This window comes from Lentibacillus persicus (assembly GCF_900112705.1).
GTDB lineage: Bacteria > Bacillota > Bacilli > Bacillales > Amphibacillaceae > Lentibacillus > Lentibacillus persicus.
The window spans coordinates 199355-257025 of the sequence record NZ_FOMR01000005.1 but is presented as its reverse complement, the minus strand read 5'-3'; the positions used below and the strand labels follow the sequence as shown (position 1 = coordinate 257025).

The window sequence follows — 57671 nt, the reverse complement described above, 5'->3', positions numbered from 1 at the left end:
CGATTTTTCATGTGAAAATGCTTATTTTCCGGCGCTTCATCATCACTGGGGATGTAACCCTTGTCTTGTTGATCAGTGTTTCTTCCTTTCACCCAAGTAATTAGTAACAACAGAGTTCCCATTAATAATGTAAAAAGGAGAATCATAATTGGCCATCCCATAGGGCCGATATTTGTTGAAGAAGCTGCCTCAGACGTCAGGAAGGCTGCAACTAAAAAAAATACTGAGACAATAATTGTTATGATAGATAACAAATAATTTGCCCGCATATCATCTTTCACTCCCTTATTGAGAAGGAGGGGGCAGCCCCTCCTTTCTAACTAACTTACTCTTCTATTTCAGCAAGAATACTCTCATATTTTTTAATATCTTCTTTGAGTTTCTCTTTAAAGTCTTCTGAGCCCATCCAACCGTCACGCAAATCTAAATATGAATTTTTAGCATACTCTTGATATTCTTCTGTTTCCATTGCCTCTTTAGCAGCTTTCTCCAACTTATCAATAACCTTTTGTGGCGTATCAGCTGGGGCCATAAGGTAACGTTCTACCCCATCGGTTAAATCCCAACCTTTTTCAACAGTTGTAGGGATTTCTGAAAAATCTTCTATACGGTCTTCAGCAAAAAATACGAGCGGCTCAAATTCATCGTCTTCAATATAAGACATCGTTGGACCAACTTCTTCGAGCATAACATCGATATGTCCGCCTAAAATTCCGGAGTGCATTTCCCCTGCACCTTCCATCGGGATATAATTCATTTCAACGCCAGCTTCTTTCATAAAACGACGTGCAGTAATTTCATCAATGCCCATCGTCCCAACTGCTCCAATTCTTACTTCTCCGGGATTCTCTTCAGCATAGGATACTAATTCATCAATGCTTTCAAACGTTCCTTTTTTTACTTGAAGTGAATAAGTATCGCTTTGTACACGGGCAATCGGCACCACTTGATCCAAGCCATATTCATTTGTACCTGCTGCAGTGGTTACTGCATAAGCTGAATCCCCAATCAGTGTGTAGCCATCCGCAGGCTGTTGCATGGCATTTTTCATAGCCACTACACCAGACCCACCTTCTTGGTTAATAATGTTGAATTCACCATCTAAAATATCCGACATTTGATTTGTGATCGTTCGTACGAAAGTGTCTGTTCCACCGCCAGGTCCATGCCCTACATAAACTTCAATTTCTTTTTCAGGATAGCTTTCTGCTGCATTCCCCTCTGAATTACCGCTATTGCCACATGCAGCGAGCACCAACACAGCTAACAACATCACACTACCAGCAATTTTTCTCATGTTAACTTCCTCCCTCAATTAACTTAATAGCTTCCTTTACTAAAATTTATTTGTCTAATGAAAACATCACCAATTTACTTACTTTTTTGATACGTGTGGGCAGATGCCATTTTCACAACCATATTTATAGCAGCTATTGTTGCTCCAGGATTTGCATCGCCCTCACCAGCAATATCAAATGCTGTGCCATGTGCTGGTGTTGTTAATGTAATTGGTAAACCACCACTCATGGTGACCCCACGATTAAAACCTAACAGTTTCATTCCTGTTTGAGCTTGATCATGATACATCGCAAGCAGACAATCGAACGGTTCTTTATTTAAACGTAGAAACAATGTGTCTGCTGGGTATGGACCAGCTACATTAATACCTTTTTTACTCGACGATTCTATAGCAGGTGTTATAAATCTTATCTCTTCATCACCAAGCATCCCTCCATCCCCAGCGTGTGGATTAAGAGCTGATACAACAATCCTTGGATTTTCAACACCTGCAGCTTTCAACGTTTTGTCTGCGAATTGTATACGTTCTTCCACCTTCTCTTGTGAAATGTTTTCGCTTACATTTCGCAAAGGAATATGCGATGTCACCCGCGATACCCAAAGATCATCCATAACATTAATTTCACTGAAACCTTCTTTACAATCTAGTTGATCAGCAAAGAAATGGAGTTCGTCTTGAAAGTGATGCCCCCCACGATGGAGTGCTTCCTTATTTAAAGGAGCATATACCACCCCATCTATAACTCCATCCTTAGAAAGTTCCAGGACGTATTTCAGTGTTTCACCCGTTACTTTACCTGAAAGTTCGGACAATTCACCTAAATGATAATCGTCTGGACTAATATTTTCTAAATCAATAAAATTTATTGTGCCTGCTGTGTTATTAATTTGACTCGCGTCCGTAATTTCGGTTACTTCTAATTCCAATCCTGCAATCGCTTGTCCTTGCAGGAGAACCCTTTTATCTCCTACAAGAACCCATGCAGCTTGTTGACGGACCTTTTTCTCTTGAAACGCCTTAGCGATTAATTCCGGGCCAATACCTGTGGCGTCACCTAAGGTAACACCTATTGTTGAATTTGAATTCACCATAGAAAATAACTTCCTCTCATTAAACTTTATAAAATGATTGACTGTATTTAGCTGCTAACTTAATACATTCCTCCATGCTTACACTGCTTGCTTTGCCGGTACCCGCAATATCAAATGCTGTTCCGTGATCTACAGAGGTTCTTAAGAATGGTAACCCGTTTGTAATCGAAATGGTTCTTTCGAAATCAGTCATTTTGGCAGCAATATGACCTTGGTCATGATAAAGCGAGAGAACTGCTGAATACTTGCCGTTTAAGGCGTGATAGAATACAGAATCCGCTGGAACTGGTCCCTCTACTTTTATCCCTTCTTCAACAGCTTTATTAATGCCTGGTATGATTTCGTCTATTTCTTCTCTCCCGAACAAACCGTTTTCACCAGAATGAGGGTTCAGTCCTGCAACAGCTATATTGCCATCTTCCACTCCTAACTGTTTAAGAGCCTGATTACAACGTCTCAGGTAAGTGTAAACACGTTCTGTTGTCATTTGGCCAATCGCATCCTTTAACGATACATGCCGCGTCAAAAAGAAGATTCGCATATTAAGGACTTCAAACATCGTTAAAGGGTCTTCTGAATTGGTCAGCTCTCCTAACATTTCTGTATGCCCTATATATGGCACTTCAGCTGCTTGCAAAGATTCTTTGTTTATTGGTGTAGTAGCCAACGCTGATACTTCCCCATCCATTGCCATATTGATGGAAGTTTTAATGTATTCAAAGGCTGCAGCGCCTGCTTGTTTCTGCACTTCACCTATCCTCAGCTCAGATACATCAAGATTATCTAAAGAGATGACATCAATTGTACCGAACGTGTACTTTCCCTCGTTAGGATTTGTGATAGCATTTGTATCCAATGTGACGCCGGTCATTTCCATTGCATTTTTCAAAACCTCTTTATTCCCAACTACCAGAGGGGCACACTGATCATAGATTTCTTTGTTATTTAATGCCTTTACTGTAATTTCCGGCCCAATACCTGCCGGGTCTCCCATGGGGATTGAAATAATATTATTCAATGAAAACACTCCTTATCTTCTTTTAGCTAAAGATTGCATATATTTTATACTATCTAAAATCGCAGTGTGACTCCCCACCATCCCCCCTTTCGTTATAACAGAGAGCCCGTTAAACTCACCGCCGAGCAGTTCACCATATGCTGCTAGTGGCATAACTTCACCTTTTAAATCAATTCCTTCCGCTCCGACTCTTTCACAAAAGGAAGCGGTAACATCTCCACCACTAAAAAAGCATTTATCTATTTTTTGATTCGATTTAAGAATGATTTTTCGGGAAATTTCCGCCAAGCCTTCGGTAATTCGCTTTGCTAACAAGTCTTTCGAAACGTTTTCAGTTGCTGCAATTCGATTTAAATCAACCAGTTTTTGTTCTGGGCTGTTTGTCGTTACCACTAAAAAGGATTGTTTCTTCAGTAATTTTTCAGTTTCCCGCACTGCACGATTCACTTCTTCCTCCCAAGAACTCGATAAAGTTGCTAATGCTGCAGGGCGGACTATAACCGGTTCAATCTTAAGTTCGCTCAATAAATACTCAATTTGTTTGGTTGTAAGTGAGGTAACACTTCCTATTGTCAATAGAAAATCTGCTTCCGGATGTACGTTCTTATTATTTGTGTGTCTTATGTAAGCATTTGTTAATGGTCCTGGATCAGCAGGAATTAACTGAGCGTGCTTAATTTGTGACATGGCGTAAGCGACATCATTAATATTTTTTTCCGATATAGCATCACAAACAATAATTTGATGACCTTTTGAAATGTACCTTTCTATCTCTGAACGAATGACATCACCGCCCTGTTCTACTTGGTGAATACTTATTAAACCAACATCTCGATCACTTTGGTCCTCCACCAATTTTGGTACAAAAGAGCTTTTTATGGGTTGTATGGGATCATTTGCAATATCTGTTACTTGTATCAGCTGATTATCAACCAACAAATACCCACCTATCGTCATTCTTCCAGACGCTGGATAGGAAGGACACATGACAATTGCAGCGTCTTCATACAATGTATCAAGGATTGTATCTAATTCTTGTCCAATATTACCGCGAAAAGTACTATCAATCCTTTTGCAAATTAGATCTGTGTTCCAATCTTGAAGTTTTCCAAGCGATTCCTGTACCCGCTTTTTTGATGTATCAAAGGAAACATAGCGACTATCGGTATCAATACAAACCGCCATTTCTTTCTCGTTATAGGGAATTCTTCCATTCCCCAAGAAGGTAACAGCGAAAAGGCCTTGCTTTGATAACTTTACACCTGTAGCATTTGCCCCGGTTAAATCATCGGCTATCACGCCAACTCTCACTTATAACTCACCTCCGTATAAAACAGGTACACTGGGTTCCAGTTGGCTATTAATGGAAGATTCCAGATTCGAATCAGTAATAACCCCGTCTAAATCAGTTAATGAGCACACACTTGAAAATGCTTTTTTACCAAATTTACTGTAATCGGCTAAAAGCCAAGTTTCTTTAGAAGCATCTATCATTAATTGTTTAATCAGGGATTTGTCAAAAGTTGGCGAAGTAACACCACGACTTATATCAACAGCATGGGCTCCCAAGAAAAATACATCGGCATGGATGACCTTTAACATTTGTTGAGTAGCAGCACCAAATAACGCTCCAATATCTTTCTGCATTTCCCCTCCCGTGACAATAACTTTATTCAGACTGCTCATTAACTCTCCAGCTATCTTGATATCATTAGTAACGATTGTTAAATCGTTACGACCTTTTAACAATTTTGCAAGCTCTAAAGTAGTAGTCCCCGAATCTAATATAATTGTAGAATCTGGTTTTATAATTGATTTTGCTTTTAAAGCTATTGACTTCTTTTCATTGATATTTTGCCCTTTCTTTGAGGAATATGGAATTTCTGTTATTAAAGACTCAGGCGAAACTGCCCCGCCATGGGTTCGAATAACTTTGTTTTCATTTTCAAGTTCTTTCAAATCTCTTCTTATTGTCATCGAAGAAACATTTAGTTGTTTTGAAGAACTATCGATATCAATTTTTCCATTAATTAATATTTGATCTTCAATCCACTTTCTACGTTCTACCGGTAACATGAAATCCCCTGCTTTTCTGTTAACTTTTAACTTTTGTTTGTTTTATTTTGATATATTTGTTCGAATATGTCAATAGATGTTTTGATTTTTTATTAAAATTCACATAAATGGGGTGAAATTAATTATCCATTTAGCGCAAACAGGCAAAAAATCCTTAATAAAATACGTTTTGTTACCTCTTCATTGATGTGTTCATTTTTAACAACTGATATAAATACAAACCATTACGCGAGGATATATTTACTGCGTGGTGAAGCGCACAAGTGCATACCAAAAGGGTGGCCCATTCTTTCCAGGGATTCCTGCTGACTGATTCTCTCGTTTTCTTTGTCCATTAATAATGGCAGTTTACGAAAATCTTCTATTGATGTTATCTCTTGAGGCGAAACCCCAATTTCCTTAAATTTATTCTGATAGAATTCGGAATTTCGATAAGTATATTTGATTTGGTTCATTAATTTTGTTTCCCGCAATTGATGGATTTCTTCATCTGACATCACGTTTAATTCAGGATTTGCATACGTTACTTTTCTCATTTGTATAGCCCCTCTTTCGCTTAAGGTTTGGCTGTTAAAGCCATGTTTGCAGCCTTCGTGATAAAAACGCTTTCAAATTTTCTTTATCATAATACCCCATAATAAACAGGGTACTTTGGTGAATTGTAAACCCGACAATATCCCAAGCGATTGCTTTTGTATCAAGCGCACTGCCGATAAGGTTTTTGGCTTGTGCACGTTGCAGGACTGAATCATAAAAGTCAGCATAACGTTCATAAGCGCTTTTTAACACTTCTTGTACATCCGGATCGTCAATTTCCGATATCGCCTGAAAATAGATTTTAATCTCTTTTCTGTAAGTTTCCATGCTGTCAAAGTACGTCATCAAACTTTCTTCGAGTAGCCTGATAAGTTCCTCTTTGGACGCTGCCTGCTCAAACCCTTCGCGATTAAAAGCCAGGAAATTTTGGAGCGTTTTATGGCTGGTGCTATCCAGAATCTCGAGAAATAATTCTTTTTTTGAATTGAAAAATTTATAAACCATTGGTTCGGAAATACCTGCGCGCGACGCAATATCTGCAACTTTTGCCACTTGAAAATTCGATTCTGAAAACACATCAATCGCGGCATGAATTAGAATTCTTCTCCTTTGCTTCGCCGGTAAACGCTTCCTACTATCCAAGGCCTTCACCTCCTACGTGTCGTTGATGGAAAATGCGGTAGATTGTTACGGTTAGTGAGTATTCACTAACCTTTGTTTTAATTATAATAGTAATTTTCTGAAAAGTAAACAGGGGTAGTGGGACTCTGTCTGACACCTTGTCCCACTAAGACAAAAAAGCTGCCAGTTCTATTTGAACCAGCAGCTTTACTAGCACATTCCATCCTGCGGTAACCTTGTTGGGACAGCGATCACGTCCCCCTGTCCCCGATTACTGTTTGAATATCCCGAACGAATTTTTTAATGACTACTAACAGGACACAAAATGCTCCTATCGGGATAGCTGCTTTTAGATGATAAAGGGGTATTGGAACAGCTGTCGGTGTTGTTTCTCTCGTTGCAAAAGATGCTGAAGCGGTTTCTATTCCTTTTGTGATCAACACATACAAATACAAAAAAGCAAACGCGAATGTAATAATATCGCAAATCGCTTTTTTTCTCGTCGAAAATTTTTCATAGAAAAGATCGACTTTAACAAATGAATCCGTGTTAAGCGAATAAGCCCCGGACACACAAGCCAATAACACCATTCCATATTGAATGGTAGTGGAAATCCATAAAGAAGGCTCATTGAAAAAATATCTCATAATGACGTCAAATACCCCAAAAAACAGCGCATAAAGAATGATAAGCCACCCGATTCTGCCTAACCATTCGCTGATTGAGTCAATTGTTCGTTCAACATTGCCCCACACCTTCATTTGATTGGCCCATCTCCTTTCATGACAAGGTAACTATGATCTGCCAAAAACAAACCGCCTCTCCTGTTGGTGAATACCAATTAATAGCACAGACAAACCTTAATACAGAAGGGGCGGGTTGCCTCAGTATTCCTTACACTTCAGCCTTATTAAGGTGGCAGAAAATCTGATCTAACACAAAAGTCTATCATTCAATCATGCCCTTATCTTGCAGGTATTGTTCCCACCGTTCAACGCCCTCAGCATTACGTTCTGACTGATCAGCAATTTCAGGCCATACTTTTTCAATCGCTTCTTGACGCATTTCCTCAACCTTTTCATCACTTAAAGTAATAACTTCTCCACCGCTATCTTCCAGATCCTGCAGAGCTTCTTCGACTCCTTCAGCATGCATCTCGCTCGTTTTAAAATAGTTCGATTCAAAAATCTCATTGATCTTATCCTGCTGCCATTCATTCAATTCATTCCACGCGTCCTTATTGACGTAGATTTCCTGATGCTGAGCAGGGTTCCACCCAGGGAGCATCGCATAATCAATAACTTCATGAAAATTCATATCATTCATGCCGCCAGTGTCCCAAAAGGTTCCTTCAATCGTGCCTAAATCGATTCCTGAGTAGATTTCATCACTTTCGAAAGATACCGGTGTTCCTCCCATTGCTTCAAAGAATAATGCTTGAGGACCGCCAGCTCTAAGTTTTTTTCCTTCCAAATCTTCTAAACTGTTTATTGGAAAAGTAGTGAAGATAGAATTTGGTCCTTGATTTGCCCAGCCTACCCATTGCAGGTTTTCTTCATTGGCTGCTTCCTGTACAAGCTCACCAATTCGATACTCGTCATCTCCCCACATAGCCTCCCAGGCCTGTTCGGAGTTCTCTGCGCCCATTGGCATACCATAAGCGAGCATACCCTCAGGCATAATCCCGCCATAAACGGTTGCCCAGCCGGCATACACATCAATCGTCCCGTTACTGGCAGCACCAAAAGCTTCATTCCCGCTAACGATTGAACCGGCCGGAAGTAAATCAATTTCAATTGTACCTTCTGTCGCTTCTTCTACATCCTCAATCCACGGCTCAACACCATTCGCCCAGCCGGCATCTCCGGAATCAAAAGCAGGCTGGAATGTCCATTTGGTTACTTCTTCAGGGGGACCATATTCTTCTTCTGAATCAGACCCTTCTGCTTCTGGTGTTTCTTCAGCTTGGCACCCCGTTATAACAAGAACGGCAGAAACCAGTAACAGTAAAAATATAAGATACTTTTTCACCAATATAACCTCCTTTTCATATTTAGCACGTCCTGCCCCCTCAGACGATCAACGGCGCGTGAATGTTCAAGTTTTTGGAATGGTGAACCACCTCCTTTTTAAATTCGCTTTTGAACAAAATTACTTCATCGTGCTCGGAAGCCATGTTGCCAATTCAGGAAACAAGATTAATAATATTAAAGCAATGATTTGCAAACCGATGAACGGAAGAACGGAACGGTAAACGTCCCCCATCGTGACATCTTTTGGCAATATACTTTTGATCCAAAACAAGACAAAACCAAATGGAGGCGTCAAATAAGCAATCTGTATATTGACGATAAACAAAACACCAAACCACAGTGTACTTATATCCAATATGTTCAGGATCGGCACAAACAATGGCGTGACCATCATGATAATCGCCCAATCATCCATTATCATCCCGAGGAGCATGATAATGAGCATCATCATCAACAAAGCGCCCCATTCACCGCCTGGCATTGCCAAGACTGCCTGAGTAATAATGCCCTGGCCGCCAAGTGCGCTAAAAATATTGACGAAAAAGTTTGCAGCGATCAATATCCAAAAACCCATCCCAACAAGTTTGACTGTAAATATTAGAGAGTCTTTAACGATCTCCCAGGTAATGCTTCTGTACAGAACGTTAATAAGAAGAGCACCGCCGGCACCAAATGCCGCAGCTTCTGCAGGTGTCGCAACCCCTAGCCAAATGACGCCCAGAACAAGAAAAATAAGAAGAAGAAACGGCCAAATACCAGCTACAGCGCCAATTTTTTCCCGCACAGAATACCTGTTATCTTTAGGGATTGCCGGGCCCATGTGTGGCTGGATCTTACATCTTATGCCGATATAGATGACATATAAAGTGGACAAGATTAACCCTGGTATAATTCCGCCTAAAAACAAAGCACCTATCGATTCATTGGCAAGAATGCCGTAAAAGATAAAGGGGACACTTGGAGGAATGAGGGCGCCCAGTGCTCCACCGGCACCGATGGAACCTATCGCGATACCTCTGTGGTAGTTATACCGCATCATTGAAGGGTAAGCGATTTGTCCCATCGTAATCGTTGCCGGGGGTGTTACACCCGTTATAGCTGCAAAGATTGTACAAACTTGCACCGTGCCCATTGCCAAGCCTCCGGGAAGATGGCCAATTAATTTATACGCTGCATCATAAGCGTCTTGAGCAATCCCCGAATAACGAATAATATTGCCCATAAATATGAACAACGGCACTGTTACTAAAATATGTTGCCATGGCGTGGAAAAAAATGTACTGGGCGCAGCCGTCAACACCTCAGGAGCGAACAAATAACCAAACAGAGCCGCAGTGCCACCAAGTCCAAGGGCAACAGGCAACCCCAAAAATAAGACAACAAAAAGGCAAATAAACATTAATGATATGATGAGTATCGTGTCCAAATTATCCTCCCCTTACAGTCTCCTTTATCTATTACCGGGTATAGCTCTTAATAAGTTCTATTACTGTTTTAATTCAAACATTGCCGTTGTCATAATTCAATAGATTCCGAAAATTATATATATTAAGATTGTAGATAAACTTTATTAACTTTGCAAATGAATTTTTCGCTTAATCTTTAGCAAAAAGCTCTCTGCCACACACTAAGACAGAGAGCTCCCTTAAAACCTTACTGCACTTACTGCTTATTCCCCCACTCGCTATAATCCAGATGCTTATATTTATCCAGGAAACGAGTTGGCATTTTCAAGGCATCTTTTCGGAATGGCGGTGCCAGTTGCGTTCCATCTACATAAATGTTCAGCACGGCAGGTTTACGCTTCTTCAGCACTTCTTTGATTGTCGGTTCAATCTCCTCCGGTTTATCAATTGTGTAACCAAGTGCACCCATCGATTTAGCCACTTCGGCAAACTCCGGTGCTTCAATGTTTGACCCAACATACCGATCATCATAGTAGTCAACCTGGTTTTTCTTTTCAGCTGCCCATGATTTATTGTTGAAGACACAGGCTACCACCGGAATATTTTGTTCAACGGCTGTGCTCACTTCATGCAGACTCATACCCCACGCGCCATCACCAATAATTGCGAATACAGGAGCATCCGGTTCAGCCAGCTGTGCACCCAGGGCTGCCGGATAAGCAAATCCGGTGTTACCGAATGTTAATGCTGCAATGTGACGCCTCGTTTGATTAAATTTCAAGTAAGCATTCGCAGTTGACGACACGTTTCCGATATCCGATGAAACAATCGCGTTTTCCGGCATCGCTTTGGTCATTTCCAATAAAGCACGGCGCGGGTTAATTGGATTGCCATCTTCCATTGCCAAATCGACAAGTTCCTGTTCCCACTCTTCTTTTCGTTGGCTTATAGTCTGGAGACGTGCTGGGTTCTTTTCAGGCGTCGGCACCTCTGACTTTAACAGACGATAGATTTCATCACTTGCTGCTTTCGCATCACCGATAATACCCACTTCCACAGGATGCGTGCGGCCAATCTGGCGCGGGTTAATATCGATTTGAATAATTTTGGCATCGGTTGGGAAGTAATCAATATCATAACAAGGCAACGTGCCAAACTGTGACAAGCGTGTCCCGACTGCAAGCACGACATCCGCTTCCTGCAGGGAATACATCGCTGCTTTTGATCCCATATAGCCAATCGGCCCCACTCCCAAGGGATGATCAGCCGGGAAGGCATCATTGTGCATATAAGCTGTTGCAGCCGGCGCCTCTAAATGCTCGGCTACTTTGATGACAGACTCAACTCCATTGGCATCGACTGAACCCCGACCAGATATAATAACCGGTTTTTTGGCATTTTTCAGCAACTCAACAGCTCGCTCGATAGACGCTGGATCACCAATCCCTCGTTTATCAGCGCGGTATTGGTGCGGTTCGAGAATAACATCCTCCAATTCCCCATAGAACAAATCACGTGGAATATCGAATAGCACAGGTCCGCGCTCGGCATAAGCAATACGGAAAGCTGTCCGCAAGTTATCAGCAACACGGTTCTTGTTTGTTACCTGGACCGTTTCTTTTGTAATATCTTCAAAAATGGATACCTGGTTAGCCTCTTGAAACCCATCCAGTCCAATCGCATTTGTACCCGCAGAAGGCGAAATGACAACCAGTGGGCTGTGCGCCTGATTCGCGGCTGCCACTGATGTGACCATATTCGTGATCCCCGGTCCATTTTGCCCGACAATAACGCCCGCTGTGCCGGACACACGTTCATAAGCATCTGCCATATGCCCGGCACTTTGTTCGTGGCGCACCGGGATAAAGCGAATTCCGGCTGCCGGGAACAAATCAAGCATATCCATAAACGCTGAGCCGACAATTCCGTAAACTTCTTTAATATTTTCCGCGACAAGGGTTTCCACAATTGCCTCACTAGGTGTCATTTTCTGTTTCTGCTTGACTGCCCGCTCCATTTCCTCTGTTTGCTTGACCATTTTGAAATCCTCCTTTTTAATAACGCTTTAATTATCTTTGGATAACATTTGAATTTTTGCTTCCTCTTTTTTTCTAACGATACCTCGCAATGTGTCTAAAAACAGCTCTGTTGTTGACTTCAACACATGTTTTTTTCGGTGGGCAATATAAAAAGATCGTTTAAGCTTTATCTCACTGATGGAATAGGCTTTTAGCAGTCCCAGCTTCTGTTCCTTTTTAATCGCATTTTTGGAAATGAACGAAACCCCAAGTCCAGATTCCACTGCTGCTTTAATTGCTTCGGTGCTCCCTAATTCCATCACAATTTGCAAATCATTTTTCGTTAAGCCTGCTTTTTCCATATAATGATTCACAACTGAACGTGTTCCTGAGCCTTCTTCACGAAATATAAGCGGTGCGTTCTTAACTTGCTCGATTGTCAGATAGTTGTCTACTTCCGGAAAATAATCGGGGGCTGCAATTAATACAAGTTCATCCTCAAGAAACGGTTCAAGACATATCTGCTCATCTTCTATTGGAGTCTCGATCAGCCCCACATCAATTAATTGATCTTTAATGCTGCTGATAATCGCCTGGGAGTTTGCGATATTCACCTGTATTTGAATGAGCGGATACATTTCTTTAAATTGCTTGAGAAATTCCGGTAAAATATATTCACCGATTGTCAAACTGCACCCCATCCCTAAATCCCCATAAGTGGTGCGCTCCATGTCCGTAATCTCTTTTCGTGCAGCATCATTCATTTGGACAATTTCTCTGGCATATTTTAATAGAATTTTGGCCGACTGCGTCAACGCCACTTTTTTTGTTGTTCGCTCAAATAATTTTGTATTCAATTCTTCTTCCAACGATTTAATTTGTGATGTAATCGTAGGTTGAGTGACATACAATATTTTAGCCGCTTCTGAAAAACTATTCTTTTCAGCAACTACAATAAATGTTTTTAATCGTTCATAGTTCACATATATAACCTGCCCATCCAGCGCGCTTCGCCACAGCCAGCTTCTTTAAATACTGCGAATAACAGATTTGACGGTTTCAATGATGAAATCCAAGTCTTCCTCAGTACTCGAAAGCGGTGGTGCGATAATGAGGATGTTATTTCCTCCAGGCACGGTATCACCATTTTTTCCGATGATTAAGCCCTTTTGTTTACACGCGCCAACCACTTCATTCATTTTTGAATCTGACAATGGTTCTTTAGTCGACTTATCCTCAACCATTTCCATTCCCAGCAGAAAACCGACTTGCCGGACTTCACCTACATGTTTATGCTCTTGGAGATTACGCAATTCTGACAGCCTCGAATGGCCAAGTTGCCGTACACGATCAACAATCTTTTCTTTCTCAATAATTTCAATGTTTTTCAGTCCGACTGCACAGGCTGCCGGGTGTCCGCCGTAAGTTGAAACATGCCGGAAGTGATTGTCTTTTCCTTCTTGTTTAAACACCTCATAAATTTCAGCTTTCACCGAGGTGGCACCAAGTGGCAAATACCCGCTGGTCAGTCCTTTTGCCATCGTCACAATATCCGGCTGTATACCATTCGCATGCTTGAATCCAAACATTTCACCTGTGCGGCCAAACCCGGAGACAACTTCATCCATAATGAGCAGAACGTGATATTTCCGGCAAATTTCAGAAACCCGTTCAATATATTTCATAGATGGTATAATAACCCCGCCACCCGAAATAAACGGCTCCATAATCACAGCGGCTACTGTTTCCTCACCTTCCCAGCGGATCATTTCCTCCAGTTCATCAGCCGCTCGCATATCCTTTTCTTCTGAAGTGCCTGAAAACAGCGAGCGATAACTATATGGCGGCGCAACATGCAGGAAACCCGGCGCTGACGGATCGTATTTAAAACGACGGTTGGCCTGAGCTGTCGCACTCATGGCACCCAAAGTGGAACCGTGATAAGCCCGATAGCGCGAAATGAATTTATACTTTCCAGGATTGCCGGTCTGCTGGTGATACTGACGGGCTATCTTGAATGCAGTTTCATTTGCTTCAGAGCCTCCATTCGAGAAAAATGTCTGATACGCTGCGCCTAATAATTCGCTAAGTTTATTGGCCAGTTGAATAGCCGGCTGATGATTCATTGTCAATGGAAAATACGCGAGCTTCATCATCTGCTCAGCTGCCGCGTCAACGATCTCCTGTCTTCCATACCCCAGATTGAGACACCAGAGGCCGGAAACACCATCGAGATACGCATTGCCTTCTTCATCTTTAAACCAGGAACCCTCACCCGAAACGGCTACCGTCGGCTTAACATTCGGGTTGTATTTATGCATGGCATTCCAAAGATGCGATTTTTTTTCCTCTGCTCCCCTTTTCATTTCAACTTCTGCTTTCATTTAAATTCCTCCTTTCGTGAGATACAAAAGATTAAGAAACCGTTTCAATTAATGCGTTTTTCTACAAAGACATCCTGACCTTTAGTGGCAAAAACTGAAACGCCAGATTGATTTAAGAAGGCTCCTTTCATTGCTTTATCAGGTGGATATCAGTCTTTAATTGGGGCTATCCATCCCATTCCAACAAATTTAAAACATAAGGACATCCGTACCAATTTTGTTGGTTAGTTATAGTATATCGGATGCTGGACTCGAAATTCAATAATTTTTTGTTAATTCTGTTATTTCAAAAGGTGATAAGTTCTATAATATTTTTTTATTAATACGAATTTGGTGATGCGCAGTAAAATGAGATCGGTATAGAAATCAACCAAGCTTGCGCGATAATTGAATTTGAAAGTTATACATGTCACTGCGGTAATACGCTTTTTCAAATTCAACCATACTGCCATCACTATCTTTTATAACACGCTCAGCCACTAAAACATGCAGCTGTTTCGGAACATTTAGAAGGTCTGCATCCTCATCCGGTATGATCCCGCTTCCAATTGTTTGCGTCGCATCCGCAAACCAAATACCAAGCTCATTTTGTTGAATTTCATAAAGCGTCGCATCATTCAAATTATACTCAGCCAGTGCTTCCCCGATAGCAACCGGGTAGTAATGACATTCAATACCAATCGGGATATGATCGGCGAAACGAACCCGCTTAATAAAATACACTTTCTCCAGATTAATTTTTTCCTGTATATAAACTGGCGGCGTTAGAATGTACTGTTCAATCAATTTCGCGCCCGGCTTTCTCCCCATCTGCCTTATCATGTCGCTCGTACTGGTCAGATTGCCCAGCCATTGTTGAATTGGTTTAATGGATACAAAAGTGCCGCTTCCATGTCTTTTTTCCAAAATGCCCTCGCGAACCAGAAGGCTGACGGCCTCACGGACGGTGCTCCGGCTAACGTTATAGTGTTCCATAAATTCCCTTTCAGTGGGAATTTTACCGGTAAGCTCACCATTCGCTATTTGATTTTCAATAATCCTCTTAAGCTGCACATGTAGAGAGATCGAACTCTCGTCGTTTAATGGCATGACTCAAAACCTCTCTTTGTTGATGGAAAAACGAATATTGTAGTGATGTTGCGTTAAATAGCAAAAGACATACGTACCAATTTTCTGATACTAAAATCATACTCTATTACCGTGCATAATTCAATACTTTTATTCGCAAAATTCGGATTATTTTTCTGGATAAGGAAAGGAAAGGACAACTTCGTTTAACCAAAAAAATGATGGAGCGGATTACCTCCGCTGCCATCATTTTACCTTCTTACCGTTTTGCCAAAAACCAGCCATTTTTTAAATTCTCACGGTTGTAATAAAACCGCTCGTTGTCGTCATAACATATTTCGCTGCTCCGGAACATATTTCAAATTTCCTGCCCATGTTTCGCTGTTCCGGAACATATTTCCGAGTTCCGGCCGTTCCGGAACATATTTCCTCGCTCCGGAACATTTCTCGCCGCTCCCGCCCATATCGTCGCTCACTCATGGCGCATCGATGCGGGGGACAGCGATCCCGTCCCCATGTCCCGGCTTAATTCGATGATCATGACGCCCATTTTTTGTGTTTTTGGTTGAAAGACGGTTGTCACGCCATTTTTCTCGAGCTCGGCTGCGGTGACTTTTCCTACGGCTGCTGACAGAACACTGTCATTAAAGGCGGACGCAATTTCTGCCCCACCGCTTTCGTTAAAAAGATTTCGAACCTGCGTTTTACTCGTGAATACGACGACATCAAGCGACTGCGATTTAATCTGTTCCCCTAAACCTGCCAGCACATCAGGGTCCGGCTCCCGATACTGGTACGGCCTGGCAAGGTATACGGCATAACCTTGCCGCTCGAGTTGCGACTTTACCGCCACATCTTCCTGACTATACGCCTGTAAAAATAACCGCCTGCCATTACCATCACCCAATTGACCGAGCAGGTTGTCCATCGTGCCGTCTTCGGAAACCAAGTCAGCAACGATCGACTGTTGTTTCAGCCAATTGACGGTTTTGCTGCCGCGCACTGCCAGAGATACATCCTTGAGCTTTTCAATAAAAGCGCTGTGACAATTCAGATCGCTTGCCGCTTTTCCCAGCGTTTCCGCTCCAATTCCGGTTGTTAAAAGAACGTCGTCAAACGCCTCATCTATAAATTTTTGCACATCTTTGCAGCTCACGTTGTCGTTTAACCGCTGTTCCCCTTGAATTGGAAAATGGATTGGTTCACCGCCATTCGTTTTAATCAGTTTGGCGATGGCGTCACGATTTCGTGAAGCCGCAACACCGATTTTTTTACCTCGCAGCCCATTCATTGCGCGTCCTCCCCTTCAGGCTCATTTGCCAGCCAGTTGAGCATTATCTGCCGGTTGGCATGATGATAATAGTTTTCAGATAGAATTTGCTGCAAAATTAATCGCTGTTCATTTTCAGGGAGGCGTATTCGTTTCAACAGCTGGCGGCATTCATATAAAAAATCCACATACCCGGTCCATCTTTTGTCAAATTGCGCTTCCAAATCGCGCTTAATGTTTGCCGTAAGCATCGGACTGGCTCCGTTGGTCGAGACACTGAGCGACAACCGGCCCCGGTTAAAAAAGGAAGGAAACTGTGTATTCCCGCGCTCGGCATCTGAGGCATTATTTATTAAGGCGTTCGCCGGAGCTCTTGCAGCAACAAATTGATTAACCTCAAGATCGTTTGCCGCTGTCACAATGAGAAAAGCATCCGAGAGGTCACCGCCTGATACACGTTTCTGCCGCCAGTCCACAGCACCTTCTTGCCACAAAGTATAAATCGCTTCTGTTACATCAGGGCTGATCACCGTCAGATGAGCGCCGCTTTCCAGAAGCGCACGGATTCTGCGCTCTGCGACAGCCCCGCCGCCAACAACGATAACCCGTTTCCCATCGAGGTCAATCATGAGAGGAATGGCTGTCATAACCGCTTACGCTCCTCTCGGCGAAACAAATTCATCAAAGTGTACCGATTCATAGACGCGCTCCGCCAACGCCCGCTGCATAAGCGCGTGACTTCCAAGTTGGTTGCAGCAAATAAACTGCTTTTTTACAGCGACATTCACGGCACTTAATTTTTCCCGGATCGAACGCATGAGCACGCCGGTGAACCATAAATATGGCACAACAAAAACCTGTGAATGATCTTCCGCGATCGATGTTTTCAACGCCTCATCAAAAGTAGGCCCACAAGCAGCCAAAAAACAAATATCTACTTGCGCAAAACCCGTTTGTCGCCTAAGTTTGCCCCCGATTTCTTGAATATCCCTGATCGTGTCGGGATGACGGCTGCCGCGCCCGACAAGCATTATTTTCGCATCATCGTTGGCCGGGGCACCCGTTTCCTGAATCCGCTCGGCCAAAACATCGATAAACCGGTCCTGCACGCCGAGTGGCTTACCGTACGTCCAGTGAATATCCGGGTACTTTGCCTTGGCCGCACGGAGTTCTTCCGGTATATCGTGATAATAATGCCCAGCACTTAACAGCAATACCGGGATAACGGAAATCGCCGTGGCGCCCCGGTTGACGAGACGATCGATACCCTGTTCGACCGTCGGCGCCGCAAGCTCCAGAAAGCACATTTCCTGAAGCGGAAAATTAACATTCCCGATCACCGATTGGATGCATGACACCGCCTCTTGCCGCGCTTCCCGGATGCGGCTGCCGTGACTGACATATAGAATACCTTGCACGTCAATTCCTCCTCCCGACTATAAATGCTCAACCTGTGTTGGCTTCAAACCGGACCTTCTCATCCATTGCCTTCTCCTCAAACCACTGAAGCTTTTCCCGCAACCGCACAACCTCGCCAACAATGATCATCGACGGATTTTTTACTTCCGCCGCCTTTTCAACAATCGTTTTCAATGTGCCTGTCACGGTTTTCTGATCCTCAGTTGTGCCCCAGTTTACGAGTGCAATCGGCGTTTCGTTAGCCCGGCCATATCGGATGAGCTTCGCACAAATATCAGGAAGATTTTTCACACCCATATAAATACAAAGCGTATCCGCGCCCTGTGCGAGATGCTCCCAGTATTGTTCGGATAAGATATCCGGTTTGCTGACACCTGACACAAAAGCAACCGATGAGCTGTAATCGCGGTGAGTCAGGGGAATGCCTGCATAAGCAGGCGCTGCAGCACCCGAGGTAATCCCCGGTATTATTTCAAATTCAATAGCCTGCTGGCTTAACACATCAGCTTCCTCGCCACCTCTGCCAAAAATAAACGGATCACCGCCCTTCAATCGCGTTACCGTTTTACCTTCTTTGGCAAATTGACAGAGCAGCGCATTGATCTCGTCCTGTGCGAGTGAATGACGCTCGGGGAGTTTGCCGCAATAAATCAGTTCCGCACCCACTTTTGTATGCTCGAGCAATTCCGGATTAATTAAACGGTCATATAAAATAACATCCGCCTGCTGGATTGATTTTAATCCTTTTACGGTTATTAAGTCCGGATCACCGGGGCCTGCGCCTGTCAAGTAAACCTTTCCCATCGTTACACCTCTTTCGTTAAGCCTGACCGTTTTTGACCGGACATGCTTATTTTTTAACCGAGGCCGCCTTATGAAAGTCAAGTCCTGAATGAACTTCCTCAACGACGCCGGCGCGAATGACATAATCCCCAAAATGCTCACCTTTCTGCCGTTCTTTTGCATATTGAATCAAGAGCGGGCGGAGCGCATTCAAAATATCGTCTTCACCGATATTTTCCTTGTATAACGTGTTCAGTCGCTCGCCGGCAAAGCCACCGCCAAGATACATGTTGTACTTCCCGGGCGCCTTGCCGATAAGCGCGATTTCAGCGAGCCCGGGACGTGCGCATCCGTTCGGGCATCCCGTCATGCGAATGGTAATCTCTTCTTCACGGATGCCGGCTTCATCAAGAATCACTTCAATTTTTTCAAGTAACGACGGCAGATAACGTTCCGATTCAGCCATTGCCAGACCGCACGTTGGAAATGCCACACACGCCATCGAATTCCGCTTGAGCGCCGAATATTCTTTCCCTTCCGTAATGCCGTATTCTTTTAGCAATCCGTCGATTTTCTTCTTTTTCTGTCCGGTGACATTGGCGATAATCAGATTCTGGTTCGGAGTCAAGCGAAAATCGCCTGTATGGACTTTCGCAATTTCCCGCAGACCGGTCATAAGCGGATAATCCTCGGTATCTTTCACACGGCCGTTTTGAATGAACAACGTATAGTGCCATCTGCCATCGCCTTCCACCCAACCGTACCGGTCACCGTTATGTTCAAAGTTAAAATCGCGCGCCTCTTCCAAGTCCCATCCGAGTCGCTCATTCAATTCATCTTTAAACCAATCAACGCCGCCGGCATCAATCGTGTATTTAAACCGGGCATTTTTTCGGTTGGAGCGGTTCCCGAAATCGCGCTGAATCGTGACGACCTTTTCTGCTGTTTCGATGATTTTGTCTGCCGGAATAAAGCCGATCACTCGCGCCACTTGCGGATATGTGTTTGTATCACCATGTGTCATGCCCATTCCGCCGCCGACCGCAACGTTGAATCCTTTCAGCTCGCCATCTTCGAGAATCGCAATGAATCCAAGATCATGCGAATAAATATCAACATCATTGGAGGGCGGCACCGCAATCCCAATTTTAAACTTACGCGGCAAATATGTTTCGCCATAAATGGGTTCAGTCGCTTCTTTCGTATCAACCACTTTTGCATCATCGAGCCAGATTTCATGATACGCATTCGTTCTTGGCGATAAATGTTCACTCAGTTGTTTTGACCATTCGTACACTTCGGAATGAACCTTGGACTGGTAAGGGTTCGGATTGCACATGACATTCCGGTTGACGTCCCCGCAGGCAGCGAGTGTGTTCATTAACGTGCCGTTGATTTCCTGCATCGTCTTTTTCAGGTTCCATTTTAAAATGCCATGAAATTGAAACGACTGCCTTGTCGTCAGCTTCATTGTCCCATTTGCATACTTCCCGGCAAGGTCATCGAGGGTGAGCCATTGCTCAGGGGTCGCCACGCCGCCGGGTGCCCGCACACGGATCATGAACTGATAAGCAGGTTCCAGTTTCTTGCGGCGCCGGCCATCACGCACATCCCGGTCATCCTGCTGATAGCTGCCGTGAAACTTTAAGAGCTTTGTATCTTCCTCCGAAATAGCGGCAGTTATTCGATCCTCAAGCCCTTCCTTAATTGTCCCCCGCAAATAATCACTCTCACGTTTAATTCGTTCCATCACATCGAGCGGTTCGTTCATGTGAGGGAATTTATTGTCTGTCATGATCAAACTCCTTTCCTCATGCGGTTAAACACATTTTTAGTAAACATCCCGCTGATACCGTTTCTCCTGCCGCATCTTCTTTAAGTAGTCACCTGCTTCGTCAGCGCTCATTTGTCCTTCGTTTTCGAAAATCGTCAGCAAGGCATTTTCCACATCTTTCGCCATCCGCTTTTCATCACCGCACACGTAAACATAAGCGCCTTCTGTTATCCATTGATAAAGTTCCGTACTGTGCTCCTGCATCCGGTGCTGGACGTACACTTTTTCAGCCGTATCACGGGAAAAGGCTACATCCATCTTTGTCAAAATGCCTTCCTTCAGCCACTGCTGCCAATCGACTTGATACAGAAAGTCTGAAGCAAAATGCTGATCCCCGTAGAAAAGCCACGTTTTCCCGTTAACTTCGGCCTCCTCGCGCTCTTCCAAAAACGACCGGTACGGTGCAACCCCTGTACCGGGACCCACCATGATGACAGGTGCTTCCGCATCAGCAGGAAATTTAAAATTCGGATTGCGGTGGATATATACCGGCAACTGCTCGCCAGGCTCCACACGTAATGCACACTGTCCGGAGCAGACGCCCTTTCTGTCCCGGCCATGCGCGTGATAAGCAACCGTTCCAATCGTCAGGTGCACCTCATCAGGATTGGCCTGGTAACTGCTCGCAATCGAGTAAAGACGCGCCGGCATTTTCCGCAGAATTTGAACAAATTCTCCTGGACTGACGTCGCCAAGTTCAAAATCAGTCACGAAATCCAGCAAATCGCGCCCGTCGAGATACGCTTTTCGTTCTTCTTCCTGTTCCGGCTTCAGAAGCGCGCTCAGCCATTCATTTTCAAATAATTGGGCCGCTTTTTCCAATAACGGCTTGGTCAGTTTGGTAATTTCAAAATTGGTCAGCAGCGCATTTCGCAGTGAGCGCACTTCACCTTGTTTATTGATCGGAACCGACTCATCCGGGTCCCAATACATTCGTGCGATCAGCGCATCGACCAGTTCCGGATCATTTTCCGGAAAAATACCCAGACTGTCGCCGGGCTCAAAGTCGAAGTTTGACCCTTCAAGCGATAATTCAATGTGCCGGGTTTCCTTATTCGACCCTTGATCGTTTAAATTTAAATTCTCAAGCACTTCCGCCCTGAATGGATTGGTGCGTGAATAAACCGGCTGATCAGCAGTGAGCGAAGTTGTCTCAAGCTGTGCTGCCGGAGTCGATTCATCTGCCGACGGGACCTCCAATGACTCGCGCAGGACGCCGAAGACTCCTTCAATCCAGCCGGATGCATCCTCATCAAAGTCGACATCACAGTCCACCCTCGAATACAGTCGCTCGCCGCCCAGTTCCTCGAGCCGCTTATCGAAGTCTTTTCCGGTCTGGCAGAAAAACTCATACGACTCATCACCCAGCGACAGCACTGAAAATCGTACACCGTCCAATTTCGGTGCCTTTCTGCTGAACAACGTTTCATAGAACGCGACCGCATTATCCGGTGGGTCACCTTCCCCATGCGTTGCCGTGACAATCAGCAAATCCTCGACTTTCTTCAGGTTTTTCGGCTTGAAATCATCGAGCGCCGAAATCGTAACGTCCATATCCTTTTCTTCAAGCTTTTGCAGCATGTCTTCTGCCACCTGCTGACCATTCCCCGTCTCGGATCCAAAAAGGATTGTCACGTTGCGGGCAGCCGGCTTTTGTGCGTTTTGCTGAGCTTCTGCCGGATCCAGCGCGGCGGTTGCGGTTGCTGCTGCCGGTGCTTCCATCGTGACGGGAACAGCAAGAAACCCGCTAAGCCAAATCCGCTGCGCTTCGGTTAATGTCGGCAGAAGATGATTTAAATAATCCGTCTGCTCCTGGTTAAAAGGACTGTTCTCTACTTGTAACTGCAACGTTCCCCACCTCTTTTAAAAGTTTTAATTCTCGTAAATTCTCCTTCCGGCGCAGGTTACTCACAGCGCCCGAGAATTATTGAGTAATTTTAGCGTTTTAGTCGGGATTTAACGGTAAATTAAATCAGTAATACGATTACTGACCACCTGCATGAATCCCGCATTCTGTTTTATTCATACCTTCCCACCGGCCGGAACGTGAATCACCCGATGCCGGGGACGTGCATGGGATGCAGCCGATACTTGGATAACCATGATCATGCAGCTCGTTATAGGGCAACGCATTTTCATGAATGTGGTTCCACACATCATCCCACGTCCAATGAATCAGCGGGCAAACCTTAATCGATTCAAATCGCTCATCCTTATTGACGAAATCCGTTTTACTTCGTGAAGGCGACTGCTCCCGCCTTAACCCCGATATCCACGCAGGCACACCGGTTAAAGCATCTTCAAGCGGCTTCACTTTACGGATAAAGCAGCACTGGTCCGGCTGTCTGTTCCACAGCGCCGATCCATATTGATTCGCCTGTTCCTCTAATGTTAAGTCGGGTTTTTTCATTTCAATCCGAAGCTCCGGATGTTTTTCCTTAATGTCATCGATCAAATCGTACGTCTCCTGGAAATGAATTTCCGTATCGAGAAAAACAATTTTTGCGTCTTTTTTCACCCGAGAAATCAAATCAATCAAAACAATGCCTTCCGCTCCGAAACTGCACGCATAGACAACAGAATCCCCGTGCGATTCATAGGCCCATTCCAAAACGTTCAGCGCGCCTTTCGTATCGTCGGCAGGGTCCATATCTTTGAACGGGTCACCGGAAAAATTACTGTACGTCACTGCAACATCCGTCATATCTTATCCCTCCATGACAAAGTCTTTTCTTATAAACGCGAATGCTAAAATCCTTCAGCTTGAAGCTACTCTTCTAACCCTTGCCGCTCTGTATATTTTCCGTGTCACGGTTGAAATCTGCAGGCATTTAACACAGTGCTTCGCTCGGTCGGTTTTGGGAAATTTTATCTGAACCCGGGAATATTATTCGTAGTAAATTGATAGGAATAGTTTATTAAAATACATACTATATCGTGACACATAAAATGTCAATAATTTCTTAACAATTAAATTTTGAAACCAGGGCGCGGGGCTGTCCGAGGCAGGGCGGGGACAAAGGGACGGGGGACAAAGGGACGGGATCGTTGTCCCCCATCGAATTGAGCATGGCGGTCTTGCCGCACGGTTCAGGAGGGGTGTCGCACGGTTTGACGGCAGTCTCGCACGATTTGGGCCTGATCTCGCACGATTCGGAAGTGGTCTCGCTCGATTTAACGGCAGTCTCGCACGGTTTGGGCAGGGTGCCGCACGATTCGGAAGGGGCCCCGCACGTTTCGACGGTGGGCTCGCACGGTTCAGGCGGAGCGCCGCACGTTTTGACGATGGCTCCGCACGATTCGAAAGTGGCGTCTCACGTTTCGACGCCCGACATCGACTACAGCAGCTTGGATCTGCATAAAATAGAGATTTCATCCAAGACGTCACCGCCGGAAACAAGATAAGCGTCATCATGGTTTGGGATAATTTCCACCTTTACACCAATCGTGGTGTGACAAGAGTGTCTGACACCTTGTCCCTCTCAGACACTCTCCCTTACTCCCCAAACGTCGTGATCATGTCATGTACTTTCCGGACTTCTTCGTCTGACATCAGCATATAATAGATGCCGTTGATGCGTGTGCCCTGGCCGGACATTTGGTAAGTGGTGATGTTTTTGCGGGCACTTCGATAGTTGGTGGCGAGGTTGCGCATATCATCAAATTTCATGTTGGTGGCCATATTATCGCCGAGCACATCCATAATATCCCCAATCTTATTGAGGATGTTAAAGTTGGCACCTTTATCGATGATACCCTGAATTACCTGGCGCTGGCGCTCGTTCCGGCCTAAGTCGCCTTGCGTGTCGCCTTTGCGCATGCGCACATACGCCAGTGCTTCTTCGCCGTTCAGCTGCAACTCACCCGTTCCAAATGAATGACCGCCCTGGCTGAAGGCACGATCATTCGTGACCGTAATCCCATTAACGGCATTCACCAGCTGTGCCAAGCCTTCCATATTCATGCGGACGTAGTAATCCAAGTCGATATCCAGAAAGTTTTCGACAGATGCAACCGACATCTCGCTCCCGCCAAACGCATAAGCATGATTCAGTTTATCCACCATGCCCCTGCCGACAATCTCGGTCCGTGTGTCGCGTGGAATACTCACCAGCTGCATTTGCTGATTGGCCGGATCCAGCGTCATGACGATCATCGTGTCCGAACGCCCTTTGTCGTGTGATCGTTCATCAACACCTAACAGGAGAATGTTGATCGGTTCTTTCCCATCTACTTTCTTCTTAGTCGCTTCGGTATCAATGCCGTCAACTGGCTCGTGCAGCTCCGTGGCAACGGTATTCTGCACATCACGCCATATGGAATACCCATATGCAGCTGCTGCTGCCAAAAGTAGAATGACACTTAATGTGATCCATAACCATTTTTTTCGTTTGGGCTTGGACTTGTACCGGTTTCGTCGTTTTTCCATCAAAACACCTCTGATCAGATTTTCCGATACGATGACAGACGTTTCTGGCATTGCAATCAATCGATAGGCGATGATTTTTATCAAACGCCGCCGTCCATCTTACTCATTTTAACATTGCCGGGCAGGGCATAATAGGTTTGAGTTTTCCCGGATTTATGGAACAAGGAGGCGCTTGTCCCATTTCTCTGTTCCGGCACATGTTTGGCGAAACCAGAACATATTTTTCCATACCGGAACATATTTCGGTATTCCGGCACATATTCTCAATTTCCGGCACATATTGGCTGAAACCGGAACATATTTCCCGGGACCGGAACATATTTCTGATTTCCCGCCGGTGTTTCGTCTCTCCGGCACATAAATTGCTTGTACCGGAACATGCTTGCCCGCTCCGGTACATACTCCCATGTTCCCACCCATGTGGAGGTCCCAAATTGTCACCGCAACCTTTTCCACCGGAATGGTTCGCAGCGTCTGGTATGATTTTTCAACCCCGATGTGACAGTGAACATTACGACTAGTGGCGTTATTTTTTAATGGCTTTGTATTTTACGGGAGGCTTTACCGGTAGCACATATCATGCTCATACTCGCCCATGTTTCGGCGTTCCGGCACATGTTTCCCCGCTCCGGCACATATCTTGTTTACACCCGCCCGTATTTGTCAGAACCGGCACATAAGTCCGCGTTTGCGCTCATAAGCAGCACTGAACGTGTCGCCAAGTTCGGCGGGGGAGGATAGGCAACACGTTGCTGCCCCCTTCCACTCCTTAACGCTCCTGTTGCCACGTGCACATTTCACCAATAGAGCTCCCACTTCTTTTCCCGGCATTCCGGGCATCGTTTCGGATGGTCGAACCCTTTTCGTCTGTAGAATTGTTGCTCGCCGACTGTAAACATAAATCGCTCGCCGCATTCCCAGCACTTCAAACGGAGATCATGCGGCGTGTGACCTTTCAATGCCTCGTTAATCGATGCACCCCGCTCGCGGGCGTTTTGAAGATCAATGGGTTCATTCGCTTTTAACGCACCGATTGTCGTTCGAATCGCCGCTCGCACCTTCTTGTAATCAATCTTTTCCCATTCTTCAAGGTAGGGGATGTATTGGCTGTTGTTCGTTTCTTTGATTTTTTCCAGCATTAAAAGAATCATGCCCCGATTGCGATCTTTTAAATAGGTCATATCAGGCGCGGCCTTGCCATCTGCCAGCCAGCTGTCCCACTCCCGCAAAAATTCATCAACCCGCTGATCGCGTTCGATTTCCCATCCGCGGTCGGTGAAAACGAGCATCGGCAGCCGGCCACTGTATTGAATATCCAGAAAATCGTGGTCGATCATCCAGTCGATTTTGCCCAGCACATCGTCGCGCTTTTCCTGTTTAAAGGCACCATAGACGGGACATTTATCCAGCTCCAATTCCAGCACCTTCTTCTCACGGGAACCTTTTAATATTTTCATAAGAAGATTGCGGCCGCCGCTTGCAATAAGCTCATCCGCCGCCCGCAGAATTGTGCGAATTTCATTTCCCGGCAGCTGTTCGGTCGTGTAACTCATTTAAAAAGCAACTCCCTTACTTATTTCCTTTTCTTCTTATAACAGGCCTTCATCTGCATTATTCGCGGTTAATCTTTGACGAAGGGGTCAGACCCCTTGTCGATGACTGGGGTCTGACCCCGTTCAACCCCATTATAGACCATTCCCGCTTGATGAAACACTTTAAAAACATTGTAAATTCATGGACCCGCACATATTTCTGCTTTTCCGCATATGTACTCGCTTTTCAGGTGGGGACGGTGATCCCGTCCCCCTGTCCCACTTTATTTAGTTGGCAGGTCTTCTATGCTGTTGATGTCCATATATTCTGGTACGACTAATCCTTGTTGGGCGCCTTTCAAATTTGGACCGAGGTCAACAATTTGGTCTTTATATTCTTCATAATAGGAGGCTGCGCCTACAGGGAGCCAGGCAATTAACATACCATCAACGTCGCCATCGGACAGGGCTTGAAAGGCGATGCCCATATCCACCATCGTCAATTTAACATCGTAGCCCAGTTCTTCAAGAACAAGTGCAACGGCGTTTGTTGAGGCGGTTTCGGTGTCCCAATTAACGTAAGCGAGCTCGATTGTCTCATCTTCCACTGAGTCGACACCTTCCATCCAAGCGTCAACTTTATCCCGATTGTTTTCAATCCATTCCGAAGCTGCTTCGCGGGGCTCAACATCGTCTGCTCTGAATTTTGACATAACCTCATTCATGTCTGCTATATCCCAGTGAAAATTATCCAGTAATTGATAAGCGGCTGGATGTTCATCTTTCAAGCCTTGTTTGACCATCGTATGTATATTTTCAGATGCCCCCATTGTTTCCTTTGGATCCTCTAAAAACTTCAAGTCATGTTCTTTAAAAATCCAGTGGGGCTGCCAAAGGGTCACGACAATAGGTTCTTCGTTTTCAAGAGCACGTTTTAATTCCGACAACATACCTGCTTCTGAACTTGTTGTTAATTCAAGGTCCAAGTTGTAACCCTCAACGGTTTTCTGGGCGATATCCATCGTGCCTGATCCCGGCTCAATTCCAACGATTTCTTCAATTTCGGCTGCATCATTGTTTTTTTTGCTTTCTTCTGTATTATCACCGCTCGCTTCTTCCTGACAACCTGTCAACATGACGACAATACTAAGACTTATTAATGTAACCCATTTCTTTGATAATGATAGCATACTGTTTTTTATCATCCTTTCTGTGACTATGATTTTCATTAAGTTCTTATATTCAATTTTGGCAAGTAGCGTGGTTAATCAAAAAAGAACAGCCACAACGATTTTAAAATCATTCTAGATTCTAGTCTTATGTTTCATTTTTTTCAACGCGACACTTTCATCTGCCAATGCCTCTGGATCGATGACTTGTTGCTGTTTAATCATCCGTCGTACGGGCAGGGCATTTTTCGGCTGGTTCGCAATGAAGGCGGCTTGGACACGATTGTGTTCATCCAGGTAGAAGTTCGTAAATGCATGGGATTCCAGCGATCCCCGCAGGACGGTTTTGGTCCATTGCTTAGCATGGCCAAAATATTGGAAGCGGCTGCCATGCTGGTCTGACCAAAAGTACGGTATATATGTGTAGGGGGATGATTGCGGTTGCAATATGTTTTGAGCAACGGTCTTGGCATGGTTGACAGCATGATCCCAATGTTCCACACGGATCGGCGTTCCACGATACGGCCATAACGTGCAATCCCCTGCAGCAAATATGTCAGGAATCGAGGTCTCGCCAAATTCATTCACAGCATAACCGCCATCTGCCTCTAAATCCGGATGCGAGACAACCGTGTTCGGTGTTGCCCCTACCCCGATCATGACTGCCCGGCATGGAATCCGTTGCCCACCGGCTGTGACGGCTTCCTCAACGGTTGACTCCCCGTTAAATTGCACAACCGAATCGTCGAAAATCACATTAACACCATGACAATCGTGTAAATTAAGTAAAAAAGCGGAGATGTCCCGGCCAACGATCGCTTCCATAGGGTACAACGACCGCTCGACAATCGTCACATCCATTCCCAGCTGCTTCAATGACGAAGCCAGTTCAGCGCCAATAAACCCAGCACCGATAATTACGACCTCATTCACATGCTGCATATGTTGTTTTATGGCGATGGCATCTGCCATTCGCCGTAAGTAAAAAATGCCTTGAAGGTCATCGCCCGCAATCGATAAGGTCCGTAAACTGGATCCCGTTGCGAGCAGAAGTTTATCCCAATCATAAGAAGAACCATCTTTGGCTGCGATGGTTTTCCGAACAGGATCGACGTCTGTCACGTCAACACCGAGCTGCAAATCGATGTCTAATTTTTCATAAATCGCAGGGTCCCGCAATAACATACTTGCTTCATCCATTTTTCCGGTCAACCATTCCTTCGATAAAGGCGGGCGGTCATAAGGCATTTGCCTGTCGCGGTCCATTAGCACAACCCGGCCTTGATAGCCTTCCGTTCGCAGGCTCTCAGCGGCATGCACCCCTGCAATGCCTGCTCCGACAATCACCGTTGTGTTTTCATCAGACACGATTTCATCCCCTTTCCCTGCTCACCCAGATCGATCCGTCAGCTTCGATTGCTTTATAGACCTGCAACGGGGTGTCTGCCGGCCCTTCCAGCACCGAACCATCACGGATATCGAAGCAGGCAAAATGCAGCGGACACGTTAGGCACGTTCCATCCAATTCCCCGTCGGCCAACTCAGCATACGCGTGCGAACATATTCCCTGTACAGCATACACGTTTCCTTCACCCCGGCCGACAACAACCGTCTCCGTTCCTATTTCACACTCAAAAAGATCATCCTCTTCAAGCTCAGAACTTGAACAGACATAAATATAAGCATTATCTGACACCGGATTCGATCCCTCTGTATGTTGCATCGTTATCCTCCTTGCGTTTGTTTCGTTCATATTTGGTTGCCACGTCCCGACGTTAAAACCAGTTCATCGGCTCAGGTTTCAGGTTCTGGAAAATATGCTTCGTTTCCTGATATTCTTCCAATCCCGATTTGCCAAGTTCACGACCGATTCCGGATTGTTTATAGCCGCCCCACGGCGCTTGCGGGAAGTACAAGTTCACGTCGTTGATCCAAACCGTTCCCATTCGCATTTTGGCAACGCAGCGCTCCGCTTTGGCGATATCATTCGTAAACACACCGCCGGAAAGCCCATAAATGGAATCGTTGGCAAGCCTGATGGCCTCTTCTTCGGTTGTGAATTTTTCCACGGTTACCACCGGACCAAAGCCTTCTTCCTGCACAACACGCATGTCGGTCGTGCAATTGACCAATACGGTTGGTAAGTAGAAGAAGCCGTTCTGCAATTCCGGTTCTTCCGGACGCCCCCCGCCGACAGCGACCGTTACGCCTTCTTTTTTGCCGTTTTCGACATATTCGACCACTTTACTTAAGTGTTCTTTGGAAATAAGCGGCCCCATTTGGGTTGAAGCGTCAAACCCGCTGCCAAGCTTGATGTTTTTCACCCGTTCAACGAGTGCCTCCACGAGATCATCGTGGATGCTTTCCTCAACCAGCAAGCGGGTCCCCGCTGAACAAATTTGCCCGGCATGGAAAAACACCGCATTCATCGCCTGGTCAACAGCTGTATCAAAATCAGCATCGGCGAACACGATATTCGGGTTTTTACCGCCCAGTTCCAACGCCAAATTTTTCACATTGGAACTGGCCGCCTGCATGATTTTTTTACCGGTGTGAATTCCGCCTGTAAACGAAATGAGGTCGACCTCTGCATTCTCGGACAGCTCCGCACCAACTGAATCGCCGGGCCCGAGCACCAGGTTGACAACACCAGCCGGGATGCCGGCTTCTGCCATTAACTCAAACACTTTCACCGATGTAAGCGGCGTGATTTCACTCGGTTTCATCACAAGTGTGTTGCCCGCTGCCAGCGCAGGAGCCAATTTCCAGGATGCCTGCAGCAACGGGTAGTTCCACGGTGTAATCTGGCCGCAGACACCGACCGGTTCATGGACCACCCTGCTCATTGAATTTGGAATAGGCGAATCGATTATCGCACCGCCATCCTTGCCCGCCATTTCCGCAAAATAGCGGAATACTCCGGCGATGTCATCCATGTCACCAAGGCTTTCCTCAACAGTTTTACCCGTATCAAGCGATTCGAGCTCAGCCAATTCATGCCGGTCCCGCTCGATCAGACTGGCGATGCGTTGAACCACCGCACCGCGTTCAATAGCAGGGATAAAAGCCCATTCCTTGTTGTCGAAAGCTTCACGTGCAGAAGCAATCGCGCGTTTCGCATCCTGCTCGTTCCCTTCCGCCGCCGTCGCGATGATTTTCTGATTGTAAGGATTGATAATGTTTCTTGTCATGCCGGAAATGGCTTCAACCCACTCACCGTTAATAAACATCTTTTGCATTCCATTCACCTCGTGCATCCTCTGGCAGGTTTATTTGTGTACAACCACATGGTCGTCCTCAATTGTCACATTGAAGCTGCGTAATTTTTTGTCGGGCTCAGCCAGCATACAACCGTCATTTTTAATGTCATACTCAAGCCCGTGCCACGGACAGCGGAGAATTTCGCCGTCGCGGATATACTCATAATTGCCGTGAATATCCGTTCGCTTGGTGTCTCCGCATAAAGCACCCTCTGAGAGTGGAGCACCCTGGTGCAGGCACCGATTGGCATATGCATAGAATTCTCCGTCTTTTGTGCGGCAAACAACGACCGGAATTTTCCCTAATGACGCACTTTTCATCTTACCGGGTTCGATATCTTCTTTTTTAAATACAACTTCCCGCATCATGTCACACTCCCTTGTTTTTGGGGCAATTTCGGATATGCTGCCCGTGCATTTTCGGAATAGATTTTTTCTGCCAGTGCTTCATCCAACTTAGGAAGTGCCTCCTGTGGAGAATCATAGTCCCAATGTGGGTAATCCGTTGCAAAACAGACCATATCCTCTGAACCCATTTGATCAATATACTGCATAAATTCTTTCTGGCTCATTTCTTCCACCGGCTGGGTCGTGAAACGAACGTGCTCGCGCATAATGTCACTCGGCATCCGCTTCATCCAAGGTATCTCGTGACGAAGTTCCTTGTACTGCTGGTCCATCTTTTTCATCAAATGTGGGGCATGCGTGAACCCGCCCTCGATCATAATAAGATGTAAGCCAGGGAATTTATCAAAGACGCCGTTAAACACCATGTTGGAAACTTCAATCATATGCGCGGTCGGCAGCATCGTATGCCATTCGATGAAATAACGCGGCCAACCCCCGAAATGGGTCGGTGGCTCATTATGGTGCATGCCAATGGATAAATTATAGCGCTCACATGCTTCATAAATGGGATGATAAAACGGATCTCCCCACGATGTTCGGTCAATCGGCAGCAATATTTGTACCATTTTCGGATGGGACCCGACCCGTTCGATCTCGCGGACCGCTTGCTGCGGATCCTGTGCCGCAATGTGAACCGATCCGTATAAACGGTTATCCTTTTCCAGCCAATTTTCAATTTGCCAATCGTTATAAGCACTTGCCAAGGCTGTTGCCATTTCGTACCAACCGTGCATGGATGACGGTGACGGATCTAGAGCACCGGTTAGAATGCCGTATTCATGGCCTTCTGCGTCGAGTAATTGCTCCTGCATAAAACCGAGATCGGTACCTGCAGCACCACCGTCTGGTGTGATTGCATCCGCCCGATCGACGCCAGCAACAGTTGGCTGAGTGTAAGGCATATGTTTTTCCTGCATCCAATGATTATCTGTTATATACCGTTTCCATGGATTTTCTAAGTAAGGGACAAGGTCCGCGTAGGTAGCTCTTTCATGGACGTCGGTATCAATGATACGACGTTGTTTCTGCTTCTTGCCGGTAGACTTTTGCGACATATGAAATCCTCCTATTCCGTTCTTAACAAACGATTAAAACGACTTGAAAAATCCATGCGCATGAACTAAATGTAGTCTACATAAACCCTCTGAAGACTGGCAAATCCAATTTCAGAAGTTGAGTGGCTTCAGTGAAGCTCAGTGAACGTCAGTGAAGCTCAGTGAGCAAAATTCGTCGAAATTTCGTGAAAGATTAACGTGAATATTCAGATAGTTGCACCCGTTCTCATAAGAAATCGGCATGTATTTACTTTCTTTTTCGATATGATAAGCTAATGAATGTGCAAAAACGCGTTGATCGAATGGATAATACATTGAGGGTGGTGGATGTGACGTGAACATAGAAACGTTTAAAACGTTTTGCCTTGTTGTTGAAGTAGGCAGTGTCAGTCAAGCAGCAAAATTATCATTTGTTTCGCAGCCGACCGTTTCCAAACAAATTCAACAGTTGGAAAGCGCATACGATGCTCTGTTATTTGAGCGAAAAAATGGCAGGCTGTCACTTACTGCAAACGGCGAAATTCTTTATCCGTACGCACGCTCAATTGTTGATGCGTACAACCGATCACAAGCGTCGATTCAAGAAAAACTTGAACACGCCAACACAACGCTTACAATAGGGGCCAGCTATACGATTGGCGAATATTTGCTGCCAAGTTTATTGGGGAAATTTAAAAAAGAACATCCCGAGGTAAAATTATCGTTAAGCATTAATAACACCCCCAAAATATTGGATGAATTAGCAAATGATGTTTTAGACCTTGCGTTGGTTGAGGGTGTTATTCACGACGACGATTTATTAGCCGAGAATTTTGCAGATGATGAATTAGTTTTAATTCACCCGCCTGAACATCCTTGGCGTGAGCGCGAAGGAATTGACATTGAAGAAATCACACACGAAAGAATGCTCTGGAGAGAGGCTGCTTCCGGCACACGCTTAATGATCGAAAAGTTTTTAAACGATAATAACGTCCTTGATAAAATGGGCAACTACATGGAGTTAGGAACTACACAAGCAATTAAAAGTGCCGTGGAGGCAGGCCTCGGGGTAAGTATTGTTTCACGATTGACGGTGGCCCAGGAACTTAAACAAGGCATGCTAAAAGAAGTTCCTATACGTCATCTGACCTTAAAACGTGATTTATGGCTCGTTCGAAAAAATGAGCGTTTCCACAAAAATAATGCCGTTTCATTTGTAAACTTTATCCGTCATTAGATATTCCAATTCCTTATAGCCTATGCCATTATCGAAATATACACACTTCATTCGCTCTGTTAAATTAAGGTATAGCGAACTGCGTAACCTGCTTGTCCGCATATAATTGCCCCTTCGCACTGGGACAGAGTGGCTGGTGGTTGTCCCAGCCGCCTGACAGCAGGATTACATACCAATACATGGAGTGAGATATATGACCGTATCGACAGCAATTGCTTTGTTCGTCACAGGTGTTTTGGCGGGATCTTATGGCACAGTGGTGGGTGCAGGCGGGGGATTTATATTTGTCCCGGCTCTTTTAATATTTTTTAACATGGAACCAGCCATTGCCGCAGGGTCCGGGCTGGTTATTGTCCTTATTAATGCTTTATCCGGGGTAACGGGGTATGCCCGGCAAAAAAGAATAAACTATAAAGCAGGATTACAGATTGGCATAGGGGCTGTCCCCGGATCTTTAGCAGGGGTATGGCTGCTCACATTTCAGTCATCAGAATCCACAGCATTCTACTGGATTTTTGCCACCGCCCTTCTCTCATTGGGCATATTTTTATTTTTAAAAAATATGACATCTAAAAACAAAGGTGATATGCCGGCAGCTTATAACCAAAATGCTGAAAAGGCGCGTTTAAGTACCAAGTGGTTTTTACCACTTGGGTTTTTCTTAGGCATTCTGTCAAGCTACTTAGGAATTGGCGGCGGCTGGGTGCTTGTACCTATTTTAATTTACATTTTCCGTTTTGCTGCACATAATGCTGCCGCCACATCGATTTTTTCATTATGTCTTTATACAACAACAGGTGCTTTTCTGCAATCCTTGTATGGGCACGTGGATTGGCCGACCGTGTTATGGGGCGGATTGGGCACCATAATCGGTGCTTATTTAGGTGTCAGTCTGTCCAAAAAAGTCTCAAGTAACGTCGTCATCCAAATGCTTTCCATGCTGCTCGTTGTGATGGGCATGCGTTTGTATTTTGGTTAATTCTTAATACCATAGAGAGACATTCCAGTGGGACAGTGATCACGTCCCCCTGTCCCCCAGTTCCAGTGCTTTCATGGTTGATGATTGAATGGCATTTATCAGTTCTGGGTTATCAGATATTTTTTCACCATACGATGGCATCATTTCTTTTAGTTTCGGTTTCCATTCATCGAGCTTGTGCGGGAAGCATGTTTCGATCAATTCAACCATATCAGAAACGGATGTTGACGCACCCGGCGACCCACCGAGTAGTGCGGCGAGCGATCGATCATGGCTGTGGACAACTTCGGTATCACTGAATTGAATGGTGCCCTTGCCGTCGGGTGTGTCTTTAATAACCTGAACGCGCTGTCCTGCAATTTTCAGCTCCCAATCCTCATCTTTAGCATCCGGGAAGTATTCGCGTAATTCATTCATCCGCTCTTCCTTGGTTAATCGCAATTGTTGAATCAAATACTGCATCAATGGGATATTCTTCGCTCCTGCCGCTAACATAGTCGTCATATTATCCGGCTTAATCGAAGCAAACAAGTCTTTATTTGAACCCGTTTTAAGAAACTTCGGCGAAAAACCTGCAAACGGACCAAAAATTAACGTTTGTTTCCCATCGATAAACCGCGTGTCCAAATGCGGTACAACAATTAACGGGGCACCAGGCGGATTCTTGCCATATACTTTGGCATAGTGCTGTTCAATGACCTCAGGATTTTTACATTCCAGATATTGGCCGCTTATTGGAAATCCGCCGATATGTTTCGCTTCAGGAATGCCGGTCTTCTGCAGTAAGGATAAACTACCTCCACCGGAACCGATAAACACAAACCGCGCTTTGTGCGTTCCAATCGCACCATTTTTATCCCGTACCTTCAATTTCCACATGCCATCATCGGTCTGCTTCACGTCCAGAACATTGTGCTCGTAATGGATGTTAACGTCTTCTCTTTCCAAATAATCAATCATTGTGCGCGTTAATTCACCGTAATTGACATCTGTACCGTCATCGAATCGCGTTCCGGCAACCGGTTCATTAGCTGCCCGGTTGTTCATAATTAGCGGAAACCATTCCTTTAACTGCTCCGGGTCATCGGAAAATACCATGTCTTTAAATAATGGATGCCCGGCCATTGTCTCGAAGCGTTTCTTTAAAAACGCCACATTTTCTTCACCTTTTACAAAGCTCATATGCGGCAGCCCGGTAATAAAATGTCTTGGTTTCTCGATTAAATCACGATTGGCCAAATAAGCCCAAAGTTGTCGTGATAATTGAAAGCGTTCGTTTATTCTGACAGCCTTACTTATATCAATGGACCCATCCGGCTGCTCCACGGTATAGTTTAACTCACATAACGCCGCATGGCCGGTTCCTGAATTATTTTTTTCATTCGAACTTTCACCCCCGGCAACGTCAAGCTGCTCAAACACGGTCATTTTCCAATCAGGTGCCAGTTCTTTAAGGAGTACACCCAAGGTCGCACTCATAATCCCGGCACCGATTAACACAACATCTGATGTTGATGATTCATGACTCATTTACATTCACCCCGTTTAGGAAATAAGTTTAGTATTCTATCGTTCCATGATACTCAGATAATCACTTGCTCTAAAAACACTGTCTCTGCCGTTCATGACTCTCTGCAATAAACTAAACCAGCAGCAAAGGTACAGTCAACGTTAGATCGAGTCGAGATAACTGAACAGCTCTCGATTGACCGAGCATGACGCCTCCCCTCGACAATATGTTACAATCTTTATTGCCCGGGCAATAAATTGGCGGATACTGTCGAGGCGGGCGTTAAAATCAGTATTTTCACTTGAACAAAAACGTGCTTAAGCAGTCTGCCGAGCGAAAGCGTCGAGCACCATTCCAATAAAACCTAGTCATCCAGCCATCTCAGCGATTCATACATAATCATCAATTGATCATCGTAACCCCATCCAATTCCATCTGAACCGGCAACGACCTCATATAAACGCTCGTGTAATTGTTCAAATAATGATTCGTCCGCTTCACATGCCGAAATAACGTCGCCATACACCGATAACATGCTGGTATAGAATCTCTCATCGATATCACCGAAAGCTGTGGTAAATTCAGTGCCAAATTCGACATAACAAAGCATTAAATCGATTGTTTTGGCATCGTCATGTGTGAGTTTTTTAAAATCAGTAATGGCCTGTTTGGCTTTTGCCAAACGCAATTTGCCGTGCCCTCCAGCCGGAAAAAATTCATCCTCAATCGCTTTCTTTGCCCGATCGAAAAGCTCCTGCGTCTTTTCCTCACCGTTGAATTTCAACGTTAAATAATCCTTAACGTCACCGTTCAGTTTATAAAGCTCAGTAATGACCTCTATAAGTTCCTTGTGATCGAAGTCCTTCAGATGTTTTTTCAACTCAGGAATTTTTAGATTTGTACTTGTGCTGGTTGTCATTTTTCCCCTCCATTTGCTCTTTCAAGATTAATCTGTTTTTATATTATCCTATCTAATGGGGAACTGCAAAAACTAGATTAAATTATTCGGATGTACGTGCTTTAGAACTCACTCAATTTTCGCAAATGCGTTTCAACTATTCATTCGAAAGAGGGACAAAAACGAAAAAGCTCCAATAAAAATTCAGTGCAGGGGCAACGCCATGCCCACTGCACTGAATTCCACTAAATAAACATACTTATAATTAATGAAACACCAAATCCGACGAATGCAATGATTGTTTCCATAACTGTCCATGATTTGAGTGTATCCTTTTCTGACATTCCAAGGAAACGGCTTACCATCCAGAATCCTGAATCATTCACATGAGAGGCAATGGTTGCACCGGAGGCAATGGTTATAACAAGCAATGCAAGCATTGGACCCTCAATGCCAAGTGTACCAATTACCGGTGAAATCAGACTTGCAGCCGTAACCATGGCGACCGTTGCTGAACCTTGTGCAATACGAACGGCCGACGCGACGATAAAGGCGAACACGATAATCGGCACATTCAGATTCTGCATTGTCTCGGCAATTACATCACCGATCCCGGTTGCAACCAACACTTCACCGAACACGCCACCGGCACCGGTGATCAAAATGATAACACCAGCGGGTTCCAACCCTTTAGTGGCAATCTGTTGGATGTCTTCTTTTGTATAACCGCGACGCGTTCCCAACAAATAAAACGTTAACAACGCTGTAATGGTTAATGCTACGCCGGGATTACCGATAAATGTTAGTACACTTTTCGCTGTGCTGCCATCAGCAACCATTGCACTGGAAAACGTGTTCAACAAAATAAGTACCAAAGGCAGCAAGATCAATGAAGCGATCATTTTAAAGCTAGGTAACTCTTTATCGTACTCTTTGCCTCTGGCTGTTTCCGCCATATTCTCGAGCATCTCTTTCGGCACTTCAATATGCATTTTTTTGGAGATATACGTTCCAAAAACCGGTCCGGCAAGAACAGCTGCCGGGATCCCCGCCATTAATCCAAACAGGATGACCCAGCCAAGATTGGCATCCAGTAAAGAGGAAACGGCAATTGGACCAGGGGTTGGCGGCACAAAACTATGTGTGACAGCAAGACCTGCCAACAATGGAATCGCAAAAAAGAGCAACGATTTTTTCGTTTTTTGTGCAAGACTATATAAAATAGGTACTAAAATAACAAATGCAACATCCAGAAATACGGGTATTGAAATAATAACACCCGTCAACATCAGCGCCCAATTGACGCGCTTTTCCCCGAACTTGTCCATCAATGTCATGGCCAGACGTTCCGCACCGCCGGAAGCCTTTAATATTTCACCAAACATTGAGCCGACACCAATTATAACGGCGACCTCAGCTACTGTTCCACCCATCCCGTCGTTGACCGCTTGGAGGACTTCAGATGGGTTCATTCCTGATAGAAGCCCGACCAGATAGCTGACGACGAGTAATGCGAGGAACGCCTGCAGCTTTGTTTTGATAACAAGGAATAGCAATAAGGCTATCCCAAATGCGGCAAGTAAAATTAATCCGACAGTCGACATTTATATTTCCCCCTAAATTTGTTTAAATTACACGTTTAATAGATTGTTAGACTACCATTCGGCAAATGTGCCGTCTTTGTTACGCCAAACAGGATTTTTCCATCGATGACCCGTTTTCGCCGCTTCGATCACCCGGGCTTCATCAATTTCGACTCCAAGCCCCACGCCTTCAGGAATTTTCACCGACCCATTGGCATATTTGAATAGATCCGGGTTTTCGAGATAATCCAACAAATCACTGCCTTGATTGTAATGGATTCCCAGACTTTGCTCCTGAATAATACAGTTTGGTGTGCAGGCATCCAGTTGCAGTGAGGCGGCCAGATTGATTGGACCCAATGGCGCATGAGGTGCTACCGCCACATCAAATGTTTCAGCCATCGTTGCAATCTTTTTCGACTCCAAAATACCGCCGGCGTGAGATAAATCAGGCTGAATAATGTCCACCACACCATCAGTCAACATTTGCTTAAATCCCCAGCGTGTATAATTGCGTTCCCCTGCGGCAATTGGAATCGTGGTATGGTTGGCAACAGCCTGGAACGCTTCCAGGTTTTCGGCCAGCACTGGTTCTTCGATAAACATCGGCCGGTAAGGTTCGAGCTCTTTTACAAGAATTTTTGCCATTGCTTTATGCACGCGCCCATGAAAATCAATCCCGATTCCAAAATCATCTCCGACCGCTTCACGAATGGCTGCCACGCGGCTGATCGCAGCATCCACCTTCGAATAACTATCAATATAATTCATTTCTTCAGTTCCATTCATTTTGATGGCAGTAAATCCGGCGTCCGCTTTTTCCTTTGCAGCAGCGCCGACATCCTGTGGCCGATCACCGCCAATCCACGAATAAACCTGAATGTCATGACGGGCGGCCCCGCCGAGCATTTCATAAACCGGCATATTATAATACTTGCCTTTAATATCCCAGAGCGCTTGTTCAATTCCGGAAATAGCGCTCATGAGGATTGGTCCGCCACGATAAAAACCACCGCGGTATAAAACCTGGAAATGATCTTCAATGTGACGGGGATCTTCCCCGATCATATAGTCCATCAGTTCAGTAACACAAGCCTCTACGGTATAGGCTCTTCCCTCGACAATTGGCTCTCCCCATCCGCTGATGCCTTCATCCGTTTCAATTTTTAAAAACAGCCACCTTGGCGGAACTTGATATAATTTAAAATCCGTTATTTTCATGTTGATACACCTTCAATCGCTTCAATAAATTGTCGTGCGTTGTCTTTCATGGCTTGCAAATCGTCGTCTGTCATTGGTGAACCGGTTTTGACAAGTGCACTGCCAAGCCCTGCCGCAACAGCCCCTTTCTCAAAATACGCCCGAACGTTTGACAAATCGATGCCCCCGGTGGGCATTAACGGTACATGAGGCAGCGGGCCATGGACATCTTTCATATAGCTTGGGCCCATTACCCCTGCCGGAAATACTTTAACCAAATCTGCCCCATGTTCATAAGCGGTCAGAATTTCGGTTGGTGTCATTGCACCGGGAATGGAAACCACGCCATACCGTTTGGTCATTTCAATCGTCCGTGTATTCACGGTCGGGGAAAAAATGAATTTTGCACCCGCCATAATGGCCGTTCTGGCTGATTCCGGATCTAAAACCGTTCCTGCCCCAACAACCATTTTCTCATCAAAAGCTTGATTCACTTCATTTATTACCGTTTCCACACGCGGTGTATCCATCGTGATTTCCAGAATACGGATACCGCCGTCATAAAGTGCTTCAGCGATCGGCATCACATCATCAAGATTCGCCCCGCGTACAACTGCGACCAACTTATGCTTCATAATTGTTTGTAATGTGTTTATCATAAAACGCTCCTTATCGTTCAACATCACTTTGGTTCCGATTAGTTATAAAGTCCACGAGCCGGTCTTTTTCCGGCAGCCCTTCAACATCACCGGGTGCCATCACAACCATTGCCCCAACAGCATTTCCTCTCTGAACCGCATCCTTCATGTCCAATCCATCCAGCAAGCCGGATAAAACACCGGCTGAAAATCCATCTCCGGCTCCAACCGGATCCACTACTTCCGGAACCTCGAATCCTTCGGCATACCCTTCAGCGGCATTATTCAGGTAATATGCGCCCGTCCCGCCTAATTTTAAAATAACAGTGGACGCGCCTTTTTCCCGAAATGTTCGTGCAAGTTCTTCCGGTGTTCCGTTTCCGAATAAAAATTCAGCTTCTTCAATCCCCGGCAGTACGATATCTGCTTTTTGAACAAGTTCGGTCAAAACCTTCCTGGCCTTGTGGTCAGGCCATAGTTTACGCCTTAAATTCGGGTCGAACACCACGTTTACCCCATGGGCCCGTGCGTAGTCGATTGCGGTTAAAACGGTTTCATAGCAACTATCACTCAATGCCGGTGTAATCCCGGTAACATGCAAATAGTTCGCCTCAGCAATATATGACTCATCCACATCACCAGGTTTCAGCCTGCTTGCTGCCGAGCCCTGCCGGTAATACTTCACCCGCCATTCGCCGGGCGCCAGTTTTTCCTTGAAAAACAAGCCGGTATCAGCTGTTTCATCAAGGATAACCTGGCTCGTATCAACGCCTTCACCGCGAATAAATGCGTTGATTTTTTTACCGAATTCATCATCGCCAAGGCGGCTGATCCACCCGGACTGAAAGCCGAGCCGTGCCAGACCAATGGCCACATTAGACTCGGCACCCGCTACACGATTCGAAAAGCGATCGGCATAGCGCATCGGACCGGGGTTATCCGGGGTGAAAAGCATCATTGTCTCCCCGAGTGTGACAACATCCATCCACCCTCACCTCTTTTTCGTTTTTTAACCAGTTTTGTTATTCCTGCCCCAAATGTTTGCGCTGAAACGACGCAATGCTTTCATACTCTTCGGTAAGCATCCGTGACAGGCGAATATAAATCGGAAGCAGCTCCCGGTAAACATTCGTCGTCGCTTCATCAGGAACGTGCGTGTTTGTATTGCCGACCATTTCCGAAACCACACTGAAGTCATCAACTTCTCCGATTGCATACATGCCCAGTACAACTGCCCCCAGACAGGAACTTTCAAAGCTTTCCGGTACGGTTACCGGCTTATCAAAAATATCCGCCATCATTTGCCGCCATGTTTCAGATCGCGCAAAACCGCCCGTTGCCTGAATACTTTGCGGCTCCCCGGTAAGTTCTTCAAGCGCAAGCAATACCGAGTACAGGTTATACAGCGTCCCTTCAAGCACCGCTCGTACCATATGTTCTTTTTTGTGATGAATGCTTAATCCGAAAAACGACCCGCGGGCGTTCGCATCCCATAGTGGTGCGCGTTCGCCTTTTAAGAACGGATGAAAAATCAGCCCGTCCGACCCCGCGTTCACACCTGAAGCCATTTTTGTAAGAACATCATACGGATCAAGCGATAAGCGTTTAGCTGTTTCAACTTCAGCAGCGGCAAACTCATCACGGAGCCACCGCAAAATAATCCCGCCGTTATTTACCGGACCGCCGATGACCCAATGGTTTTCCGTCAATGCATAACAGAAAATACGCCCTTTCGGATCCGTTTTAGGCTCGTTATACACTGTCCGGATGGCACCGCTAGTACCAATCGTTACGGCAATCACCCCTTCTTCAATCGCATTGACACCAAGGTTGGATAGGACCCCATCACTTGCCCCGATCACAAACGGAATATCAGCGTTGATTTTCATATAAGTGAGATGTTCCTCATAAGCGCCTGTTAATTGATGTGTCGTCGGCACAATAGCAGATAGCTGATCACGTGAAATGCCTGCCAGATTTAAAGCTTCCTCATCCCAATCAAGCGTCGTCAGATTAAATAACCCGGTAGCCGATGCGATTGAATAATCAACGACATATTTTCCAAATAGTTTTAAGAAAACATATTCTTTAATGGAAATAAATTTGGCTGCTTTGTTAAACATATCCGGCTTTTCTTCCTTCATCCAAACCAACTTCGCCAATGGAGACATAGGGTGTAGTGGAGTGCCGGTCCGCAAATAAATTTCATGACCATTATGTTCTTCTTTAATTTTCCGTGCGTGATCAGCAGCCCTTGTATCCGCCCACGTAATGCTGTTTGTCAGTAACTCTCCTTCATTGTCCAAAGCAATCAAGCTATGCATGGCGGAACTGAAGGAAATGAATTGGAGCTGCTCCGGCGAAATATTACTTTTGCGCATGGACTCCCGAACCGTCATAAGTACTGCATTAAAAATCTCCTGGGGATCCTGTTCCGCTACCAATGTATTTGGTGTGTGGAGCGGATAATTGATCGTATGGTCCGCTATGACTTCACCGCTTTTTTGGTACAGCACCGCCTTTGTGCTTGTTGTACCAATATCAACTCCCAGGTAATATCTTTGCTGCGCCATCGTGCTTCCTCCTAATTTAAAACTACTTTTTCACGGTATCGTGACCACCGAATTCGTTTCTTAATGCGGCAACAACTTTTCCGGCGAACGTATCATCTTCCTGTGAGCGGTAACGCATCATAAGCGACAAAGCAATCACCGGCGCGGCAACCTGTAAATCGAGTGCCGTCTCAACCGTCCATTTTCCTTCCCCGGAGGAATTCATAACGCCCCGAATCTCATCCAGATTGGCATCTTTAGAAAACGCACTTTCCACAAGCTCCATCAACCAGGAACGGATAACAGACCCATTGTTGAACACGCGGGCAACCTGTTCATAGTCATAATCGAATTCGCTTTTATCCAGAATATCGAATCCTTCGCCGATTGCCTGCATCATCCCATATTCCATCCCGTTATGAACCATTTTCAAAAAATGACCGCTGCCGCATTTGCCGGTATAAAGGTAACCATTCTCAACCGATACATCCTTAAACAGTTGCTCGATTTCCTTAAACTTTACCTTGTCGCCGCCAATCATCGTGCAAACACCCGACCTGGCGCCGTCAACACCACCGCTCGTGCCGCAATCAAAGAAATATATGCCATGTGCTTTTAATTGCTCAGCATGCGTGAGGGTATCTTTATAATTTGAATTTCCGCCATCGATTAAGATATCGCCCTCGTCAAGCAACGGGGTAAGTTCATCGATAACGGCGGCAGTAACCTCGCCTGCCGGCACCATAAGCCAAATTTTTCGGGGTAAAGGCAACCTTTCAACAAGTTCACGCAAAGACCCGGCGATCTGGAGGTTTTCGCTGTCAACGCTTTCAATCGCTGCCGCATTTGTATCAAATCCCAAAACTTTATGGTGGTGGTCGACCAAGTTCAACGATAAATTAAGCCCCATTTTTCCAAGTCCAATCATGCCAATTTCCATAGTATCCTCCTGTTGTCGTGAAATTTTTTTCCGTTTAAATGAAATTATATCAAATTTTTTTCTGTATGCAATGTTTTATGCAAACGAATTTTCAGATATACTATAAAGTAGTCGGTAAGGAGCTATTACGATTGCTCCTGCCATTAGGTTGGCAATCCACAATTAATGATTGCTGATTCACATAAATTTAAGCTTCATCGTAAGGGGAATCATTATGGTAAATAATAACCAACACTGCCTCGCCAGCATTCGAAGCAATTATGGAAAATTCAGTGATAAAGAAAAAGCCATTGCTGATTTTATTTTAGAGAATCCCCAGGAAATCATTCACCATACGATTAATCAAATTTCAGAAAAACTTGGGCTCGCCGAGTCAACGGTTTTCCGTTTCTGTCAGCGAATTGGTTTCAAAGGGTTTCAAGCCATGAAAATTGCACTTGCGGCTGAGGTTGTCACACCGATTAAAGCTATTCATGAAAAAATTGATGAGAAAGATAGCACGGGAGGTATCACTGAAAAAGTTTTCCGTTCTAATATCAAAACAATTGAGGATACACTTCATATTCAGGATGAAACAATGATCGGAAAAGCTGTGGAAGCCATTCTACACGCAAGGAAAGTTCAATTTTTCGGCAGCGGCGGGTCTGCGCTCGTTGCAATGGACGCGTATCATAAATTCATCCGGAGCGGCATTGATGTCAGTGCCAATCTCGATTCGCACATGCAGATTATGTCCGCATCCCAAATGACCAATGACGACGTTGCCGTTCTTATTTCGCACAGCGGCTCAACAAAAGACTTACTCGATATCATGCACGTTTTACAAGAAAAGAAAATCCAAACAATCGCTATTACAAATTTTGCCAAATCACCGCTAACCGAAAAAGCAGACATGTCACTATACACCGTTGCTGAAGAAACCGATTTTCGCTCGGAAGCACTATCATCAAGAATTGCCCAGCTTTCCATCATAGATGCGCTTTATACGAATGTAATGATTGCGAATAATGAAGCCGGCCAGAAAGCCTTGCAGAAAATGCGGGAAGGCATAAGTTTAAAGCGTTTATAAATTATTCGTTTAATCCATGACAATCAAAAACCACCGATCAGCAACTGATCGGTGGTTTTTAATAGCTTTGGAATCATTGCAGTGACAGGCCGGTTTCCGGCACATGTCTTCCTGTTCCGGCCCATGTTTCGCTGTTCGGGAACAAAAAAGCTGTTCTATTAATTGATCATTAAAAGAACAGCTCTCAATGGTTTCTTTATGGGATATGTGGAGCTTCAAGGTATGCAATTAGTGTTTTAAGAAACCGTGCTGCGGGTGCCCCATCAACAACTTGATGATCAAAAGTCAAACTGAGTGGAAGCCGTTTACCATCAGCAATTTTGCCCTGTTTTCTAAATAGATAGTCTTCAATTTTGCCAATGCCCAAAATAGCAATTTCAGGCGGATTAATAATGGGCGTGAAAAAATGAACCCCAAAAGAACCGAGATTTGTTATCGTAAAGGTGCTTCCACTCATCTGCTCTGTTGACAACTTTTTAGAACGGGCCAGTTCCGCTACGTTATTTATCGCTTCGTGCAGTTGTTCAATTGAATACTGGCCGGCATCCTTAATGACCGGCACAAGCAATCCGTCGTCGGTATCTGTGGCAACTCCCAGATTGACGGTCTCGCTTTGGTTCAATAACCCATTGTCGTACGTTCCATTCATGTAGGGATGTTCTTTTAGTGCTTTAATTGTTTGATAAATAATCCACGTGTTCCAACTCAGCTTAGTGTCATACGCCGCTCTTTTTTCAGCAAGTGCGGTAACATCCGCATACGCCGTTTCTGTGAGTTGAGCGGTGTTTTGCAAACTGTCTTTCATACGGTCAGCAATTGTCCGGCGCATGCCTTCTAAAGCTTGTCCAAACCGTTCATTGGAAGACTGACTCCCGGCAGCATTTTTAATATCATCTTCCGTTATTTTTCCACTCCGCCCTGTACCTTCAATTTGGGTCAGATCAACATCGAGATCCTTAGCCAGTTTTCGGAGACGCGGGGCAACTCTGACAAACGCTTTTTGACTTGAATTTTGTCCTCGTTCCTTCCTTGAACTTGCCTCAGGCCCCGTTTCTTTTTCATTCTGCATGCTGCTTTCAAACCGGGTGCGGATGATACACAGCACATCCCCGACATTTGCTGTTTCCCCTCGTTTGATTAAAATCTTTTCCAAAATCCCATCCGTGTCGGCTTCGATTTCCGAAACTGCTTTTTCCGTTTGAACTTCCACCAGCACATCGCCTGTTGTAACAGCATCACCTTCTTGTTTAAACCACAGAACGATTGAACTTTCATCATGATCCTCACTGATTTTGGGAAGTTTTACCTCAGACATGACGGTCACTCCTTATGTTAACTGTCCAGCATATCCTTTACCTGTTTATAGATTTTTTCCGCACTTGGGACGACATGCTGCTCCAGTGGCCGGCTGTATGGAATAGGCACATCCGGAATCGCCATCCGTTTTATAGGCGTATCCAGATCATACAGTGCTTCTTCTGCCACTACAGCACTGATTTCTGATGTCATGCCGTACGATAAATAATCCTCATCCACGACAAGTATGTTATGCGTTTTTCTAACAGAGTTAAGAATTGTTTCTTTATCCAGCGGGACGAGCGAACGAAGATCAATAACTTCAGCCTCAATGCCTTCTTCAGCCAATCGTTCCGCAGCTTCCAAAGCGTACACTGTCATCATTTGGATACCGACAATCGTGACATCACTGCCTTCCCGGGCAACATTGGCTTTACCTAAAGGAACCGTGTATGCGTCTTCCGGCACGTTGCCGACAGAGGCTTCAAGCGGGTCCATCCATCCGAGGCCCTGCAGCGTTTTATGAAACATGAAAACAACCGGATTATCATCCCGGATGGCAGATATCATCATACCCTTCAAATCATAAGGTGTCGTTGGCGCAACCACTTTCATACCGGGCAGATGGGCGAAGGTTGCATAAAGTGTCTGTGAATGCTGGGCAGCATCGTTATATTCGCCGCCGACAGCCGTCGTTAAGACCATCGGAACTTTCACATTTCCACCTGACATGTAATGAATTTTCGCCATGTGATTATAAATTTGATCCATGCAAACACCAAAGAAATCGGTAAACATTAATTCCGCAATCGGTCGCATTCCTTCAGTAGCAGCACCAATGGCAGACCCAACGATTGCCGATTCAGAAATAGGCGTGTCCATAATCCGATCAGGGCCAAATTTATCAAGCAGCCCTTCTGTTGAACCAAATATGCCGCCATATTTTCCGACATCTTCTCCCAATACGAATACATCGTCGTTTTGTTCCATTTCCTGAGCGATTCCCTCTGCCATCGCTTTATTGCCCGTCAGCATCCGCTCTTTTTTTGCCGTTTCCATCATAGCGCCTCCCATCATATGGTTTTAAACAAAAACATCCTCCAACGCAGCCTCTGAAACGGGGTACTCACTGCCACGTGCAAATTGATATGCCTGATCAACTTCCGACTTTATAACATCTTCACGCTCGTCTAATTCACTTTCTGTAACAAAACCCTGATCAATGACATACTGTTTTAAACCGGCAATCGGATCTTTTTTACGCAGTGCTTCCACTTCGCCATCTTCCCGATAAAGTTCCGGGTCACCTTGGAAATGACCCAAATAACGATAGGTTTCAATTTCAATAATCGTCGGTCCCTCTCCTGCACGTGCACGTTCAACCGTTCTTTCGGAAGCTTCATACATGGCAATCGGATCATTGTTCGTGACTTTTTCGCCGGCTATCCCGTACGCAGAAGACCGCACATCATTCGTTTCCACGGAAGTGGCAACATCCTTTGGAACTGAAATTCCATAGTTATTATCCTCAACCACAACGATAAAAGGCAATTTCCATAACGCCGCCATATTTAGCGCCTCATGGAAAGCTCCCGCGTTCGTTGCACCTTCCCCAATAAAAGCAACTGAAACAGCATCACTCTTCCGCTTTTTGGCTGCCAGTGCAGTCCCAACTGCTTGCGGCATACCGGCTGCAACGATGCCACTGCATGAAAACTTAACGGCTGGATCAAATAAATGCATGTGGCCACCTTTACCTTTACCCAAGCCGGATTCTTTGCCAAATATTTCAGCCGTCATCCTTTTAAGATCGACACCTTTTGCAATCGCGTGGTGGTGCGGGCGATGCGGCGACATAACCGTATCTTCATCGGTTAAATGGGCACATATGCCAGCTGCGGCAGGTTCCTGTCCCGTGGACAAATGCATTTCTCCAGGCACAAGACCGGCCCCAATATTAAACGGCGACTTCCCTTCCATATACACACGTTCCATGGTCTCTTCATAATACCGGGACTTGAACATGGTGTCGTACATCCACAAGAGTTTATCCTCAGGTATCCCCATTCCAAAACCCTCCTCTTAGTGATTAAAAAATTGACCGATGCTTGCTCTCCCAGCGCAACAGCTGTTATTCACACCTCCTTCACGTTCCAGATTGACATTAGGTTACGAGAAAGCGCTTACAAAACTAGTATAATCTAAAAAAGGCGCTAATTCCAGTCACTTATTCCAAAAATTCGTAAAATTCATTTGACTAAAAGAGGGGAGCGTCCCCCCATTCTTACATTAAAACAAAACGAATCCCCACCAGTGTGGTGGCGAACTGGTGGGGGATTCGTTTGCTTGTCAAGCGGGCGCGAATCGAACTGATGCCCGCTATGTTTTGTTGTTTTCACTTGCATCTACAACGACACTTGCAACAGCGTCTCCCGTGACATTCACGGATGTTCGCATCATATCAAGGATACGGTCAATGCCACCTACTAACGCTATTCCCGCCAGCGGCAGGTTCACTGCACTCAGTGCCATTGTGAGCATAATCAAGCCTGCACCGGGCACCCCCGCTGTTCCAATCGAAGCAAGCGTGCCAATCAGGACGACAGTAGTCATCTGTGAAAGTGACAGGTCCGCTCCGAAATATTGGGCAATAAACATGGAACACAAACCGACATACAGAGCAGTTCCGTCCATATTAATGGTAGCCCCCAACGGCAAAACAAACGTACTCGTTTCTTTTGAGACGCCGAGGTTTTCCTGCGTATTCTTAAGCGTTACGGGCAACGTTCCTGAACTGCTGCTTGTACTGAATGCAACAGTAAAAGCTGGAAAAATCCCTTTGAAAAAACGAACCGGGCTCATTTTGCCGAATTGTTTAACAAGCAATGCATAAACGACGAATATTTGCAAAATACACGCTGCCATCATAGCCAAAATCAGCTTCAACAGTGGTAATAGTACCTCTGCGCCATATTCGCCTACAACCGGTGCCAATAAGCCAAACACGCCGATAGGAACAGTTACCATGACCATGCTAGTAATTTTGTACATGACCTCTGCAAATCCATCAAAAAACTGCTGAACAGGTTTTGCTTTTTCACCTACCAAGGTAATCGCAATTCCGATAAATAAAGCAAAAAAGATAATTTGCAGCATATTCCCCGACGTCAGGGCTTCAAACGGATTTTCAGGGATAATATTTAATATGGTTTGTACAACACCCTCCGTTTCATTCGGTTCAGGCGCTTCTTGTCCTTCCAGCGATACATCAATCCCGCTGCCCGGTGAAAAAACTTTACCCGCCACAAGCCCCAACGTTATGGCAAGCATACTTGTAAACAAGTAAAATACCACCGTTTTCCCGCCTAATCTTCCGAGTTTCTTAACATTATTTGTACTGGTTACCCCTACTACAAGCGTAGCTAGCACCAAAGGCGCGATAATAAATTGAATCAAACGCAAAAATAGATCGCCAAGCGGCTGAACAACTTGCATTTTGTCACCAAATATTAAACCGGTTACAATTGCGAGAATAAATGCAATAATTAACTGCCATATAAGACTTTTCTTCATCATGTGTCCCCAATCTCTAGTTTGTTTTTTGTCATTTTACGCTAGTTATTAACCTATCACATTTCTGCAGGACCGCACAACTTGGAATTTAATTCCACCAGCTTTGCGGTGTTAACTCCAGTCCAGTCAGGGTTTTAATAGAAATAGTGGCATTAGTGCGTGTACTGCCGGCCATTGTAACTTGCTCTCCGGCACTTGTTTTCCTGTACGCGCCCATTATAAAAGGGGCAGGGTTGGCCCTTTGTCCCATTTCACCATGTACATAATCTTCATACTTATTGTATAATTAAAACATTGTACACGCAGCTTAAGAAATCAACTTCATAAACGCAACATTCGGGAAATGACAGGCACATATAAAGAAGGAGGGATAACCCGAATATGCTTAGTGTGACAGATTTAAAGAACATGAAAGACTCCGGGGAAAAGATTACGATGGTCACAGCTTATGATTACCCGTCTGCCAAGCAGGCTGAACACGCTGGAATCGATATGATTCTTGTTGGCGATTCATTGGGAATGGTTGTACTCGGATACGAATCAACCGTTGAGGTAACGGTCGATGATATGATTCACCATGCCAAAGCTGTCAACCGCGGGGCACCGGATACATTAACCGTAGTGGATATGCCGTTTATGTCCTACCACATTTCGCAGGAGGATTCACTCCGTAACGCCAAACGGATTTTTCAGGAAACGAGTGCCCAAAGCCTGAAAGTGGAAGGCGCTTCAGGGGATATTCCCGAATTGATAAAACGGTTGACCGACGCAGGAATACCGGTCATCGCCCATTTGGGCCTTACCCCACAGACAGTTAATGTGCTCGGAGGTTTCAAAGTCCAGGGAAGAGACGAAGCCACCGCCCAAAAGCTGCTCGACGACGCAAGGAAAGTAGCTGATCACGGTGCGGCCGCTCTTGTGCTGGAATGTGTTCCAACCGAATTAACGAACATTATCACGAATGCGATCGATATTCCCACCATTGGAATTGGCGCCGGGGTCGATTGCGACGGTCAGGTCCTTGTTTATCACGATATTCTGAAATACGGTGTTGACAGGCTTCCGAAATTTGTGAAGTCATATACCGACTTAAATGAAAAAGGAACCGAAGCACTGAGAAACTATCATTCGGATGTGAAGCAGGAAACGTTTCCTTCCGCCGACCATTCTTTTTTCATGAAAAATAAGCAAAACTTGCCTGAGCAAGATTAAGGTGTGGCTTGTATGAAAATTGTACGAACAGTCGATGAAATGAAACGAACCGTAGCAGTATATCGTGATCAAAAGAAACAAATCGGATTTGTCCCTACGATGGGATTTTTGCATGAAGGCCATTTAAGCCTGATGAAAGAAGCAAACAAGGAAAATGACATTGTTGCAGCGAGCATTTTTATCAACCCACTGCAATTTGGGCCAAATGAGGATTATGAACGTTATCCACGAGATGAAACGGCAGACGCGCGTGCGGCCGAAAACGCAGGTGTTGATGTATTATTTATCCCTGATCCGACAGAAATCTATCCGGCTCCAATGCAAATCCAGCTTGGCATCAAGGGTCGCGCTGACGTGTTGTGCGGTCGCTCCCGTCCCGGCCATTTTGAAGGTGTCTTGACCGTATTAACAAAGTTATTTCACATAACAAGTCCGGATAAAGTGTATTTTGGCCTGAAAGACGCGCAGCAAGTGGCCGTCGTGGATGCCTTGATCAATGATTTGAACTTCCCGATTGAACTTGTTGGCCTGCCGACAGTCAGAGAGTCCGACGGGCTTGCCAAAAGCAGCCGTAACGTCAACCTTTCTGAACACGAACGGCACGAGGCCATATGGCTTTATAAAGGGTTAGCGTTCGGACAAAAGCTCATCCACGACGGCGAGCAAACGCCGAATGAGATTGTTCAAAACGTCACAGAATTATTGAATCAAAACCTATCCGCCGGAAAAATTGATTATATCGAATTACTGAGTTATCCGTCACTCGAGCCGGTATCTTCCGTTAATCAGCGCGTCATACTCGCTGGAGCGGTATATTTTGCAAAAGCCCGATTAATCGATAACCTGATTTTCGATCAAGACGGGGAAGTTATTAACCGGGTGAACTGACCTTTGGGCGGGTGTTGTTCGGTACTTATCAAACCTCCCTGGAAATAGTAACCTGATTATTCATGTTCGAAGCAGTTATTAAAAACAGAGGTCCTGTCGCTTGCCATATTAATATGGTAAGCGACAAGACCCTAAATCAAAGCGATCAGCCATCTGCAGGATGATACATTATGCACGAATTTGAACACTTCAACTAGTTAAGTAAAGCACCGTTAAGGGAATCGGTTAAAAAAAGCGGTTTCAATTACTCCGCGATTTCACTGTCGTCAATGGTTGTCGATGCTTCTGATAACTTTATAAGCTCATTCTTATAGTAAGGAATTGTTTTATAACCTACCCAATACAATACCGCACTTATAGGCAAACCCTTCATTCGTGAGTAAGACCCATGGAAACGTGATAACCCCTAAAAACCCAACAATGATAGCTGAAACTCCCCATCTGAAATTAAATGTTTCCATAAGAACCATTGCAGGTGGATAATATTAGGCGCCAAAATTAGTTGTTACTTGAGCTATTAAAATGAATATCAACAAAATCATCGCTACAACGGGGTGAGCGCTTACTGCACGCGGGGGACAGCGATCACGTCCCTCTGTCCCTACTGCAGCTTCCCTCGGCACAAAATTGGAATTTCGTCCACGACGTCATCCCCGGATACAAGATACGCGTTATCGTATAGATTGGACACGGGGCATATATGGTTTGGAATAATTTCTACTTTGTCACCAATTATGACGTTATTTCTGAATGGTTCGTCATATATAATGGCATGTTCATCAAAGACTTGATCAATATGGACGTGATTGGAGTTTTTGATATAGCCTATTCCAACGGTTGCACAAATCCCCTCACTTCGCGACTGCATTGTCAGTCCTTTTGCACCGACATCGGTAATGATACGTTCATTCGTTGGTTTGCTGATAACAGTCGTCAAGACGCTGGCGGCACAGCTGGAATATGAGCCAAGTGCGTTTGCTTGAGACACATCCATGAGGATATAGGTTCCTGCGCGAAGTTCAGTAATTCCTTCCATTACACCGAAATCATGCAAAAGCGGCGGGGTCGAGCCGATGCTGACGGTTTCAAGTTCTACACCCTGTTCGTGTGCAAGATGCGCGAAATGAAGGGTGCGTTTTTGAGCTTCATTATAAAGACGGCGGCATTCTTCAAGGTCTTTTGCTTTGTATGTATGGCCGTCATGGGAAAAAACCCCTTTTAAATTTATAAAAGGACTGTTTTTTATATAATTCACCAAACGAACGTAGTCACTTTCGTCAATGACACCTGAACGGTTTTCGCCCACTTCAATTTCGATAAGAACCTGAGCCGGTTGCTGCTTAGTGAAGACCTTCTCAATCATTTCGCATTGTTCAATGCTGTCAACGCCAAAGGAAATATGAATCGTTTCCGCAAGCTTTTTAATACGATTTAATTTGGATTCCCCAACGATTTGATTCGCAACAAAAATATCGTTTAATCCGTTTTCAGCCATGACTTCTGCTTCGCCGACTTTTGCCACCGTAATACCATTTGCGCCGGCTTTTTCCTGTAATTTGGCCAGCACAGGCATTTTATGCGTTTTCGTGTGCGAACGAAGATGAACTTGGTACTTTTCCGCATAATCCTGCATGCGCTGGATATTCGCGATCATAATTTCCTGATCTATGACTAAACTTGGTGTATCCAATTCTTTTATATTCAACGTGAATACGCCTCCCCATTTAAAATGCCATTCGCTATAATTCTATTAACCCTACTGACTTTTTATCCCGCATGTAACTGGCAGTAAGACCCCTCACCTCAAATGTTCGCGTATACGATGAAGATTAGGTGGGGATCAACTGCCAGTAAATGTCCGATTCGTTCGGGCCAACAGGATGTTGGTCACAAAGGCGTTGCCACAGGACAAGGAAAACTGCGACAGCGATCTTCACACGAAGAAAAAGTGCTTTTCTTTTTCGAGGACGTGGCGAACTTAGCCTTTGTTCCCCTTAATCAGTAGGGTAAGAACGCTCCCACTGATTGAAGATTCACTTTACCCCTGCGCCGCATAACGGTAATATAACGTTTTGTTCGTTCAACTCCGGGTATTTTTCGATATATCGTAAATAGCCGGCATAATTCACAGCCGATGTGATTTCAACATAAATTCCGTTTAGGGCAAGAGCATCGCGCGCTTGAACAATACTTTCCTCGCTCACAGCGATCACATCACCACCGCTCTCCCGGATAGCACGCAAAATTTCGTCTCCTCTCGCCGGCGCGGCAATGGCAATGCCTTCTGCCAACGTTCCTGTATTGTGAACCGGCTCAACGGTATGATCTCCTTCATGAAAGGCTTGCATAATCGGGGCACATGCTGCTGCCTGCACGGCAAGGATTTTGGGCATTCTATCAATTTGCCCGCTTGCCAATAACTCACGGAAAGCGATGGATACCCCCATTAGCAATGTTCCGTTTCCAACCGGGATAATAAAAGCATCAGGGAGCCTGCCATTCATTTGCTCAAAAATTTCATATACATACGTTTTTGTCCCTTCCCAAAAGATTGGATTATAGATATGACTGGCATAAAAGGCGTCCGTCGCCTCTACCATCGCAATCGCCGCTTGTGCTGAATCTTCCCGCGTGCCGGGAACTCGATGAATGACTGCCCCATGTGCTTCAATTTGCTCGGTTTTTTTAGTCGAAGCAGAATCAGGAACGAAAATATCACACTGAATTCCCGCCCGTGCCCCGTAGGCTGCAATGGCAGTGCCGGCATTCCCGCTGCTGTCCACCACAACCCGGGTTACGTTGAGCTTTTTCGCCATCGCGATGAGAAGGACAGCTCCCCGGTCTTTAAAAGACAGCGTGGGCATGTAATATTCAGCTTTGGCATAACTATTTTTAGATAGTTTGATGATGGGTGTATCGCCTTCCCCTAACGTCATGTCCTGCCAGACATCATCTTTTTCAAATGGCAATGCATCGATATATTTCCATAGCGAATGTTCGCGTGTCAAAGCCGTGTTAGTAAAATCAACGCTCGCTTTATCATATTCCAGATTCAGCAAGCCTCCGCAATTACATTTCCATTGATTGCTTTCGATTGAATACCTTGACTGACAGTTAACACAAATATAGTTCATCACGATCCCTCCCATTCTTTTTAGTATAATGACGCACTTGATACAAAAATGCATAGATAGTGCACGCATCCTTTAAAAACCATTGGAAACGATTAGTTATATTCTAACGTTTATTGAATATAAATCTGCAAAGGGGGGATTTCAAACATTCCAATACCTCAATGCTGCCACTTGAAGGCGTCTGGTTCGATCAATTTCCATCGGACAGGCTTTTTTTCTTATGACGAATACGAATTCAAGGAGGGAGAGGTAACATGGCCAAAACTGGAAGAGTAGGTTTATTAACACAAATTATGATTGCGTTTGCAGCGGCAATCATTGCCGGTGTGATTTTCGGAACCGGCATTAGTTTTGTTCAGCCGCTCGGCGATCTGTTTCTGCGTCTTATACAATTTATTATTGTACCTTTAGTCTTGTCCACTCTTGTGGTCGGGGTAGCAAGTACCGGAAATTTGAAAACATTGGGCAGAATCGGCGGGAAAACAATCGTTTATTATTTGGCAACCACTTTTATTGCGGTCAGCATCGGCCTGATTGCCGGCGCACTGTTCACACCAGGTGCGGGGGTTGATACGTCCATAGCTGAATCCGGCAATATACCTGAAACGACTGAAACAGAAGGTGTCATCAGTATTTTATTAAACATCATTCCGACGAATCCCGTTGCCGCGTTAACGAATGGAAATATTCTGCAAATTATCTTCTTTGCCATGTTTTTAGGTTTGGGGATTACGATGGTCGGCGAAAAAGCAGAACCTGTGTATCGTTTTTTTGATGGATTGGCAGAGGTCATGTATAAAATAACGTGGGTCGTCATGAGACTCGTTCCGATCGGTATTTTCGGGTTATTGGCACCAATCATCGGCGAATACGGTTTATCTATTTTGCTTCCATTGATTAAACTGATTACCGTCGTCGCCATCGCTTGTATCGTACATGTGGCACTGACCTACTCCATCTCAGCCAAAATACTCGGAAAAATGAACCCGCTTAAGTTTTTCAAAGGAATCTCGCCGGCAAGCCTGTTGGCCTTCAGCACGCAAAGCAGTTCGGGAACGTTGCCGGTAACCATCAAATGTTCCGAGGATAATCTCAACGTATCCAAAAAAGTATCCAGTTTCGTCTTGCCGTTAGGTGCAACCATCAATATGGACGGAACCTCGCTTTATATAGGTGTCGCAGCACTCTTTGCCGCACAAGCGTACGGAATCGACTTGACATTCGGGCAAATTATGATGGTTGTGCTAATCGCAACCTTAGGTTCTATCGGAACAGCCGGGGTGCCCGGAGCCGGCTTGATCATGTTAACTCTCGCACTGACAACGACCGGCCTGCCGTTGGAAGCCATCGCCTTAATCGCCGGTGTCGACCGTTTCATGGATATGTTCCGTACCGCAACAAACATCACCGGGGATGCCTCAGCAGCTCTCTATATCAATAACGCAGAAAATCAAACCAATAACACGTTGGATTCAGCATAATCACTGACATGTTCTTATTGCTATCCACAAATTGAAAACCCTGTTGCGTAACGGCGTTTATTAAAATTCCTTGCCGTGCCGGGGACAGATTGAGCTTCCGGCACATCTTTATTTGTTTGCGTCCATACTAAGGGGGACGGGGTATCACACACTTTGTCCCTTCGTTCCCCCATCACCCCTGAAAAAAGGAAAGCCGCTGCTTCTACGGTTTCCTTTTTTTGCATATTGTGTATCTCAACTACTTTTTCCTTGTGAACCAGTCTATATAAATGTGTGAGAGAAACGATATAATCATACGACAAGCCCCTCATTATCCAGCCCCTTCTAATATTTCGTTTTTCTATCATATTAACACGGCAAAGCTTTATCGTCGCATTCCGTAGCGTGCATATCATGGGTATCTATAGCAAAGTGGACCCCAGCCCATATTCAAAACTTATATAAAAAACAACAACTCAAATAAGAAGCGTCATGTGAACTAAAATAACAAATTCGGGGAATGAGAGCTTCCACCTATCATTGAGAAGACATTTGAGGAAAGAAATCAGAGGATTACATTGAGGCGATTATGAATGCTTTAATCGATATATATCTTTTTCCAATTGCTGAACTTTACTGGATAAAAATTTTAATTCATTCGAATGATTTTCTACAACTGCATTGCTTGTTTGCTTTGTTAAGAGGGTTAATTTCGCGTTTAAATTTTCTATTCCTTCCTGTGTTTCTTGTCTGAAGTCATGCATGTCTCCTTTAAAGTCACTCATTTCTGTCGTGAAGTCATGCATGTCTCC

The 57671-nt window shown here is 45.0% G+C and carries 54 protein-coding genes (1 of these 54 cut by a window edge); 7 read left to right on the top strand and 47 right to left on the bottom strand.

Features of this window, described 5'->3' with window-relative positions; genetic code table 11:
* The 23 genes from BMZ22_RS08875 to BMZ22_RS08770 all read right to left on the bottom strand — a co-directional run.
* On the bottom strand, positions 1–281 hold the 5' portion of the coding sequence (locus BMZ22_RS08875; protein WP_090084528.1) for a tripartite tricarboxylate transporter TctB family protein. 247 nt of this gene lie to the left of the window's left edge; 281 of the gene's 528 nt are visible here — the first part of the coding sequence; the start codon lies at positions 279–281; the stop codon falls past the left edge of the window.
* A 44-nt stretch (positions 282–325) separates the two neighbouring features.
* Positions 326–1297, bottom strand: coding sequence for a Bug family tripartite tricarboxylate transporter substrate binding protein (locus tag BMZ22_RS08870; RefSeq protein WP_090084525.1), 972 nt, complete (start codon positions 1295–1297; stop codon positions 326–328).
* 74 nt (positions 1298–1371) lie between these two features.
* Positions 1372–2391 (bottom strand): 4-hydroxythreonine-4-phosphate dehydrogenase PdxA, encoded by a 1020-nt coding sequence (locus tag BMZ22_RS08865; protein ID WP_090084522.1) that lies wholly within the window; start codon positions 2389–2391, stop codon positions 1372–1374.
* Between the two features lie 19 nt (positions 2392–2410).
* Positions 2411–3418 (bottom strand): 4-hydroxythreonine-4-phosphate dehydrogenase PdxA, encoded by a 1008-nt coding sequence (gene pdxA / locus BMZ22_RS08860; RefSeq protein WP_425434276.1) that lies wholly within the window; start codon positions 3416–3418, stop codon positions 2411–2413.
* 3 nt (positions 3419–3421) lie between these two features.
* Positions 3422–4720 carry a four-carbon acid sugar kinase family protein gene (locus BMZ22_RS08855; RefSeq protein WP_090084520.1) on the bottom strand — a complete coding sequence of 433 codons (1299 nt, stop codon included), beginning with the start codon at positions 4718–4720 and terminating at the stop codon, positions 3422–3424.
* Positions 4721–5485: a DeoR/GlpR family DNA-binding transcription regulator gene (locus BMZ22_RS08850; protein ID WP_090084518.1), complete on the bottom strand. Its 765-nt coding sequence runs from the start codon at positions 5483–5485 to the stop codon at positions 4721–4723. It abuts the gene before it with no gap.
* 224 nt (positions 5486–5709) lie between these two features.
* Positions 5710–6021, bottom strand: coding sequence for a hypothetical protein (locus tag BMZ22_RS08845; RefSeq protein ID WP_177183401.1), 312 nt, complete (start codon positions 6019–6021; stop codon positions 5710–5712).
* 34 nt (positions 6022–6055) lie between these two features.
* Positions 6056–6664: a TetR/AcrR family transcriptional regulator gene (locus tag BMZ22_RS08840; RefSeq protein WP_177183400.1), complete on the bottom strand. Its 609-nt coding sequence runs from the start codon at positions 6662–6664 to the stop codon at positions 6056–6058.
* Positions 6665–6894: 230 nt separating this feature from the next.
* On the bottom strand, positions 6895–7404 hold the full coding sequence (locus BMZ22_RS08835; protein WP_090084511.1) for a TRAP transporter small permease subunit: 510 nt from the start codon (positions 7402–7404) through the stop codon (positions 6895–6897).
* A 187-nt stretch (positions 7405–7591) separates the two neighbouring features.
* Positions 7592–8674: a TRAP transporter substrate-binding protein DctP gene (dctP, locus tag BMZ22_RS08830; RefSeq protein ID WP_177183399.1), complete on the bottom strand. Its 1083-nt coding sequence runs from the start codon at positions 8672–8674 to the stop codon at positions 7592–7594.
* A gap of 120 nt (positions 8675–8794) precedes the next feature.
* Positions 8795–10102 carry a TRAP transporter large permease gene (locus BMZ22_RS08825; protein WP_090084506.1) on the bottom strand — a complete coding sequence of 436 codons (1308 nt, stop codon included), beginning with the start codon at positions 10100–10102 and terminating at the stop codon, positions 8795–8797.
* A 236-nt stretch (positions 10103–10338) separates the two neighbouring features.
* Positions 10339–12120 (bottom strand): sulfoacetaldehyde acetyltransferase, encoded by a 1782-nt coding sequence (gene xsc / locus BMZ22_RS08820; RefSeq protein ID WP_090084504.1) that lies wholly within the window; start codon positions 12118–12120, stop codon positions 10339–10341.
* 27 nt (positions 12121–12147) lie between these two features.
* On the bottom strand, positions 12148–13083 hold the full coding sequence (locus tag BMZ22_RS08815; protein WP_090084502.1) for a selenium metabolism-associated LysR family transcriptional regulator: 936 nt from the start codon (positions 13081–13083) through the stop codon (positions 12148–12150).
* Positions 13084–13128: 45 nt separating this feature from the next.
* The gene (locus tag BMZ22_RS08810; protein WP_090084499.1) at positions 13129–14484 is read right to left on the bottom strand and encodes an aminotransferase; all 1356 of its coding nucleotides are present in this window, start codon (positions 14482–14484) and stop codon (positions 13129–13131) included.
* A 366-nt stretch (positions 14485–14850) separates the two neighbouring features.
* Positions 14851–15573, bottom strand: coding sequence for a GntR family transcriptional regulator (locus tag BMZ22_RS08805; RefSeq protein ID WP_090084497.1), 723 nt, complete (start codon positions 15571–15573; stop codon positions 14851–14853).
* Between the two features lie 267 nt (positions 15574–15840).
* Complete coding sequence (locus BMZ22_RS17100) at positions 15841–16032, bottom strand: hypothetical protein (protein WP_218144037.1); 192 nt, start codon at positions 16030–16032, stop codon at positions 15841–15843.
* Entirely contained in the window at positions 16025–16843 is an 819-nt protein-coding gene (locus BMZ22_RS08800) for a uroporphyrinogen-III synthase (protein WP_090084495.1), read from the bottom strand. The genes BMZ22_RS17100 and BMZ22_RS08800 overlap by 8 nt, the downstream gene beginning before the upstream one ends.
* Positions 16840–17469 carry an NAD(P)-binding protein gene (locus BMZ22_RS08795; RefSeq protein ID WP_090084493.1) on the bottom strand — a complete coding sequence of 210 codons (630 nt, stop codon included), beginning with the start codon at positions 17467–17469 and terminating at the stop codon, positions 16840–16842. Before BMZ22_RS08795 ends, BMZ22_RS08800 begins: the two co-directional genes overlap by 4 nt.
* 6 nt (positions 17470–17475) lie before the next feature.
* Positions 17476–18240, bottom strand: a complete 765-nt coding sequence (locus BMZ22_RS08790) for a sirohydrochlorin chelatase (RefSeq protein WP_090084491.1) — start codon at positions 18238–18240, stop codon at positions 17476–17478.
* 28 nt (positions 18241–18268) lie between these two features.
* Positions 18269–19045 (bottom strand): uroporphyrinogen-III C-methyltransferase, encoded by a 777-nt coding sequence (cobA, locus tag BMZ22_RS08785; RefSeq protein WP_090084488.1) that lies wholly within the window; start codon positions 19043–19045, stop codon positions 18269–18271.
* 46 nt (positions 19046–19091) lie between these two features.
* A complete protein-coding gene (gene cysI / locus BMZ22_RS08780; protein ID WP_090084486.1) occupies positions 19092–20819 on the bottom strand; it encodes an assimilatory sulfite reductase (NADPH) hemoprotein subunit in 1728 nt (575 codons plus the stop codon).
* A 36-nt stretch (positions 20820–20855) separates the two neighbouring features.
* The gene (locus BMZ22_RS08775; RefSeq protein ID WP_090084483.1) at positions 20856–22706 is read right to left on the bottom strand and encodes an assimilatory sulfite reductase (NADPH) flavoprotein subunit; all 1851 of its coding nucleotides are present in this window, start codon (positions 22704–22706) and stop codon (positions 20856–20858) included.
* Between the two features lie 136 nt (positions 22707–22842).
* Positions 22843–23562 carry a phosphoadenylyl-sulfate reductase gene (locus tag BMZ22_RS08770; RefSeq protein WP_090084481.1) on the bottom strand — a complete coding sequence of 240 codons (720 nt, stop codon included), beginning with the start codon at positions 23560–23562 and terminating at the stop codon, positions 22843–22845.
* 500 nt (positions 23563–24062) lie between these two features.
* Between BMZ22_RS08770 and BMZ22_RS08765 the strand changes: the two genes are divergently transcribed.
* Complete coding sequence (locus BMZ22_RS08765) at positions 24063–24263, top strand: hypothetical protein (RefSeq protein ID WP_143069971.1); 201 nt, start codon at positions 24063–24065, stop codon at positions 24261–24263.
* Positions 24264–24354: 91 nt separating this feature from the next.
* Here the strand turns inward: BMZ22_RS08765 and BMZ22_RS08760 are convergent, their stop codons facing one another.
* From BMZ22_RS08760 to BMZ22_RS08720, 9 genes are all read right to left on the bottom strand, one after another.
* Positions 24355–25287 (bottom strand): LCP family glycopolymer transferase, encoded by a 933-nt coding sequence (locus BMZ22_RS08760; protein WP_090084580.1) that lies wholly within the window; start codon positions 25285–25287, stop codon positions 24355–24357.
* Positions 25288–25440: 153 nt separating this feature from the next.
* Positions 25441–25707, bottom strand: a complete 267-nt coding sequence (locus BMZ22_RS16765) for a hypothetical protein (protein ID WP_218144036.1) — start codon at positions 25705–25707, stop codon at positions 25441–25443.
* A 377-nt stretch (positions 25708–26084) separates the two neighbouring features.
* Positions 26085–26840 (bottom strand): RQC-minor-1 family DNA-binding protein, encoded by a 756-nt coding sequence (locus tag BMZ22_RS08750; protein ID WP_090084472.1) that lies wholly within the window; start codon positions 26838–26840, stop codon positions 26085–26087.
* Positions 26841–27103: 263 nt separating this feature from the next.
* The gene (locus tag BMZ22_RS08745) at positions 27104–28009 is read right to left on the bottom strand and encodes a glycine betaine ABC transporter substrate-binding protein (RefSeq protein ID WP_090084469.1); all 906 of its coding nucleotides are present in this window, start codon (positions 28007–28009) and stop codon (positions 27104–27106) included.
* A gap of 114 nt (positions 28010–28123) precedes the next feature.
* The gene (locus BMZ22_RS08740; RefSeq protein ID WP_090084467.1) at positions 28124–29356 is read right to left on the bottom strand and encodes an NAD(P)/FAD-dependent oxidoreductase; all 1233 of its coding nucleotides are present in this window, start codon (positions 29354–29356) and stop codon (positions 28124–28126) included.
* A 4-nt stretch (positions 29357–29360) separates the two neighbouring features.
* Entirely contained in the window at positions 29361–29711 is a 351-nt protein-coding gene (locus BMZ22_RS08735) for a Rieske (2Fe-2S) protein (protein ID WP_090084464.1), read from the bottom strand.
* 52 nt (positions 29712–29763) lie between these two features.
* A complete protein-coding gene (betB, locus tag BMZ22_RS08730) occupies positions 29764–31227 on the bottom strand; it encodes a betaine-aldehyde dehydrogenase (protein ID WP_218144035.1) in 1464 nt (487 codons plus the stop codon).
* Positions 31228–31257: 30 nt separating this feature from the next.
* Complete coding sequence (locus BMZ22_RS08725) at positions 31258–31614, bottom strand: Rieske (2Fe-2S) protein (protein ID WP_090084459.1); 357 nt, start codon at positions 31612–31614, stop codon at positions 31258–31260.
* Entirely contained in the window at positions 31614–32711 is a 1098-nt protein-coding gene (locus BMZ22_RS08720; RefSeq protein ID WP_090084457.1) for an amidohydrolase family protein, read from the bottom strand. Before BMZ22_RS08720 ends, BMZ22_RS08725 begins: the two co-directional genes overlap by 1 nt.
* 334 nt (positions 32712–33045) lie before the next feature.
* Between BMZ22_RS08720 and BMZ22_RS08715 the strand changes: the two genes are divergently transcribed.
* Positions 33046–33927: a LysR family transcriptional regulator gene (locus tag BMZ22_RS08715; protein WP_090084455.1), complete on the top strand. Its 882-nt coding sequence runs from the start codon at positions 33046–33048 to the stop codon at positions 33925–33927.
* Positions 33928–34120: 193 nt separating this feature from the next.
* Positions 34121–34906, top strand: coding sequence for a sulfite exporter TauE/SafE family protein (locus tag BMZ22_RS08710; protein ID WP_090084453.1), 786 nt, complete (start codon positions 34121–34123; stop codon positions 34904–34906).
* 39 nt (positions 34907–34945) lie between these two features.
* On the opposite strand, the gene mqo is transcribed toward BMZ22_RS08710, so the two are convergent.
* The 8 genes from mqo to gnd form a co-directional block, all read right to left on the bottom strand.
* Positions 34946–36436, bottom strand: a complete 1491-nt coding sequence (gene mqo / locus BMZ22_RS08705) for a malate dehydrogenase (quinone) (RefSeq protein WP_090084448.1) — start codon at positions 36434–36436, stop codon at positions 34946–34948.
* Positions 36437–36780: 344 nt separating this feature from the next.
* Positions 36781–37335 carry a DUF6155 family protein gene (locus BMZ22_RS08700; protein WP_090084445.1) on the bottom strand — a complete coding sequence of 185 codons (555 nt, stop codon included), beginning with the start codon at positions 37333–37335 and terminating at the stop codon, positions 36781–36783.
* 224 nt (positions 37336–37559) lie between these two features.
* Positions 37560–38918 (bottom strand): GntP family permease, encoded by a 1359-nt coding sequence (locus tag BMZ22_RS08695; RefSeq protein ID WP_090084442.1) that lies wholly within the window; start codon positions 38916–38918, stop codon positions 37560–37562.
* 51 nt (positions 38919–38969) lie between these two features.
* Positions 38970–40118 carry a galactonate dehydratase gene (dgoD, locus tag BMZ22_RS08690; protein ID WP_090084440.1) on the bottom strand — a complete coding sequence of 383 codons (1149 nt, stop codon included), beginning with the start codon at positions 40116–40118 and terminating at the stop codon, positions 38970–38972.
* On the bottom strand, positions 40115–40756 hold the full coding sequence (locus BMZ22_RS08685) for a bifunctional 4-hydroxy-2-oxoglutarate aldolase/2-dehydro-3-deoxy-phosphogluconate aldolase (RefSeq protein WP_090084437.1): 642 nt from the start codon (positions 40754–40756) through the stop codon (positions 40115–40117). The genes dgoD and BMZ22_RS08685 overlap by 4 nt, the downstream gene beginning before the upstream one ends.
* A 10-nt stretch (positions 40757–40766) precedes the next feature.
* Entirely contained in the window at positions 40767–41720 is a 954-nt protein-coding gene (locus tag BMZ22_RS08680) for a sugar kinase (protein ID WP_090084435.1), read from the bottom strand.
* A 37-nt stretch (positions 41721–41757) separates the two neighbouring features.
* Positions 41758–43308, bottom strand: a complete 1551-nt coding sequence (gene gntK / locus BMZ22_RS08675; RefSeq protein ID WP_090084432.1) for a gluconokinase — start codon at positions 43306–43308, stop codon at positions 41758–41760.
* A 22-nt stretch (positions 43309–43330) separates the two neighbouring features.
* On the bottom strand, positions 43331–44227 hold the full coding sequence (gene gnd / locus BMZ22_RS08670) for a phosphogluconate dehydrogenase (NAD(+)-dependent, decarboxylating) (protein ID WP_090084429.1): 897 nt from the start codon (positions 44225–44227) through the stop codon (positions 43331–43333).
* Between the two features lie 214 nt (positions 44228–44441).
* On the opposite strand from gnd, the gene BMZ22_RS08665 reads away from it, so the two are divergent.
* Entirely contained in the window at positions 44442–45296 is an 855-nt protein-coding gene (locus BMZ22_RS08665; RefSeq protein ID WP_090084426.1) for a MurR/RpiR family transcriptional regulator, read from the top strand.
* A 196-nt stretch (positions 45297–45492) separates the two neighbouring features.
* Here BMZ22_RS08665 and BMZ22_RS08660 read toward each other — a convergent pair whose 3' ends face one another.
* The 4 genes from BMZ22_RS08660 to BMZ22_RS08645 all read right to left on the bottom strand — a co-directional run bounded on the left by BMZ22_RS08660 (position 45493) and on the right by BMZ22_RS08645 (position 50165).
* Positions 45493–46611: a dihydrolipoamide acetyltransferase family protein gene (locus tag BMZ22_RS08660; protein ID WP_090084424.1), complete on the bottom strand. Its 1119-nt coding sequence runs from the start codon at positions 46609–46611 to the stop codon at positions 45493–45495.
* Between the two features lie 17 nt (positions 46612–46628).
* Positions 46629–47651 (bottom strand): alpha-ketoacid dehydrogenase subunit beta, encoded by a 1023-nt coding sequence (locus tag BMZ22_RS08655; protein WP_425434275.1) that lies wholly within the window; start codon positions 47649–47651, stop codon positions 46629–46631.
* A 24-nt stretch (positions 47652–47675) separates the two neighbouring features.
* Positions 47676–48659, bottom strand: coding sequence for a thiamine pyrophosphate-dependent dehydrogenase E1 component subunit alpha (locus tag BMZ22_RS08650; RefSeq protein ID WP_090084419.1), 984 nt, complete (start codon positions 48657–48659; stop codon positions 47676–47678).
* A gap of 312 nt (positions 48660–48971) precedes the next feature.
* Positions 48972–50165: a dicarboxylate/amino acid:cation symporter gene (locus BMZ22_RS08645; protein WP_090084416.1), complete on the bottom strand. Its 1194-nt coding sequence runs from the start codon at positions 50163–50165 to the stop codon at positions 48972–48974.
* Between the two features lie 381 nt (positions 50166–50546).
* Here BMZ22_RS08645 and panB point away from each other — a divergent pair, with 381 nt between their 5' ends.
* On the top strand, positions 50547–51377 hold the full coding sequence (gene panB, locus BMZ22_RS08640) for a 3-methyl-2-oxobutanoate hydroxymethyltransferase (protein ID WP_090084414.1): 831 nt from the start codon (positions 50547–50549) through the stop codon (positions 51375–51377).
* Positions 51378–51389: 12 nt separating this feature from the next.
* On the top strand, positions 51390–52265 hold the full coding sequence (gene panC, locus BMZ22_RS08635) for a pantoate--beta-alanine ligase (protein WP_090084411.1): 876 nt from the start codon (positions 51390–51392) through the stop codon (positions 52263–52265).
* Between the two features lie 601 nt (positions 52266–52866).
* Here the strand turns inward: panC and BMZ22_RS08630 are convergent.
* Positions 52867–53970 carry an alanine racemase gene (locus BMZ22_RS08630; protein ID WP_090084408.1) on the bottom strand — a complete coding sequence of 368 codons (1104 nt, stop codon included), beginning with the start codon at positions 53968–53970 and terminating at the stop codon, positions 52867–52869.
* 328 nt (positions 53971–54298) lie between these two features.
* Positions 54299–55402 carry a threonine synthase gene (locus tag BMZ22_RS08625; protein ID WP_090084405.1) on the bottom strand — a complete coding sequence of 368 codons (1104 nt, stop codon included), beginning with the start codon at positions 55400–55402 and terminating at the stop codon, positions 54299–54301.
* A gap of 251 nt (positions 55403–55653) precedes the next feature.
* Between BMZ22_RS08625 and BMZ22_RS08620 the strand changes: the two genes are divergently transcribed.
* Positions 55654–56880 (top strand): dicarboxylate/amino acid:cation symporter, encoded by a 1227-nt coding sequence (locus BMZ22_RS08620; RefSeq protein WP_090084402.1) that lies wholly within the window; start codon positions 55654–55656, stop codon positions 56878–56880.
* Between the two features lie 566 nt (positions 56881–57446).
* On the opposite strand, the gene BMZ22_RS16915 is transcribed toward BMZ22_RS08620, so the two are convergent.
* On the bottom strand, positions 57447–57671 hold a 225-nt coding region (locus BMZ22_RS16915), incomplete at its 5' end, for a hypothetical protein (protein WP_177183397.1).

Excerpts from the sequence above, each read along its gene's own strand:
- BMZ22_RS08870 (WP_090084525.1), bottom strand. The coding sequence starts at position 1,297 with ATGAGAAAAATTGCTGGTAGTGTGATGTTGTTAGCTGTGTTGGTGCTC.
- BMZ22_RS08865 (WP_090084522.1), bottom strand. The coding sequence starts at position 2,391 with ATGGTGAATTCAAATTCAACAATAGGTGTTACCTTAGGTGACGCCACA.
- BMZ22_RS08850 (WP_090084518.1), bottom strand. The coding sequence starts at position 5,485 with ATGTTACCGGTAGAACGTAGAAAGTGGATTGAAGATCAAATATTAATT.
- BMZ22_RS08845 (WP_177183401.1), bottom strand. The coding sequence starts at position 6,021 with ATGAGAAAAGTAACGTATGCAAATCCTGAATTAAACGTGATGTCAGAT.
- BMZ22_RS08835 (WP_090084511.1), bottom strand. The coding sequence starts at position 7,404 with ATGAAGGTGTGGGGCAATGTTGAACGAACAATTGACTCAATCAGCGAA.
- xsc (WP_090084504.1), bottom strand. The coding sequence starts at position 12,120 with ATGGTCAAGCAAACAGAGGAAATGGAGCGGGCAGTCAAGCAGAAACAG.
- BMZ22_RS08810 (WP_090084499.1), bottom strand. The coding sequence starts at position 14,484 with ATGAAAGCAGAAGTTGAAATGAAAAGGGGAGCAGAGGAAAAAAAATCG.
- BMZ22_RS08805 (WP_090084497.1), bottom strand. The coding sequence starts at position 15,573 with ATGCCATTAAACGACGAGAGTTCGATCTCTCTACATGTGCAGCTTAAG.
- BMZ22_RS17100 (WP_218144037.1), bottom strand. The coding sequence starts at position 16,032 with ATGAGTGAGCGACGATATGGGCGGGAGCGGCGAGAAATGTTCCGGAGC.
- BMZ22_RS08800 (WP_090084495.1), bottom strand. The coding sequence starts at position 16,843 with ATGAATGGGCTGCGAGGTAAAAAAATCGGTGTTGCGGCTTCACGAAAT.
- BMZ22_RS08795 (WP_090084493.1), bottom strand. The coding sequence starts at position 17,469 with ATGACAGCCATTCCTCTCATGATTGACCTCGATGGGAAACGGGTTATC.
- cobA (WP_090084488.1), bottom strand. The coding sequence starts at position 19,045 with ATGGGAAAGGTTTACTTGACAGGCGCAGGCCCCGGTGATCCGGACTTA.
- cysI (WP_090084486.1), bottom strand. The coding sequence starts at position 20,819 with ATGACAGACAATAAATTCCCTCACATGAACGAACCGCTCGATGTGATG.
- BMZ22_RS08770 (WP_090084481.1), bottom strand. The coding sequence starts at position 23,562 with ATGACGGATGTTGCAGTGACGTACAGTAATTTTTCCGGTGACCCGTTC.
- BMZ22_RS08760 (WP_090084580.1), bottom strand. The coding sequence starts at position 25,287 with ATGGAAAAACGACGAAACCGGTACAAGTCCAAGCCCAAACGAAAAAAA.
- BMZ22_RS16765 (WP_218144036.1), bottom strand. The coding sequence starts at position 25,707 with ATGGGTGGGAACATGGGAGTATGTACCGGAGCGGGCAAGCATGTTCCG.
- BMZ22_RS08750 (WP_090084472.1), bottom strand. The coding sequence starts at position 26,840 with ATGAGTTACACGACCGAACAGCTGCCGGGAAATGAAATTCGCACAATT.
- BMZ22_RS08745 (WP_090084469.1), bottom strand. The coding sequence starts at position 28,009 with ATGCTATCATTATCAAAGAAATGGGTTACATTAATAAGTCTTAGTATT.
- BMZ22_RS08735 (WP_090084464.1), bottom strand. The coding sequence starts at position 29,711 with ATGCAACATACAGAGGGATCGAATCCGGTGTCAGATAATGCTTATATT.
- betB (WP_218144035.1), bottom strand. The coding sequence starts at position 31,227 with ATGCAAAAGATGTTTATTAACGGTGAGTGGGTTGAAGCCATTTCCGGC.
- BMZ22_RS08725 (WP_090084459.1), bottom strand. The coding sequence starts at position 31,614 with ATGCGGGAAGTTGTATTTAAAAAAGAAGATATCGAACCCGGTAAGATG.
- BMZ22_RS08720 (WP_090084457.1), bottom strand. The coding sequence starts at position 32,711 with ATGTCGCAAAAGTCTACCGGCAAGAAGCAGAAACAACGTCGTATCATT.
- BMZ22_RS08710 (WP_090084453.1), top strand. The coding sequence starts at position 34,121 with ATGACCGTATCGACAGCAATTGCTTTGTTCGTCACAGGTGTTTTGGCG.
- mqo (WP_090084448.1), bottom strand. The coding sequence starts at position 36,436 with ATGAGTCATGAATCATCAACATCAGATGTTGTGTTAATCGGTGCCGGG.
- BMZ22_RS08700 (WP_090084445.1), bottom strand. The coding sequence starts at position 37,335 with ATGACAACCAGCACAAGTACAAATCTAAAAATTCCTGAGTTGAAAAAA.
- BMZ22_RS08695 (WP_090084442.1), bottom strand. The coding sequence starts at position 38,918 with ATGTCGACTGTCGGATTAATTTTACTTGCCGCATTTGGGATAGCCTTA.
- dgoD (WP_090084440.1), bottom strand. The coding sequence starts at position 40,118 with ATGAAAATAACGGATTTTAAATTATATCAAGTTCCGCCAAGGTGGCTG.
- BMZ22_RS08685 (WP_090084437.1), bottom strand. The coding sequence starts at position 40,756 with ATGATAAACACATTACAAACAATTATGAAGCATAAGTTGGTCGCAGTT.
- BMZ22_RS08680 (WP_090084435.1), bottom strand. The coding sequence starts at position 41,720 with ATGGATGTTGTCACACTCGGGGAGACAATGATGCTTTTCACCCCGGAT.
- gntK (WP_090084432.1), bottom strand. The coding sequence starts at position 43,308 with ATGGCGCAGCAAAGATATTACCTGGGAGTTGATATTGGTACAACAAGC.
- gnd (WP_090084429.1), bottom strand. The coding sequence starts at position 44,227 with ATGGAAATTGGCATGATTGGACTTGGAAAAATGGGGCTTAATTTATCG.
- BMZ22_RS08665 (WP_090084426.1), top strand. The coding sequence starts at position 44,442 with ATGGTAAATAATAACCAACACTGCCTCGCCAGCATTCGAAGCAATTAT.
- BMZ22_RS08660 (WP_090084424.1), bottom strand. The coding sequence starts at position 46,611 with ATGTCTGAGGTAAAACTTCCCAAAATCAGTGAGGATCATGATGAAAGT.
- BMZ22_RS08655 (WP_425434275.1), bottom strand. The coding sequence starts at position 47,651 with ATGGAAACGGCAAAAAAAGAGCGGATGCTGACGGGCAATAAAGCGATG.
- BMZ22_RS08650 (WP_090084419.1), bottom strand. The coding sequence starts at position 48,659 with ATGGGGATACCTGAGGATAAACTCTTGTGGATGTACGACACCATGTTC.
- BMZ22_RS08645 (WP_090084416.1), bottom strand. The coding sequence starts at position 50,165 with ATGAAGAAAAGTCTTATATGGCAGTTAATTATTGCATTTATTCTCGCA.
- panB (WP_090084414.1), top strand. The coding sequence starts at position 50,547 with ATGCTTAGTGTGACAGATTTAAAGAACATGAAAGACTCCGGGGAAAAG.
- panC (WP_090084411.1), top strand. The coding sequence starts at position 51,390 with ATGAAAATTGTACGAACAGTCGATGAAATGAAACGAACCGTAGCAGTA.
- BMZ22_RS08620 (WP_090084402.1), top strand. The coding sequence starts at position 55,654 with ATGGCCAAAACTGGAAGAGTAGGTTTATTAACACAAATTATGATTGCG.